The organism is Aminobacter sp. Piv2-1 (assembly GCF_037625995.1).
Lineage (GTDB): Bacteria > Pseudomonadota > Alphaproteobacteria > Rhizobiales > Rhizobiaceae > Aminobacter.
Map to the genome: position 1 here is coordinate 55,373 of NZ_JARKMU010000002.1, position 53,581 is coordinate 108,953.

At 67.3% G+C, this 53,581-nt stretch carries 59 protein-coding genes (2 of these 59 cut by a window edge); 33 read left to right on the plus strand and 26 right to left on the minus strand.

The window, feature by feature from the left end:
- Positions 1-234: the 3' end of a thymidine phosphorylase gene (deoA, locus tag AmiPiv_RS04030; RefSeq protein WP_340035998.1), read on the plus strand. Its footprint begins 1,086 nt before the window's first position; only the last 234 of its 1,320 coding nucleotides appear in the window; its start codon lies off the left edge, out of view; the stop codon is at positions 232-234.
- Positions 235-307: 73 nt separating this feature from the next.
- Here deoA and AmiPiv_RS04035 read toward each other — a convergent pair whose 3' ends face one another.
- The 3 genes from AmiPiv_RS04035 to AmiPiv_RS04045 form a co-directional block, all read right to left on the minus strand.
- A complete protein-coding gene (locus AmiPiv_RS04035; protein ID WP_340035999.1) occupies positions 308-850 on the minus strand; it encodes a TIGR02281 family clan AA aspartic protease in 543 nt (180 codons plus the stop codon).
- A 113-nt stretch (positions 851-963) separates the two neighbouring features.
- On the minus strand, positions 964-1,590 hold the full coding sequence (gene upp, locus AmiPiv_RS04040; RefSeq protein ID WP_340036000.1) for a uracil phosphoribosyltransferase: 627 nt from the start codon (positions 1,588-1,590) through the stop codon (positions 964-966).
- Between the two features lie 102 nt (positions 1,591-1,692).
- Entirely contained in the window at positions 1,693-2,667 is a 975-nt protein-coding gene (locus AmiPiv_RS04045) for an adenosine deaminase (protein WP_340036001.1), read from the minus strand.
- 110 nt (positions 2,668-2,777) lie between these two features.
- Here AmiPiv_RS04045 and ubiE point away from each other — a divergent pair, with 110 nt between their 5' ends.
- From ubiE to AmiPiv_RS04110, 13 genes are all read left to right on the plus strand, one after another.
- Positions 2,778-3,554, plus strand: coding sequence for a bifunctional demethylmenaquinone methyltransferase/2-methoxy-6-polyprenyl-1,4-benzoquinol methylase UbiE (ubiE, locus tag AmiPiv_RS04050; protein ID WP_340036002.1), 777 nt, complete (start codon positions 2,778-2,780; stop codon positions 3,552-3,554).
- A 13-nt stretch (positions 3,555-3,567) separates the two neighbouring features.
- Positions 3,568-5,142, plus strand: coding sequence for a 2-polyprenylphenol 6-hydroxylase (gene ubiB, locus AmiPiv_RS04055; RefSeq protein ID WP_340036003.1), 1,575 nt, complete (start codon positions 3,568-3,570; stop codon positions 5,140-5,142).
- Positions 5,143-5,226: 84 nt separating this feature from the next.
- Positions 5,227-5,487 (plus strand): FitA-like ribbon-helix-helix domain-containing protein, encoded by a 261-nt coding sequence (locus AmiPiv_RS04060; RefSeq protein WP_340036005.1) that lies wholly within the window; start codon positions 5,227-5,229, stop codon positions 5,485-5,487.
- Positions 5,484-5,885, plus strand: coding sequence for a type II toxin-antitoxin system VapC family toxin (locus AmiPiv_RS04065; protein WP_340036006.1), 402 nt, complete (start codon positions 5,484-5,486; stop codon positions 5,883-5,885). The genes AmiPiv_RS04060 and AmiPiv_RS04065 overlap by 4 nt, the downstream gene beginning before the upstream one ends.
- A gap of 18 nt (positions 5,886-5,903) precedes the next feature.
- Positions 5,904-7,121 (plus strand): bifunctional phosphopantothenoylcysteine decarboxylase/phosphopantothenate--cysteine ligase CoaBC, encoded by a 1,218-nt coding sequence (coaBC, locus tag AmiPiv_RS04070; RefSeq protein ID WP_340036007.1) that lies wholly within the window; start codon positions 5,904-5,906, stop codon positions 7,119-7,121.
- A gap of 104 nt (positions 7,122-7,225) precedes the next feature.
- Positions 7,226-7,831, plus strand: coding sequence for a glutathione transferase GstA (gstA, locus tag AmiPiv_RS04075; RefSeq protein ID WP_340036008.1), 606 nt, complete (start codon positions 7,226-7,228; stop codon positions 7,829-7,831).
- A 130-nt stretch (positions 7,832-7,961) separates the two neighbouring features.
- A complete protein-coding gene (locus tag AmiPiv_RS04080) occupies positions 7,962-8,174 on the plus strand; it encodes a hypothetical protein (RefSeq protein ID WP_340036010.1) in 213 nt (70 codons plus the stop codon).
- A gap of 11 nt (positions 8,175-8,185) precedes the next feature.
- Positions 8,186-8,275 (plus strand): K(+)-transporting ATPase subunit F, encoded by a 90-nt coding sequence (kdpF, locus tag AmiPiv_RS04085; RefSeq protein ID WP_340036012.1) that lies wholly within the window; start codon positions 8,186-8,188, stop codon positions 8,273-8,275.
- A 34-nt stretch (positions 8,276-8,309) separates the two neighbouring features.
- Positions 8,310-10,013, plus strand: coding sequence for a potassium-transporting ATPase subunit KdpA (kdpA, locus tag AmiPiv_RS04090; RefSeq protein WP_340036014.1), 1,704 nt, complete (start codon positions 8,310-8,312; stop codon positions 10,011-10,013).
- 35 nt (positions 10,014-10,048) lie between these two features.
- Positions 10,049-12,121, plus strand: a complete 2,073-nt coding sequence (gene kdpB, locus AmiPiv_RS04095; RefSeq protein WP_340036016.1) for a potassium-transporting ATPase subunit KdpB — start codon at positions 10,049-10,051, stop codon at positions 12,119-12,121.
- Positions 12,122-12,133: 12 nt separating this feature from the next.
- Positions 12,134-12,703 carry a potassium-transporting ATPase subunit KdpC gene (gene kdpC, locus AmiPiv_RS04100; RefSeq protein WP_340036017.1) on the plus strand — a complete coding sequence of 190 codons (570 nt, stop codon included), beginning with the start codon at positions 12,134-12,136 and terminating at the stop codon, positions 12,701-12,703.
- Positions 12,704-12,766: 63 nt separating this feature from the next.
- The gene (locus tag AmiPiv_RS04105; protein ID WP_340036018.1) at positions 12,767-15,475 is read left to right on the plus strand and encodes a sensor histidine kinase KdpD; all 2,709 of its coding nucleotides are present in this window, start codon (positions 12,767-12,769) and stop codon (positions 15,473-15,475) included.
- Positions 15,472-16,164: a response regulator transcription factor gene (locus tag AmiPiv_RS04110; RefSeq protein ID WP_340036020.1), complete on the plus strand. Its 693-nt coding sequence runs from the start codon at positions 15,472-15,474 to the stop codon at positions 16,162-16,164. The genes AmiPiv_RS04105 and AmiPiv_RS04110 overlap by 4 nt, the downstream gene beginning before the upstream one ends.
- 311 nt (positions 16,165-16,475) lie before the next feature.
- Here AmiPiv_RS04110 and map read toward each other — a convergent pair whose 3' ends face one another.
- The 5 genes from map to AmiPiv_RS04135 form a co-directional block, all read right to left on the minus strand.
- Positions 16,476-17,252, minus strand: a complete 777-nt coding sequence (gene map / locus AmiPiv_RS04115; RefSeq protein WP_340036022.1) for a type I methionyl aminopeptidase — start codon at positions 17,250-17,252, stop codon at positions 16,476-16,478.
- Positions 17,249-17,461, minus strand: coding sequence for a ParD-like family protein (locus tag AmiPiv_RS04120; RefSeq protein ID WP_055981733.1), 213 nt, complete (start codon positions 17,459-17,461; stop codon positions 17,249-17,251). Before AmiPiv_RS04120 ends, map begins: the two co-directional genes overlap by 4 nt.
- A 206-nt stretch (positions 17,462-17,667) precedes the next feature.
- Positions 17,668-20,115 (minus strand): DNA topoisomerase (ATP-hydrolyzing) subunit B, encoded by a 2,448-nt coding sequence (gyrB, locus tag AmiPiv_RS04125; protein WP_340036023.1) that lies wholly within the window; start codon positions 20,113-20,115, stop codon positions 17,668-17,670.
- A 269-nt stretch (positions 20,116-20,384) separates the two neighbouring features.
- Complete coding sequence (locus AmiPiv_RS04130; RefSeq protein ID WP_340036024.1) at positions 20,385-20,954, minus strand: NADPH-dependent FMN reductase; 570 nt, start codon at positions 20,952-20,954, stop codon at positions 20,385-20,387.
- A gap of 135 nt (positions 20,955-21,089) precedes the next feature.
- On the minus strand, positions 21,090-21,992 hold the full coding sequence (locus AmiPiv_RS04135) for a LysR family transcriptional regulator (protein WP_340036026.1): 903 nt from the start codon (positions 21,990-21,992) through the stop codon (positions 21,090-21,092).
- A gap of 136 nt (positions 21,993-22,128) precedes the next feature.
- On the opposite strand from AmiPiv_RS04135, the gene AmiPiv_RS04140 reads away from it, so the two are divergent.
- Complete coding sequence (locus tag AmiPiv_RS04140) at positions 22,129-22,533, plus strand: ester cyclase (RefSeq protein ID WP_340036028.1); 405 nt, start codon at positions 22,129-22,131, stop codon at positions 22,531-22,533.
- A gap of 67 nt (positions 22,534-22,600) precedes the next feature.
- Positions 22,601-23,971 (plus strand): cytochrome P450, encoded by a 1,371-nt coding sequence (locus tag AmiPiv_RS04145; RefSeq protein ID WP_340036030.1) that lies wholly within the window; start codon positions 22,601-22,603, stop codon positions 23,969-23,971.
- 31 nt (positions 23,972-24,002) lie between these two features.
- Here the strand turns inward: AmiPiv_RS04145 and AmiPiv_RS04150 are convergent, their stop codons facing one another.
- Together AmiPiv_RS04150 and AmiPiv_RS04155 are read right to left on the minus strand one after the other, a co-directional pair.
- A complete protein-coding gene (locus tag AmiPiv_RS04150) occupies positions 24,003-25,259 on the minus strand; it encodes an RNA polymerase sigma factor (RefSeq protein WP_340036031.1) in 1,257 nt (418 codons plus the stop codon).
- A 2-nt stretch (positions 25,260-25,261) separates the two neighbouring features.
- Positions 25,262-25,612 (minus strand): YciI family protein, encoded by a 351-nt coding sequence (locus AmiPiv_RS04155; RefSeq protein ID WP_340036033.1) that lies wholly within the window; start codon positions 25,610-25,612, stop codon positions 25,262-25,264.
- A gap of 214 nt (positions 25,613-25,826) precedes the next feature.
- On the opposite strand from AmiPiv_RS04155, the gene AmiPiv_RS04160 reads away from it, so the two are divergent.
- On the plus strand, positions 25,827-26,447 hold the full coding sequence (locus AmiPiv_RS04160) for a glutathione S-transferase family protein (RefSeq protein WP_340036035.1): 621 nt from the start codon (positions 25,827-25,829) through the stop codon (positions 26,445-26,447).
- A 253-nt stretch (positions 26,448-26,700) separates the two neighbouring features.
- On the opposite strand, the gene AmiPiv_RS04165 is transcribed toward AmiPiv_RS04160, so the two are convergent.
- Together AmiPiv_RS04165 and AmiPiv_RS04170 are read right to left on the minus strand one after the other, a co-directional pair.
- Positions 26,701-26,853, minus strand: coding sequence for a hypothetical protein (locus AmiPiv_RS04165; protein WP_340036037.1), 153 nt, complete (start codon positions 26,851-26,853; stop codon positions 26,701-26,703).
- Positions 26,854-27,154: 301 nt separating this feature from the next.
- The gene (locus tag AmiPiv_RS04170) at positions 27,155-27,832 is read right to left on the minus strand and encodes an ArsR/SmtB family transcription factor (protein WP_340036038.1); all 678 of its coding nucleotides are present in this window, start codon (positions 27,830-27,832) and stop codon (positions 27,155-27,157) included.
- A 109-nt stretch (positions 27,833-27,941) separates the two neighbouring features.
- Here AmiPiv_RS04170 and AmiPiv_RS04175 point away from each other — a divergent pair, with 109 nt between their 5' ends.
- A complete protein-coding gene (locus AmiPiv_RS04175; RefSeq protein ID WP_340036039.1) occupies positions 27,942-28,139 on the plus strand; it encodes a DUF1127 domain-containing protein in 198 nt (65 codons plus the stop codon).
- Positions 28,140-28,379: 240 nt separating this feature from the next.
- Here AmiPiv_RS04175 and mbfA read toward each other — a convergent pair whose 3' ends face one another.
- Positions 28,380-29,363 carry an iron exporter MbfA gene (gene mbfA, locus AmiPiv_RS04180; RefSeq protein WP_340036040.1) on the minus strand — a complete coding sequence of 328 codons (984 nt, stop codon included), beginning with the start codon at positions 29,361-29,363 and terminating at the stop codon, positions 28,380-28,382.
- Positions 29,364-29,535: 172 nt separating this feature from the next.
- Here mbfA and AmiPiv_RS04185 point away from each other — a divergent pair, with 172 nt between their 5' ends.
- Positions 29,536-29,859 (plus strand): hypothetical protein, encoded by a 324-nt coding sequence (locus AmiPiv_RS04185; protein WP_340036041.1) that lies wholly within the window; start codon positions 29,536-29,538, stop codon positions 29,857-29,859.
- Positions 29,860-29,866: 7 nt separating this feature from the next.
- On the opposite strand, the gene AmiPiv_RS04190 is transcribed toward AmiPiv_RS04185, so the two are convergent.
- The gene (locus AmiPiv_RS04190) at positions 29,867-30,346 is read right to left on the minus strand and encodes a GNAT family N-acetyltransferase (protein WP_340036042.1); all 480 of its coding nucleotides are present in this window, start codon (positions 30,344-30,346) and stop codon (positions 29,867-29,869) included.
- Positions 30,347-30,439: 93 nt separating this feature from the next.
- On the opposite strand from AmiPiv_RS04190, the gene AmiPiv_RS04195 reads away from it, so the two are divergent.
- The 4 genes from AmiPiv_RS04195 (at position 30,440) to AmiPiv_RS04210 (ending at position 32,819) form a co-directional block, all read left to right on the plus strand.
- Complete coding sequence (locus tag AmiPiv_RS04195) at positions 30,440-30,871, plus strand: EamA family transporter (RefSeq protein WP_340036043.1); 432 nt, start codon at positions 30,440-30,442, stop codon at positions 30,869-30,871.
- Between the two features lie 269 nt (positions 30,872-31,140).
- The gene (gene rsmI, locus AmiPiv_RS04200) at positions 31,141-32,010 is read left to right on the plus strand and encodes a 16S rRNA (cytidine(1402)-2'-O)-methyltransferase (RefSeq protein ID WP_340036044.1); all 870 of its coding nucleotides are present in this window, start codon (positions 31,141-31,143) and stop codon (positions 32,008-32,010) included.
- The gene (locus AmiPiv_RS04205; RefSeq protein ID WP_340036045.1) at positions 32,003-32,374 is read left to right on the plus strand and encodes a YraN family protein; all 372 of its coding nucleotides are present in this window, start codon (positions 32,003-32,005) and stop codon (positions 32,372-32,374) included. The genes rsmI and AmiPiv_RS04205 overlap by 8 nt, the downstream gene beginning before the upstream one ends.
- A 214-nt stretch (positions 32,375-32,588) precedes the next feature.
- The gene (locus tag AmiPiv_RS04210) at positions 32,589-32,819 is read left to right on the plus strand and encodes a DUF3297 family protein (RefSeq protein WP_340036046.1); all 231 of its coding nucleotides are present in this window, start codon (positions 32,589-32,591) and stop codon (positions 32,817-32,819) included.
- Positions 32,820-32,856: 37 nt separating this feature from the next.
- Here AmiPiv_RS04210 and AmiPiv_RS04215 read toward each other — a convergent pair whose 3' ends face one another.
- The 3 genes from AmiPiv_RS04215 to AmiPiv_RS04225 all read right to left on the minus strand — a co-directional run bounded on the left by AmiPiv_RS04215 (position 32,857) and on the right by AmiPiv_RS04225 (position 34,948).
- Positions 32,857-33,141: an acylphosphatase gene (locus AmiPiv_RS04215; protein ID WP_340036047.1), complete on the minus strand. Its 285-nt coding sequence runs from the start codon at positions 33,139-33,141 to the stop codon at positions 32,857-32,859.
- Between the two features lie 54 nt (positions 33,142-33,195).
- Positions 33,196-34,176 (minus strand): cysteine synthase A, encoded by a 981-nt coding sequence (cysK, locus tag AmiPiv_RS04220; protein WP_340036048.1) that lies wholly within the window; start codon positions 34,174-34,176, stop codon positions 33,196-33,198.
- 154 nt (positions 34,177-34,330) lie between these two features.
- Positions 34,331-34,948: a LysE family translocator gene (locus tag AmiPiv_RS04225; RefSeq protein WP_340036049.1), complete on the minus strand. Its 618-nt coding sequence runs from the start codon at positions 34,946-34,948 to the stop codon at positions 34,331-34,333.
- 212 nt (positions 34,949-35,160) lie between these two features.
- Here AmiPiv_RS04225 and AmiPiv_RS04230 point away from each other — a divergent pair, with 212 nt between their 5' ends.
- Complete coding sequence (locus AmiPiv_RS04230; protein WP_340036050.1) at positions 35,161-36,417, plus strand: Hsp70 family protein; 1,257 nt, start codon at positions 35,161-35,163, stop codon at positions 36,415-36,417.
- Between the two features lie 71 nt (positions 36,418-36,488).
- Here the strand turns inward: AmiPiv_RS04230 and AmiPiv_RS04235 are convergent, their stop codons facing one another.
- Together AmiPiv_RS04235 and hrcA are read right to left on the minus strand one after the other, a co-directional pair.
- Positions 36,489-36,674 (minus strand): hypothetical protein, encoded by a 186-nt coding sequence (locus tag AmiPiv_RS04235; protein ID WP_340036051.1) that lies wholly within the window; start codon positions 36,672-36,674, stop codon positions 36,489-36,491.
- A gap of 23 nt (positions 36,675-36,697) precedes the next feature.
- The gene (gene hrcA / locus AmiPiv_RS04240; protein WP_340036052.1) at positions 36,698-37,768 is read right to left on the minus strand and encodes a heat-inducible transcriptional repressor HrcA; all 1,071 of its coding nucleotides are present in this window, start codon (positions 37,766-37,768) and stop codon (positions 36,698-36,700) included.
- A gap of 145 nt (positions 37,769-37,913) precedes the next feature.
- On the opposite strand from hrcA, the gene rph reads away from it, so the two are divergent.
- From rph to hemW, 4 genes are all read left to right on the plus strand, one after another.
- A complete protein-coding gene (gene rph, locus AmiPiv_RS04245; RefSeq protein WP_340036053.1) occupies positions 37,914-38,630 on the plus strand; it encodes a ribonuclease PH in 717 nt (238 codons plus the stop codon).
- 192 nt (positions 38,631-38,822) lie between these two features.
- Positions 38,823-39,233: a VOC family protein gene (locus AmiPiv_RS04250; RefSeq protein ID WP_340036054.1), complete on the plus strand. Its 411-nt coding sequence runs from the start codon at positions 38,823-38,825 to the stop codon at positions 39,231-39,233.
- The gene (gene rdgB / locus AmiPiv_RS04255; protein ID WP_340036055.1) at positions 39,233-39,880 is read left to right on the plus strand and encodes an RdgB/HAM1 family non-canonical purine NTP pyrophosphatase; all 648 of its coding nucleotides are present in this window, start codon (positions 39,233-39,235) and stop codon (positions 39,878-39,880) included. Before AmiPiv_RS04250 ends, rdgB begins: the two co-directional genes overlap by 1 nt.
- 179 nt (positions 39,881-40,059) lie before the next feature.
- Entirely contained in the window at positions 40,060-41,217 is a 1,158-nt protein-coding gene (gene hemW, locus AmiPiv_RS04260; protein WP_340036056.1) for a radical SAM family heme chaperone HemW, read from the plus strand.
- A 5-nt stretch (positions 41,218-41,222) separates the two neighbouring features.
- On the opposite strand, the gene AmiPiv_RS04265 is transcribed toward hemW, so the two are convergent.
- The 4 genes from AmiPiv_RS04265 to AmiPiv_RS04280 all read right to left on the minus strand — a co-directional run bounded on the left by AmiPiv_RS04265 (position 41,223) and on the right by AmiPiv_RS04280 (position 45,025).
- Positions 41,223-42,371, minus strand: coding sequence for an ABC transporter permease (locus AmiPiv_RS04265; RefSeq protein ID WP_340036057.1), 1,149 nt, complete (start codon positions 42,369-42,371; stop codon positions 41,223-41,225).
- Entirely contained in the window at positions 42,368-43,285 is a 918-nt protein-coding gene (locus tag AmiPiv_RS04270) for an ABC transporter ATP-binding protein (protein ID WP_340036058.1), read from the minus strand. The genes AmiPiv_RS04265 and AmiPiv_RS04270 overlap by 4 nt, the downstream gene beginning before the upstream one ends.
- Before the next feature lie 103 nt (positions 43,286-43,388).
- On the minus strand, positions 43,389-44,339 hold the full coding sequence (locus AmiPiv_RS04275; protein ID WP_340036059.1) for an HlyD family secretion protein: 951 nt from the start codon (positions 44,337-44,339) through the stop codon (positions 43,389-43,391).
- Positions 44,336-45,025: a CerR family C-terminal domain-containing protein gene (locus tag AmiPiv_RS04280; protein WP_340036060.1), complete on the minus strand. Its 690-nt coding sequence runs from the start codon at positions 45,023-45,025 to the stop codon at positions 44,336-44,338. The genes AmiPiv_RS04275 and AmiPiv_RS04280 overlap by 4 nt, the downstream gene beginning before the upstream one ends.
- Before the next feature lie 77 nt (positions 45,026-45,102).
- Here AmiPiv_RS04280 and AmiPiv_RS04285 point away from each other — a divergent pair, with 77 nt between their 5' ends.
- From AmiPiv_RS04285 to AmiPiv_RS04295, 3 genes are read left to right on the plus strand one after another with little or no spacing between them, the layout of a single operon-like run.
- Positions 45,103-45,576 (plus strand): CYTH domain-containing protein, encoded by a 474-nt coding sequence (locus AmiPiv_RS04285; RefSeq protein WP_340036061.1) that lies wholly within the window; start codon positions 45,103-45,105, stop codon positions 45,574-45,576.
- Entirely contained in the window at positions 45,573-46,520 is a 948-nt protein-coding gene (locus tag AmiPiv_RS04290) for a CHAD domain-containing protein (RefSeq protein ID WP_340036062.1), read from the plus strand. The genes AmiPiv_RS04285 and AmiPiv_RS04290 overlap by 4 nt, the downstream gene beginning before the upstream one ends.
- A 47-nt stretch (positions 46,521-46,567) precedes the next feature.
- Positions 46,568-47,416 carry a YiiX/YebB-like N1pC/P60 family cysteine hydrolase gene (locus tag AmiPiv_RS04295; RefSeq protein ID WP_340036063.1) on the plus strand — a complete coding sequence of 283 codons (849 nt, stop codon included), beginning with the start codon at positions 46,568-46,570 and terminating at the stop codon, positions 47,414-47,416.
- Here AmiPiv_RS04295 and AmiPiv_RS04300 read toward each other — a convergent pair.
- The 3 genes from AmiPiv_RS04300 to AmiPiv_RS04310 form a co-directional block, all read right to left on the minus strand.
- Positions 47,355-49,082, minus strand: coding sequence for a SulP family inorganic anion transporter (locus tag AmiPiv_RS04300; RefSeq protein WP_340036064.1), 1,728 nt, complete (start codon positions 49,080-49,082; stop codon positions 47,355-47,357). The two genes, AmiPiv_RS04295 and AmiPiv_RS04300, sit on opposite strands and share 62 nt — an antisense overlap.
- 85 nt (positions 49,083-49,167) lie before the next feature.
- The gene (locus AmiPiv_RS04305) at positions 49,168-49,413 is read right to left on the minus strand and encodes a helix-turn-helix domain-containing protein (RefSeq protein WP_340036065.1); all 246 of its coding nucleotides are present in this window, start codon (positions 49,411-49,413) and stop codon (positions 49,168-49,170) included.
- A 78-nt stretch (positions 49,414-49,491) separates the two neighbouring features.
- Positions 49,492-50,190, minus strand: a complete 699-nt coding sequence (locus AmiPiv_RS04310) for a phosphatase PAP2 family protein (protein WP_340036066.1) — start codon at positions 50,188-50,190, stop codon at positions 49,492-49,494.
- Between the two features lie 243 nt (positions 50,191-50,433).
- On the opposite strand from AmiPiv_RS04310, the gene AmiPiv_RS04315 reads away from it, so the two are divergent.
- A complete protein-coding gene (locus AmiPiv_RS04315; RefSeq protein ID WP_340036067.1) occupies positions 50,434-52,425 on the plus strand; it encodes a PhoX family protein in 1,992 nt (663 codons plus the stop codon).
- Positions 52,426-52,574: 149 nt separating this feature from the next.
- A protein-coding gene (locus tag AmiPiv_RS04320; protein ID WP_340036068.1) for a sensor histidine kinase crosses the window boundary here: on the plus strand, positions 52,575-53,581 show its 5' portion. The gene runs 397 nt beyond the window's last position; 1,007 of the gene's 1,404 nt are visible here — the first part of the coding sequence; the start codon lies at positions 52,575-52,577; its stop codon lies off the right edge, out of view.

A 53,581-nucleotide genomic window follows, 5' to 3' on the forward strand; every position in this document is an offset into this window, starting at 1 on the left:
CTCGGCGGTGGCCGCACGCGACCGCAGGACAAGGTCGATCACGCCGTCGGCATCACTGGGCTCTTGCCCGTCGGTGCGCAGGTGCGGACGGGCGATGTGCTCGCCGTCATCCACGCCCGCAGCCAGGCTCAGGCCGAGGCGGCCGCCGCGGCCGTGCTTGCGGCCTATGCGATAGGCGAGGTTAGGCCCGCCGCCGCCAAGGCGATTGTCCGGCGGATCGCGCCGCAGGATTGAGGTGCGAGCCCGCACAACGGCAATGGGTCACCTCCAAGTAGAACGGGCGAGCCTCGAAAGGCGCGCTACCGTGCTACTGCACCAGCAGCAGCGCGCCGTTCTCGACCTGGTACTTCTTCAGCCGCGACAGGAAGCTCATGCCGATCAGCGTGCCTTCCAGCGCCTTGTCCTCGAGCACCACGGCCGGCACGTCCTCGACGCTGATGCGGCCGATCTGCAACCTGTCGATGCGCGCCACCGCGGCCTTGGCGACGCCGTTGGCGGTGTTGACCTCCTGGGTGAAGTCGGCCGCCGCCACCTTCACGCCGGCCTTGCGCGCGGTCGAGAGGTTGATCGCAACCACCGTCGCCCCGGTGTCCACCATGGCGTCGACGGAGCGCCCGTTGAGCTTGAAGGTCGCGGTGAAATGGCCGCGCAGATCCTGGTCGATCACCACCCGCCGCGCGCCCGTCGACGTGGCCGCCACATTGGCCTGGACCGGATTCTCGGCCGCCGTCTCGCTTCCTGAAGAAGCCGTCAGCAGCGCCCTGAACGTGTCGCCATTCTTCTCGTACAGCGTCGGCAACGACGCCGACGTACCGGCGGCGACGCCGAATATGATCAGTTTACGCAGCATTGTGACGCCTCTTGTTTTGGCGTCATCCTAGGCGGCACAAGGTGATCGGGGCTTTAACGGCGGCGGCCGGGCGGACGCCGTTGCGAAAGGCGGTGAACAGCCGGTTAAGCCGGCTATTTGGTGCCGTACATGCGGTCGCCGGCGTCGCCGAGGCCAGGCACGATGTAGCCCTTCTCGTTGAGCGAGCGATCGATCGAGGCGGTGAACACCGGCACGTCGGGATGCGCCTTGGTGAAGCGCTCGATGCCCTCCGGCGAGGCGAGCAGGCAGAGGAAGCGCAGATTGGTGGCGCCGCGGCCCTTGAGCTTGTCGATTGCCGCGATGGCCGAATTGGCCGTCGCCAGCATCGGGTCGACGACGATGACGAGGCGGTCGCCGAGGTCGCTCGGGGCCTTGAAGAAATATTCGACCGCCTCCAGCGTCTCGTGGTCGCGGTAGAGCCCGACATGGGCGACGCGCGCCGCCGGCACGAGGTCCAGCAGACCTTCGAGCAGGCCGTTGCCGGCGCGCAGCACCGAGGCGAACACCAGCTTCTTGCCCTCGAGCGTCGGCGCTTCCGTCGTCTCGATCGGCGTCTCGATGGTCTTGGTGGTCAGTTCGAGGTCGCGGGTGACCTCGTAGCCGAGCAGCAGCGAGATCTCGCGCAGCAGGCGCCGGAACCCGGCCGTCGAGGTTTCCTTGTCGCGCATGATGGTCAGCTTGTGCTGGACAAGCGGATGGTCGACGACGGTCACGGTCATGGCTTACGCTCCTGGAAACTCGGAAATTGCCGCCATTCTATCGGCAGGTACGTCGCCTACCAACGACCTGCCTGCCTCGAACCACAGTTTTGTCGGTGAAAATCAGCGTTTCTGGCCGTCCAGCTTGGCCAGCAGGACGGATTTCGTCTTCCTGTCGACGAACGCCGCCTCGATCGCGGTGCGGGTCGTCGCCGCCAGCGCCTTTTCGTCCATGCCGAAATGCTCGGCGGCGATGTCGTATTCGCGCTTCAGGCTGGTCCAGAAATAGGGCGGGTCGTCCGAGTTCAGCGTCACCTTGCAGCCGGCGCCGCGCAGCCGCGTGAAGGGATGCTCGGCGAAGCTGCCGAACACCTTGAGCGCCACGTTCGAGCCCGGGCAGATCTCGAGCACGATGCCCTCGTCGGCGATGCGCCGGACCAGGTCGGGGTTCTCGATGGCGCGCACGCCGTGGCCGATGCGCGAGGGGCGGATGTGGTCGAGCGCTGCCTGAACGCTCTCCCAGCCCAAGAGTTCCCCGGCATGGATGGTGATGCCGAGCCCCGCCTCACGGGCGATCTCGAAGGCGCGCACATAGTCCTCGAAGTCGCCCATGCGCTCGTCGCCGGCGACGCCGAAGCCGGTCACCAGCGGATGGTCGCATTTGGCGGCAAAACGCGCCGCCGCCTCGATCGAATCGACCCCGACATGGCGCACGCCGGTGACGATCATGCGGCCCTCGATGCCGGTCTTGGCCTTGGCTCGCTCCATGCCTTCGCCAAGTGCGTCGGTATAGGCCTTGGGCGTGAGCCCTGCCTTGATCGCATGGTCCGGCGAGGTGAAGACCTCGGAATAGATCGCACCGTCGCGGGCAAGGCTGGTCAGGTAGTGCTCGGAAAGCCGGGCATAATCCTCTTCGGTGCGGAACAGGTCGGCCGAGAAGTCATAGGCGGCGAGGAACGAGGTGAAATCGTTCCATACGAAAGAGCCGTTCTGGATGAAGGGGGAGTGATCCTTGCCGTATTTCTGCGCCTGGCGGATTACGAGTTCGGGAGCGGCAGCGCCTTCTATGTGGCAGTGCAGCTCGGCTTTCAATGGCATATGTTTTTCCTCGTCCTCTCGGCGCGGGCGCGGCTGAAAACCGCGCCTCAGACAATAGCGCCGGCTGGTGTGATCGGCTATGGTCCCGCCGGATTTGATTGGACAAGAAAATGTCAGAACAACGGACGACGGCCGCCGGCGGCATGGAAACTTCGTATGGTTTCCGCAATGTCGGCGCGGCCGAGAAGCAGGGCCTGGTCAACGAGGTCTTTCACAAGGTCGCCAACCGCTACGACCTGATGAACGACCTGATGTCGGGCGGCCTGCACCGGGTCTGGAAGGATGGCATGGTGGCCTGGCTCAATCCGCCGCGTCGCCCCGGCTGGAAGGTCCTCGACGTGGCCGGCGGCACCGGCGACGTCGCCTTCCGCATCATCGATGCCTCGCACGGCAACGCGCACGCCACGGTCCTCGACATCAACGGCTCGATGCTGGCCGTGGGCCGCGAGCGGGCCGAAAAGCGCGGCCTTGCCAAGCAGACCGACTTCGTCGAGGCCAATGCCGAGGAACTGCCATTCGCCGACGAGACCTTCGACGCCTACACCGTCGCCTTCGGCATCCGCAACGTGCCGCGCATCGACGTGGCGCTGGCCGAAGCCTGGCGCGTGCTCAAGCCGGGCGGTCGCATCATGGTCCTCGAATTCTCCGAGGTCGACATGCCGCTGCTCGACCGCGTCTACGAGGCCTGGTCGTTCAACGCCATTCCGCGCATCGGCCAGGCCGTCACCGGCGAAGCCGAGCCCTATTCCTATCTGGTCGAATCGATCCGCAAGTTCCCCAACCAGCAGAATTTTGCCGCGATGATGACCCGCGCCGGATTCGATCGCGTCTCCTTCCGCAACTACACCGGCGGCATCGCGGCCCTGCATTCGGGCTGGAAGCTTTGACGGACGGCGCACGATGAGCAGTATCGGGGCGTCTTTCCGGCTCGCCCGCGCCGGCTGGATCATGGTGCGCGAGGGCGTGGTCGCGGCATTGCCGGGCGACCAGCTCGACGGCCTGCCCAGGTTCGGCTGGCGGGTGGCGAAGCTGTTGACCCGTCGCCGCGCCCGCACCAAGCAGCGCAGCGACCGCCTTGCCAACGCCATCGCCCGTCTCGGCCCGTCCTACGTCAAGCTCGGCCAGTTCCTGGCCACCCGTCCAGACGTCGTCGGCGACGAGATCGCGCTCGACCTGGCGCTGCTTCAGGACAGCATGGCGACCTTCCCGATGCCGGAAGCCGTTTCCGCCATCGAGGGTTCGCTCGGCCGCAAGGTCGAGGACCTCTATGTCCGGATCGGCGAGCCGGTCGCCGCCGCCTCCATCGCCCAGGTCCATCCGGCCGAGGTGGCGACCGCCGACGGCGTGCGCAAGGTTGCGGTCAAGGTCATCCGGCCCGGCGTGCGCAAGCGCTTCTTCCAGGATCTCGAAAGCTACTTCCTCGCCGCCAGGCTGCAGGAACGCTACATCCCGTCGAGCCGCCGCCTGCGCCCGGTCCAGGTCACCGAGACGCTGGCCCAGACCACCAAGGTCGAGATGGATTTCCGCCTCGAGGCCGCCGCCTATTCCGAGCTTGGCGAGAACACCAAGGAGGATCCGGGCTTCCGCGTGCCGTCGATCGACTGGGAGCGCACCGGCCGCGACGTGCTCACCATGGAGTGGATCGACGGGATCAAGCTCAACGACATCGAAGGCCTGCGCGCCGCCAACCACGACCTGAAGGCGATTGCCGCGACGCTGGTCCAGTCCTTCCTCCGGCACACCCTGCGCGACGGCTTCTTCCATGCCGACATGCACCCGGGCAACATGTTCGTCGACGCCAAGGGCGACATCGTGGCCGTCGACCTCGGCATTTCCGGCCGCCTCGGCAAGAAGGAGCGCCGCTTCCTCGCCGAGATCCTCTACGGCTTCATCACCCGCGACTATACCCGCGTCGCCGAAGTGCATTTCGAGGCCGGCTACGTGCCGCGCCGGCACGATGTCGCCGCCTTCGCCCAGGCCATCCGCGCCATCGGCGAGCCGATCCACGGCCAGCCGGCCGAGACCATCTCCATGGCCAAGCTCTTGACCCTTTTGTTCGAGGTCACCGAGCTGTTCGACATGGAGACGCGGCCGGAACTGGTGCTGCTGCAGAAGACCATGGTCGTGGTCGAGGGCGTCGCCCGCTCGCTCGATCCCGCCTTCAACATGTGGAAGACCGCCGAGCCGGTGGTCGGCCACTGGATCGCCGGCAATCTCGGCCCGCGCGGCCTGCTGATCGACGCCCGCGACGGCCTTGGCGCGCTCTTGTCGCTGGCCCGCCAGGCACCCGATCTGTCTGCCCGCGCAGAGCGCCTGTCGCGCGAGATCGACGCCATGGCCGAGAACGGCCTGCGCTTCGACCAGGCCACCGCCCACGCCATCGGCAAGGCCGAGGCCCGCCACACCCGCTCCGGCCGCATAGCGCTCTGGGTGATCGCGCTGACCCTGCTCTACATCGCCTGGAAGCTGCTCTGACGCGACATGACAGCATTGCTAGCAATGCTGTCATTGAATGCATTGCCTGCCCGCGCTATCTTTGGGTGAGACAGGAGCCATGCCGTGGGCACGCTGACCATCCGCAACCTCGACGACGACGTGAAGCAGGAACTGCGCGAACGCGCTGCGGCTCGCGGCGTGTCGATGGAGCAGGAGGCGCGCGACCTCATCACCCGCGATGTCAGGAACGGCAATCGCCGGCTGCTCAAGGTCTCCTTCGACGACATCATGAGCCTGTCCCGCAAGCCCGACACGCCCGTCGATTCCAGAAAGGCGCAGGACGAGGTCTGGGACTATCTCTACGAGGCTGATCGGCCCAAATGATCGCCGTCGACACTTCGGCCTTGTTTGCATTCCTTGCCGCGGAGCCTGAGGCGGCGGACATGGCGCGCCTCATGTACGGTTCGCCGGTCCTGGTGTGCGCCCCGACCTGGGCCGAGACGGGTATCGTCGTGTCGAACAAGCTCGGATCGGATGGATTGTCCCGGCTGCAGCGGCTTGCGCAGGTCCTGCAGTTCGACGTCGTCGCCTTCGATCGCGACCTCGCCGACGCAGCCGTAAGTGCACATCGCCGCTTCGGCCGCGGCTCCGGCCACGCAGCTGATCTCAATTTCGGCGACTGCTTCGCCTATGCGCTTGCGAAAACCCGCAACGTCCCGCTGCTTTTCAAGGGCGACGATTTCATCCATACCGACATCGAGCCGGCATTCAAGCCGGCCTGAGACCACGGCGGACCTGGCATGTTCCTTTCCGGCAAGCGCATCCTGCTCATCATCGGCGGCGGCATCGCGGCCTACAAGTCGCTCGACCTGATCCGCCGGCTGCGCGAGCGCGGTGCCTCGGTGCGGGCGATCATGACCTCAGCCGCCCAGGAATTCATCACGCCGCTGTCGGTCGGCGCGCTCACCGCCGACCACGTCTTCACCGATCTCTTCGACCGTCAGGACGAGCAGGATGTCGGCCACATCAGGCTGGCGCGCGAGGCCGACCTGATCGTCGTTGCCCCCGCCACCGCCGACCTGATGGCCAAGCTCGCCAACGGCCATGCCTCCGATCTCGCCTCCGCCGTGCTGCTCGCCACCGACAAGAAGGTGCTCTTGGCGCCGGCCATGAACCCGAAGATGTGGTCGCACCCGGCGACGCGCCGCAACCGCGCCACCCTCGAAAAGGATGGCGTCGCGTTCATCGGCCCGATGAAGGGCGAGATGGCCGAGAGCAACGAGGCCGGCGAGGGCCGCATGGCCGAGCCGCTGCAGATCGTCGGCGCCGTCGAGGAGTTGCTGGATGCCCGGCCCAAGCCGCTGTCGGGCCGCAAGATCATCGTCACCTCGGGTCCGACGCACGAGCCCATCGATCCCGTGCGCTACATCGCCAACCGCTCCTCGGGCAAGCAGGGCCATGCGCTCGCTGCTTCGCTCGCCCGGCTCGGTGCCGACGTCCGCCTCGTCTCCGGCCCGGTCACTATTGCAGATCCCGCCGGCGTCAAGACCGTGCATGTCGAGAGCGCGCGAGAGATGCGCGACGCCGTCGAGCAACTGCTGCCGGCCGACGCTGCCATCTTCGTCGCCGCCGTCGCCGACTGGCGCACCGCCGCCTCCGCCGGCGAGAAGATCAAGAAGGTGGCGGGCGAGGGGCCGCCTGCGCTGCAGATGGTCGAGAACCCCGACATCCTTGCCGGCGTCGGCCATCATGCCAAGCGGCCCTATCTGGTCGTCGGCTTCGCCGCCGAGACCCAGGACGTGCTCAGGAACGCCCAGGCCAAGCTCGCCAGGAAGGGTGCCGACTTCATCGTTGCCAATGACGTCAGCCACGAGGGCGGCGTCATGGGCGGTGATCGCAACCGGGTGAAGATCGTCAGCAAATCAGGCGTCGACGAATGGCCCGATTTGCCCAAGGAAGAAGTGGCCGAGCGGCTTGCCCAGCTGATCGCCGAGAAGCTCAGGACGATCACTGTCTGAGCGGTGTTTCGCCTGTGAAAACATAGTGTTCACCGGATGGTGTCTTGGCCGCTTCGCGCGTGCGTGCGAAACCAAAACCCCACCCATCCGGAGTTCCCTCGGAAATGAAGCTTTTCTACATGCCCGGCGCGTGCTCGCTGGCCCCGCACATCGTCGCCAACGAAGCCGGCATCGACCTCGAACTCGTCAAGGTCGACGGCAAGACCAAGACCACCGAAACCCAGCAGGACTTCCTCGCCACCAACCCCAACGGCTACGTGCCGGCGCTGGTCCTCGGCGACGGCGAGCTGATGACCGAATCCTCGGTCCTGGTGCAGTACCTGGCCGACCAGAAGCCCGAGACGGGCCTGATGCCGAAGGCCGGCGACATGGCGCGCTACCGTGTCCAGCAGTGGCTGGCCTTCGTCGCCACCGAGCTGCACAAGGTCTTCGGCGCCTTCTTCAAGCCCAACACGCCCGAGGCCACCAAGGAGATCAACCGCGAGCTGCTCGCCAGGCGCCTCGCCTATGTCGACGGCAAGCTCGAAGGCCGCTCCTACCTGATGGGCGACGTCTTCACCGCGGCCGACGCCTATCTCTGGACGATCCTCGGCTGGGCCAGGCATGTCGGCATCGACCTGACTTCCTTCGCCAATATCCAGCGCTATCTCGGCACCGTGGCCGCCCGCCCGGCCGTGCAGAAGGCGCTGCGCGCCGAAGGCCTGGCCTGATCCCTGCGATCTCTGCGGCTGACGCGGCGGTTCCGAACCTGACGACAAGACGGCCCTCAGGCATCCGCCCGAGGGCCGTTTTCTTTATGCAATTCCTATTTCTTTCAGGGCGCCGCTCTCTCGAACCTTAATGCGGTTCGGCCCCAGATTCCTCCCTGACATCGACAGCTCTGCCGACGACGCCCGCACCGCAGGCGTCGTCGTGTCGTGCATCGATCTAACGCCCGCCTGCCGGGATGAAATTCAGGAAAGGACCACGGAGATGGACATCTTCGTACTCGCCATAGGCGTCGTCTTCTTCGCCATGTGCTTCGCCTACGTCAAAGCCTGCGACATCCTCTGAGGAAGCGCCCGATGTTGTTCGACTATATCCTCGGCGGCGGCGTGACCGTGTTCCTGCTCGCCTACCTGACCTACGCGCTCATCCGCCCTGAACGGTTCTGAAGACCGTCCCGCGCATGTTCGGAAAGCTTTTCTCATGACCATCAATGGCTGGCTACAGATCCTCTTCTTCTGCGGGGTCATCATTCTGCTCGTGAAGCCGCTCGGCGGCTACATGTACCGCGTCTTCAACGGCGACCGCACCTTCCTCACCCCCGTCCTCGGTCCGGTCGAGCGCCTGCTCTACGGCCTCGCCGGCACCAGCGAACGCGAGGACCAGCACTGGACCGGCTATGCCGCGGCCATGCTCGCCTTCAACGTGGCGGGTTTCCTGCTGCTCTACCTGTTGCAGCGCGTCCAGGGTTCGCTGCCCTTCAACCCGGCCGGCATGACCGCTGTGCCACCGGAGCTGTCCTTCAACACTGCCGTCAGCTTCATGACCAATACCAACTGGCAGAACTATGGTGGCGAAAGCACCATGTCCTACCTGGTGCAGATGGCCGGCCTGACGGTGCAGAACTTCGTCTCCGCCGCCACCGGCATCGCCATCGGCATGGCGCTGATCCGCGGCTTCGCCCGCGCCTCGGGCAAGTCGATCGGCAATTTCTGGGTCGATCTCACCCGCGCCACGCTCTACGTGCTCTTGCCGCTCTGCATCGCACTCACGCTCGCCTATGTCTGGCTCGGCGTGCCGCAGACGATCGGCGCCTATGTCACCGCCACCACTGTCGAGGGCGCTGAGCAGACCATCGCGCTCGGGCCGGTCGCCTCGCAGCTCGCCATCAAGATGCTCGGCACCAATGGCGGCGGTTTCTTCAACGCCAACTCGGCGCACCCGTTCGAAAACCCCGACGCGATCTCGAACTTCCTCCAGATGGTGTCGATCTTCGCCATCGGTGCCGCATTCACCAACGTCTTCGGCCGTATGGTCGGCAACCAGCGCCAAGGCTGGGCGATCTTCGCCACCATGGGCATCCTGTTCGTCGCGGGCGTCGCCTTCACCTACTGGGCCGAGGCCGCCGGCAACCCGCTCATCCAGGCGCTTGGCATCGACGGCGGCAACATGGAGGGCAAGGAAGTCCGCTTCGGCGTGGTCCTGTCGTCGCTCTTCGCCGTCGTCACCACGGCTGCCTCCTGCGGCGCGGTCAATGCCATGCACGGCTCGTTCACGGCATTGGGCGGCCTGATCCCATTGATCAACATGGAGCTCGGCGAAGTCATCGTCGGCGGCGTCGGCGCCGGCTTCTACGGCATCCTCATGTTCGTCGTCATCGCCATCTTCGTCGCCGGTCTCATGGTCGGCCGCACGCCCGAATATCTCGGCAAGAAGATCGAGGCCAAGGAGGTCAAGATGGCCGTCCTCGCCATCCTGTGCCTGCCGCTCGCCATGCTCGGGTTCACGGCGATTGCCGTGCTGCTGCCCAATGCGGTGGCGTCCGTCGGCACGCCGGGACCGCACGGCTTCTCCGAGATTCTCTATGCCTACACCTCGGGCGCGGCCAACAACGGCTCGGCCTTCGGCGGCCTCACGGGCAATACGCCCTGGTACAACGTCACCATCGGCCTCGCCATGCTGATGGGCCGCTTCCTGGTCATCATCCCGGCACTCGCCATTGCCGGCTCGCTGGTCACCAAGAAGACGGTTCCCGCATCCGCCGGCACCTTCCCGACCGACACGACCCTGTTCGTCGGCCTGCTGGCAGGCGTCATCGTCATCGTCGGCGGGCTCACCTTCTTCCCGGCGCTCGCCGTCGGTCCGATTGTAGAGCACCTCGCCATGTTCGCTGGCCAGGTCTTCTGACGCCACGCCGCTAGAAAGAAATTCGGAGTCTCGACATGAGCACCCACAAATCAGCGAGCCTGCTCGACTCGCGTATCATCTTCCCGGCGATCGGCGACGCCTTCAAGAAGCTCGACCCGCGCAGCCTGGCCCGCAACCCGGTCATGTTCGTCGTCGCGGTCGTCTCGGCGCTCACCACCGTCCTGTTCGTCAAGGACCTCGTGACCGGCGCCGGCGGTCTCGGCTTCTCGTTCCAGATCATCCTCTGGCTCTGGTTCACCGTGCTGTTCGCCAACTTCGCCGAGGCCGTCGCCGAAGGCCGCGGCAAGGCGCAGGCCGACTCGCTGCGCAAGGCGCGCACCGAAACTCAGGCCAAGTTGCTGGACGGCGACGGCGTCACCTCGTGGAAGATGGTCCCCGGCACCAGCCTCAAGGTCGGCCAGGTCGTGCTGGTCGAGGCCGGCGACATCATCCCCTCCGACGGCGAGGTGATCGAGGGCGTCGCCTCGGTCAACGAGGCCGCGATCACGGGTGAATCCGCCCCCGTCATCCGCGAATCCGGCGGCGACCGCTCGGCGGTGACCGGCGGCACGCAGGTGCTGTCGGACTGGATCCGCGTGCGCATCACCGCCGCCCCCGGCTCCACCTTCCTCGACCGCATGATCGCGCTGGTCGAGGGCGCCGAGCGCCAGAAGACGCCCAACGAGATCGCGCTCAACATCCTGCTCGCCGGCATGACCCTCATCTTCGTGCTGGCAGTCGCCACCATCCCGAGCTTTGCCACCTATGCCGGCGGCTACATCCCGGTCATCGTGCTGGTCGCGCTGTTCGTGACGCTGATCCCCACCACCATCGGCGCGCTGCTGTCGGCCATCGGCATCGCCGGCATGGACCGTCTCGTCCGCTTCAACGTGCTCGCCATGTCCGGCCGCGCCGTCGAAGCCGCCGGCGACGTCGACACGCTCTTGCTCGACAAGACCGGCACCATCACGCTCGGCAACCGCCAGGCCACCGAGTTCCGCGCCGTGAAGGGCGTTTCCGAGCAGGAACTGGCCGACGCCGCCCAGCTCGCCTCGCTTGCCGACGAGACGCCGGAAGGCCGTTCCATCGTCGTGCTCGCCAAGGAACGCTATGGCATCCGTGCCCGCGACATGGGCTCGCTGCACGCCCATTTCGTGCCCTTCACCGCACAGAGCCGGATGAGCGGCGTCGATTTCGACGGCTCCTCCATCCGCAAGGGCGCGGTGGATTCGGTGCTCGCCCATGTGAAGTCGATCGCTGCGTCCGCCTCGGGCGCGCCAGCCGACAGCGAGGCCGTGCGCAACATCCAGGCAATCTCCGACGAGATCGCCAAGCTCGGCGGCACGCCGCTGGCCGTGGCGCGCGACGGCCGCCTGCTCGGCGTCGTCTACCTCAAGGACATCGTCAAGGGCGGCATTCGCGAGCGCTTCGCCGAACTGCGCCGCATGGGCATCCGCACCGTCATGATCACGGGCGACAACCCGATGACGGCAGCGGCCATCGCCGCCGAGGCCGGCGTCGACGACTTTCTCGCCCAGGCGACGCCCGAGAACAAGCTGACCCTGATCCGCGAGGAACAGGCCAAGGGCAAGCTGGTGGCCATGTGCGGCGACGGCACCAACGATGCCCCGGCGCTCGCCCAGGCCGATGTCGGCGTGGCGATGAACACCGGCACGGTGGCCGCCCGCGAGGCCGGCAACATGGTCGATCTCGACTCGGACCCCACCAAGCTCATCGAGATCGTCGAGATCGGCAAGCAGCTGCTGATGACCCGCGGCGCGCTCACCACCTTCTCCATCGCCAACGACATCGCCAAGTATTTCGCCATCATCCCGGCGATGTTCCTGGCCTTCTACCCGCAGCTCGGCGCGCTCAACGTCATGGGGCTTTCCACCCCTGAGAGCGCCATCCTGTCGGCCATCATCTTCAACGCGCTGATCATCGTGGCGCTCATCCCGCTGTCGCTGCGCGGCGTGAAGTACCGCGCCGTAGGTGCCGCCTCGCTGCTCCGCCGCAACATGCTGGTCTACGGCCTCGGCGGCATCGTCGTGCCCTTCATCGGCATCAAGGCCATCGACATGGCCATCACCGCCATCGGCCTCGCATAAGGACGTCTTCCCATGCTGAAGCAATTGAGACCCGCGCTCGTCATGATCGTAGCGCTCACCGCCATCACCGGCCTTGCCTATCCGCTCGGCATGACCGGCATCGCCCAGGTGCTGTTTCCCAGGCAGGCCAATGGCAGCCTGATCGAGAAGGACGGCAAGGTCATCGGCTCCGAGCTGATCGGCCAGGCCTTCACCAGCGACCGCTACTTCCACGGCCGCCCCTCGGCCGCCGGCGACGGCTACAATGCCGCCGCCTCCTCCGGCTCCAACCTCGGCCCGACCAGCGCCAAGCTGATCGACCGCATCAAGGCCGATGCCGACAAGCTGAAGCAGACCGATCCCGGCGCGCCCATCCCCGTCGAGATGGTCACCACCTCGGGCAGCGGCCTCGACCCGCACGTCTCGCCCGAGGCGGCCTATTTCCAGGTCGCCCGCGTCGCCAAGGCGCGCGGCATGGACGAGGCGGCACTGCGCAAGCTGGTCGACAGCCACGTCGAGGATCGCGAGCTCGGCTTCATGGGCGAGCCCGTGGTCAACGTGTTGAAGCTCAACCTGGCGCTCGACGCCGCGATTGCGCGCTGACAAGTTCGCGCCGGGGTTCTAACACTGTTGCGAACTCCGGCGCACCGACACATGCAGGCATAGATGCCAGACGACGTAAGAGACAAGGACACCAGGCCTTCGCCGGACGCGCTGCTCGAGACAGCCGCCCGCGAGGGCCGTGGCCGTCTCAAGATCTTCCTCGGCGCCGCTCCGGGCGTCGGCAAGACCTACGAGATGCTGATGTCGGGCCGCGCCCGGCTTGGCGACGGCACCGACGTCGTCATCGGCGTGGTCGAGACCCATGGCCGCCGCGAGACCCAGGCGCTTGTCGAGGGCTTCGAGGTCATCCCGCGCAAGGCGGTCGACTACAAGGGTCGCAAGCTCGAGGAAATGGACCTCGACGCCATCATCGCCCGCCGACCGAAGCTGGTGCTGGTCGACGAGCTCGCCCATACCAATGCCCCCGGCAGCCGCCATCCCAAGCGCTATCTCGACGTCCAGGAGCTGCTCGGCCAGGGCATCGACGTCTACACCACCCTCAACATCCAGCATGTCGAGAGCCTCAACGACATCGTCGCCCAGATCACGCGCATCACCGTGCGCGAGACGGTGCCGGACCTCATCATCGACCGCGCCGACGACGTCGAGATCATCGACCTCACCCCTGACGACTTGATCAAGCGCCTGCATGAGGGCAAGGTCTACGTGCCGACCACGGCGCGCCGCGCCATCGAGAACTATTTTTCGCCCGGCAACCTGACGGCGCTGCGCGAGCTGGCGCTGCGCCGCACGGCCCAGCGCGTCGACGAGCAGCTGCTCACCCACATGCAGGCCCATGCCATCGAGGGCCCGTGGGCCGCCGGCGACCGTGTGCTGGTCGCCGTCGACGAGCATCCGCGCAGCGCCTCGCTCGTGCGCTTCGCCCGCCGTCAGGCCGACCGGCTGCGCTGCCCCTGGGCGGCCCTCCACGTCGAGACCTCGCGCTCGGCCAACCTCGCCGATGTCGACAAGGACCGGCTCGCCGCCACCATGCGGCTCGCCGAGCAGCTCGGCGGCGAGGCGGTCACCATCCCCGGCCAGTCGGTGGCCGAGGACATCGTCCGCCACGCCGGCACGCACAATTTCACCCACATCGTCATTGGCAAGCCGTCCAAGCCGCGCTGGCGCGAGCTGTTCGAGGGCTCGGTCACCCATGATCTGATCCGCCAGGCCGGCAATATCTCCGTCCATGTCACCTCCGGCACCGAGCAGGACGCGGCGCTTGCCGCGCGCGGCATCAGGACCGCCGCCCAGCGGCGCGGCCTCGACCCCCGGCCCTATCTGGTGGCGACGTTGCATGTGACCGGTGCGCTCGCCTTCGGCTTCGCCCTCGACACCTTCCTCGACGTCCGCTCGATCGCGCTCGTCTTCCTGATGGCGGTGCTCACCTCGGCGGTCACGCTCGGCCTGTGGCCGGCGCTCTACGCCTCGGTGCTGAGTTCGCTCGCCTACAACTTCTTCTTCCTGCCGCCGGTCTACACGCTGACCATCGCCGACCCCGAAAGCGTGGTGGCGCTCTTGTTCTTCCTGGTCGTGGCGGTGATTGCGTCGAACCTCACCGGCCGCGTCCAGCGCCAGGCCGCCGCCGCCCGCGAGCGGGCGCGCATGACGGAAGACCTCTATCTGTTTTCGAAGAAGCTCGCCGGCACCGGCACGCTCGACGACGTGCTCTGGGCCACGGCCTTCCAGATCGCCTCGATGCTCAAGGTGCGCGTCGTGCTGCTGTTGCCCGAGGAAGGCACGATCGCCGTCAAGGCCGGCTATCCGCCCGACGACACGCTGGTCGACGCCGACATCGCCGCCGCCAAATGGGCCTGGGAGCACAACCGCGCCGCCGGCCGTGGCGCCGACACGCTGCCCGGCGCCAAGCGTCTCTATCTGCCGCTGCGCACGGGCCGCATGGCGGTGGGCGTCGTCGGCCTCGACAACGACCGCCAGGGCCCAATCCTCACGCCTGAGCAGCAGCGCCTGTTCGACGCGCTCGCCGACCAGGCGGCGGTCGCCATCGAGCGCATCCAGCTCGTCGCCGACGTCGACCGCGCCCGCCTCGCCGTCGAGGCCGACCGGCTGCGCTCGGCGCTGCTCACCTCGATCTCGCACGACCTCAAGACGCCGCTTGCCGGCATCATGGGCGCGGCGGGCGCATTGCGCGACTTCGGCGGTTCGCTGCCGGAGGAGGGCAGGGCGGAGCTGGTCTCCACCGTCGTCGACGAATCCGAGCGGCTCAACCGCTTCATCGCCAACTTGCTCGACATGACCAAGATCGAGTCGGGTGCGATGGAACCCAACTATGCGCTGCATTATCCGGGTGACATCGTCGGCTCGGCGCTCCGCCGCGCCGCCAAGATCACCGCCCAGCACAGGACCGAGGTCGACATGCCGGCCGACCTGCCGATGCTCAAGGTCGATCCCGTGCTGTTCGAACAGGTGTTGTTCAACCTGCTCGACAATGCCTCCAAATACGCGCCCGAGGGTTCGCTGATCCGCATTCGCGGCTGGTCCGACCATGGCTCGGTGGCGCTTCAGATCATGGACGAGGGCCCCGGCATCTCGCAGGCCGATCTGGAACGGATCTTCGATACGTTCTATCGGGTGCGCAAGGGCGACCATGTCCGCGCCGGCACTGGCCTCGGCCTGTCGATCTGCCGCGGCTTCGTCGAGGCGATGGGCGGCACCATCGTCGCCTCCAACCGGGGCGATCGGCCGGGCGCGGTCTTCACCATCACCATGCCGGTGCCGCCCGAGGCATCGAAGCTCGAAGGAATGGCATGAGTACCACCGGGGTGAAGATACTCGTCGTCGACGACGAGCCGCCGATCCGCAAGCTCCTGCGCGTCGGGCTCGGCACGCAGGACTACACCGTCATCGAGGCGCCGGCGGCCAAGCCGGCGCTTGCCATCGCAAGGGCGGAGCAGCCGGATCTCGTCCTGCTCGATCTCGGTCTGCCCGACATGGCCGGGCATGACCTGCTCGCCGAATGGCGGGCGGAGGGCATGCAGGCCCCGGTCATCATCCTGTCGAGCCGCACCGACGAAGCCGGCATCGTCAAGGCGCTGGAACTCGGCGCCGACGACTACGTGACAAAACCCTTCGGCATGAACGAACTCATCGCCCGCATCCGCACGGCACTGCGCCACCGGCTGCAGCAACAGGGCGAAAAGCCGGTGTTCCAGACCGGCGAGCTGTCGGTCGACCTGGTCAAGCGCATCGTCCGGCTCGCCGGTCAGGAGGTGAAGCTGTCGCCCAAGGAATACGACATCCTGCGCGCCTTGGTGCAGCACGCCGGCAAGGTGCTCACCCACCGCTTCCTGTTGGAGCATGTCTGGGGCGGATCGGCCGACGTGCAATATCTCCGCGTCTATGTCCGCCAGCTCAGGCAGAAGATCGAGAAGACCCCCGACGAGCCGCAATACATCACCACCGAAACCGGCGTCGGCTACCGCCTGCGCGAGGCGGACTGATTCTTCTCCCCGCTGTGGGGCGAGGAGTTTCGCGACTTCCCCTTCTCCCCTGGTGGGGTGAGGAGTGGTGGCCGCAGGCCAGAAAGCCAACGATTGGCTTTTCCCAACGACGAACGCCCGGGGCCATAGCGGAGGGCAGGGGCAAGCGCGACTTCTCCTTCGCCCCTTGTGGGAGAAGGTGGATTGGCGCGCAGCGCCAGGACGGATGAGGGGTGCTGGAAGAAACGAACGGCTGAAGGAGGGAACGCAGTCATTGAGATGCCGCACCGTCCTTCCTTCTACAATCTAAGGGGACGGTGGGCCTTCGCCGCTCACAGCGAAGCGTATCGCTGCACTTCGTCGGGACGCAGCGTCAGCACCGACACGCTGGAAGCCGTCACCGCAACCGTGTGCTCGAACTGTGCCGAAAGCGAGCCGTCCCGCGTCACTACGGTCCAGCCGTCGGCCTCGGTGCGCACGCTACGGCGGCCGCGATTGAGCATCGGCTCGATGGTGAACACCATGCCCTCGCGCAGCGTGAGCCCGGTGCCCGGCTTGCCGTAGTGCAGGACGTCGGGCTTCTCGTGCATCTCGCGGCCGATGCCATGGCCGCAGAAGTCGCGCACCACCGAATAGCCGTTGCGCTTGGCATGGCGCTCGATCGCCCAGCCGATGTCGCCGAGCGTAGCGCCGGGGCGAACCGCTCGGATGCCCTGCCACAAGGCCTCGTGCGTGGCCTCTACCAGTCTCCTGGCGGCTTGGTGCACCTCGCCGACGAGATAGGTCTTGCTGGAATCGGCGATGTAGCCGTTCTTCTCCAGTGTGATGTCGAGATTGACGATGTCTCCAGCCTTCAGCACGTCCGATTGCGATGGAATGCCGTGGCAGACCACCTCGTTGATTGACGAGTTCAGCACGAAGCCATAGCCGTACTGCCCCTTGCTTGCCGGTCGGGCCTGGAGGTCGTCGACGATGAACCGCTCGGCCATGTCGTTGATCTCGAGCGTCGACTTGCCTTCGAGCGGGATGCGATCCAGGAGCGCGAACACTTGCGCCAGCAGCCTGCCGGACTCGGTCAGCAGCAGCAGCTCCTCGGGCTGCTTGATCATGCCTGGATCGCGGCCAGCGACTGGGCCGAAACGCCGGCGGAGCTCAGCTCGCGCTCCATGATCTCGTTGAAGCTCAGCGTCGGATTGGTCTCGCACAGCATGCCGACCTTGATCCAGAAGGCGGCCTGCGCGTTGATCGAGCGGCACGACACCTTGCTCGCCCTGCGCAGCTGCTCGTGCAACTCATCGTCTATGTTCACAATGCCCATCGGAGTTCTCCATATATGTTTCATATATAGAACGTATATGGAATTGCCAAGAGCCGTGCTGAAGACACGTCTGTTCGAGCCGCCCGCCGATGGTCCATGGGAAGCGTGCTGCCGCCTCGAGCGCGAACCCCACCGCACCCCCGGAAACACAATCGCCCCCTTCGCGGCGCGAAGGAGGCGAGGTGCAACAAGTCGATCTGTTGCGATCAGACGTCGAGGTTGGCGACGCTCAGCGCGTTCTCCTGGATGAAGTCGCGGCGCGGCTCCACCTCGTCGCCCATCAGGCGGGCAAACAGCGAGTCGGCGTCGGTCGCGTCCGTCACCTGCACCTTCAGCAGCGAGCGCACGTTCGGGTCGAGCGTGGTCTCCCACAGCTGCTCGGCGTTCATCTCGCCGAGGCCCTTGTAGCGCTGCATGGTCAGGCCCTTGCGGCCCGAGGCGAACACCGCGTCGAGCAGGGCGAGCGGCCCGGCGATTGACTCCGAATTCTCCTTGCGACGCAGCACCGGCGGCTGGCTGTAGACCTCGCCGAGCCGCGCTGCGAAGCGGTCGAGCGCGCGCGCGTCGGCCGAGTTGATCAGCGCCATGTCGAGCTGCACATGCTCGGTCACGCCACGCAGCGTGCGCTTGAAGACATAGCCGCCGGGGCCTTCGTTGGAGGTCGACACCTCGCCGCTCCAGCCGCGCTCGATGTCCTCGGAGATCAGGTCGAGACGCTTGGCGATGGCCTCGGCCATGTCCTTGGCGCGGCCGAGATCGCCGAAGATGTCGGGGTTGAGCGCGCCGGCGATTGCCGCCTGCTCTACCACGGCGCGCGAATAGCGCGTGTGCAGCCCGTCCATCAGCGTGCGCACGCCGAGCGCGTCGGTCACCGCCGCGCGCAGGTCCTGGCCGACGCGCACCTCGCCGTTGGCGAGCGTCAGCGACGCCTCGTCCAGGCCGACGTCGACCAAATACTCCTCTAAGGCGCCCTCGTCCTTGAGGTACTGCGAGCTCTTGCCGCGCGTCACCTTGTAGAGCGGCGGCTGGGCGATATAGAGGTGCCCGCGCTCGATCAGCTCCGGCATCTGGCGGAAGAAGAACGTCAAAAGCAGCGTACGGATGTGGGCGCCGTCGACGTCGGCGTCGGTCATGATGATGATCTTATGGTAGCGCAGCTTGTCGGCGCTGAACTCGTCCTTGCCGATCGAGGTGCCGAGCGCGGTGATCAGCGTGCCGATCATGTCCGACGACAGCATGCGGTCGAAGCGGGCGCGCTCGACGTTCAGGATCTTGCCGCGCAGCGGCAGGATCGCCTGGTTCTGGCGCGACCGGCCGCTCTTGGCCGAACCGCCTGCCGAGTCACCCTCGACGATGAAGATTTCGGATTTTGCCGGATCGCGCTCCTGGCAGTCGGCCAGCTTGCCGGGCAGCGAGGTGATGTCGAGCACGCCCTTGCGGCGGGTGAGTTCCCGCGCCTTGCGCGCGGCCTCGCGGGCGGCGGCGGCTTCCACCACCTTGCCGACCAGCGTCTTGCCTTCGGCCGGATGCTCTTCCAGCCAGGTGCCGAGCGCCTCGTTGACCAGGCTTTCGACCACCGGGCGTACTTCCGACGACACCAGCTTGTCCTTGGTCTGCGACGAGAACTTGGGGTCCGGCACCTTGACCGACAAAACGGCGGTCAGGCCTTCGCGGCAGTCGTCGCCGGTCAGCGTCACCTTTTCCTTCTTGGTCAGGCCCGAGCTTTCGGCATAGCCCGTCACCTGCCTGGTCAAGGCTCCGCGGAAGCCGGCGAGGTGCGTGCCGCCGTCGCGCTGCGGGATGTTGTTGGTGAAGGCCAGCACGTTCTCGTGGTAGCTGTCGTTCCACCACATCGCCACTTCGACGGTGATGCCGTCGCGCTCCGCCTTGATGGCGATCGGCTTTTCGATCAGCGGCTTCTTGGCGCGGTCGAGATACTTCACGAATTCGATCAGGCCGCCGTCATAGAGCAGTTCCTGGCTCTTGATGTCGGCGTGGCGCTTGTCGGTCAGCACGATGCGCACGCCCGAGTTCAGGAACGCGAGCTCGCGCAGCCGGTGTTCCAGCGTGCCGTAGTCGAACTCCACCATGGTGAAGGTGTCGGACGAGGGCAGGAAGGTCACTTCCGTGCCGGTCTCGTCGCCGGCCTCGCCAACGACCTTCAGCGGAGCCACCGCGTTGCCGTGGCTGAAGGTCATTTCGTGGATCTGGCCCTTGCGGCGGATCTTGAGCTTCAGCCACACCGACAGCGCGTTGACCACCGACACGCCGACGCCGTGCAGACCGCCGGAAACCTTGTAGGAGTTCTGGTCGAACTTACCGCCGGCGTGCAGCTGCGTCATGATCACCTCGGCGGCGGAAACGCCTTCCGAGGGATGGATGTCGGTCGGAATGCCGCGGCCGTTGTCGGTCACCGTGCACGAGCCGTCGGGGTTCAGCGTCACGGTCACCAGCGTCGCATGGCCGGCCAGCGCCTCGTCGATGGCGTTGTCGACCACCTCATAGACCATGTGATGCAGGCCCGAGCCGTCGTCGGTGTCGCCGATATACATGCCGGGGCGCTTGCGGACGGCATCCAAGCCCTTCAAAACCTTGATGGAATCTGCGCCGTACTCGGCCTGGGCGCCGGGAAGGTTCTCGGACTGGTCGCTCATGAAGATCTTTCGTCTGACTGCCGCGGAAGGACGCGGCAGAATCGGCCCCGAATCGCACGCCCACTAGTCCTCGAGATATAGGGGTTAAGTGTGACTTTTCCAAGTTTTACGGGGGTTTTGGGCGGGGATAACGGGCTTTGGCGAGCAGTCACCGCCGCCGTGCGGGCGGCGGTTGCGAGCCTTCGAAATGTGCCCTTCGCCACTCGGGACTGTCGGCAGCCCAGATCTGTGCGGGGCGGCCTGTCGCCACCCCGTTGTCATGCAGAGAGTCAGGCAGCCCTGAGCGGCCTCAGCGCCTCGCTCCAGCGATGCAGTTCGTCCAGCATCGTCCTGGCGCTGTCCTTGACCAGGTCGTTGGCCTTGAACTCGCCCTCCTCGTCGAGGTGCTGTGCGAAGGCGGGAATCGCGATCGCCTCGGGGATCGGCATGATCTTCAGCGTCGTCAGAAGCATCTTTTCCGACTGCACGGCGCGCAGGCCGGCGGAGACGCCGCCATAGCTCAGGAAGCCGGCGGGCTTGTAGTTCCACTCGCGCGCCAGGTAGTTGACGGCGTTGACCAGTGCGGGGGCGGCGAAGAAGTTGTATTCCGGCGTCACGAACACGAAGGCGTCGCCGGCCTTGATCGCCTCGGACCATTTCTTCGTGTGTTCGTTCTCATACTGGCCGAGCCTCGGGTGCTTGGGCTCGTCGAACATCGGCAGGCCGAAGGCTTCGATGTCGGTGATGACGGGTTCGAACTTGCCGTGCTCGCGCGCATAGGCATCGAGCCAGCGGGCGAAAACGGGTCCGACGCGGCCGGGGCGGGTGCTGGCCACGACGATATTGAGCTGGTGTTTCAAGATTTCAGTCCTTGGTGGGCAGGTATCCAATGGTGACCGGCCAGACATAGTCGCCGGAGCCCTCCAGTTGCAAGAAGGCACCTTTCGGTAACCGAATCACATTCCGGTAATCGGGCCGGTAATCGGGCCGATGACCTAGCCGTCAATCAGGCCGGTTATCAGCGCCTTCTTCCCGACGATCTCGGTCGCGAGAAAATCGGCCACGCTGCGGATCAGCGGGTCGTTGCGCCTGCTCTCGTGCCAGCACAGCCAGAACGGGCTCGGAAAGCTACCCAGCGCGTCGCACCGCACCAGCTGCGTCGAGCCATGCGCGGCAATCGCGGGCAGGGCGGCGAGCCCAAGCCCCGCTTCGGCCGCGGCCAGCAGTCCCGGCAGCGAGTTGGAGCGCAGCGCGATCCGCGCCGGATCGGCTCGCTCCTCCAGCAGCGCCACCGGCCAGGCGGCGGCAAGGGTGCCTTCGCCGGCGATGACGGGGAAGCGGGCGATATCCGCCTCGCTTTCGGGTATTCCGGCGGTTTCGGCCAGCGACCGCGCCATGTAGATCGCCCACACCGAATCCGGCAGCCTGCGCCGCACGATGTCGTCGCGCTCGCCGGCACCGCCGGCGCGCAGGGCGATGTCGGCTTCGCCCTTGCCGAGGTCCAGCCTGTCGTCCGTGGAGATGACATCGGTGGCGATCTCGGGAAAGGCCGCGCGCAGCCTGGAGATGGCGGGCGCGAGCAGCAGGCGGGCGGTCAGTTCCGTTCCCGTGATCCTGATCTTGCCCGAGAGTGCCCGCTTGCGCGCCGCGACCTTTTCCTCGAGCCGCGCCGCAGCCTCCTCCGTCGCCCTGGCGAGGTCGAGCACCGCGCGCCCTTCCTCCGTCACCACGTAGCCAGATTGTCGGCGATGGAACAGCTCGATGCCGAGCGCGTCCTCCAGTGCCTTGATGCGCCGGGCGACGGTCGTCTGGTTGACGCCGAGCGCGCCCGCCGCCTTCAGCGTCGAGCCGTGGCGGGCGGTGGCGATCAGGTAGCGCAGGTCGTTCCAGTCGAACATCGCCCATTCTGCACTTTCGCAGAACCGTTCTGCAAGTGGCGCGGCTCCCGGTGGGCGGACGGCCGCGATAGACCGGCGCCGAACCGCACGATCTCAGGCGCCGAGGCGCCCGTGCCATCCTCCCCTGGAGCCCGTCATGCTGAACCAGACACCCGCCAAGACCGTCGTCCGCGCCTATGTCGAGGCGATGAACTCGGGCGATTTCGCTGCCCTGACCTCCCTGTTCGCGCCCGACGCCGTCATCCATGGCGTACTCGGGCACGGCACGCTCGACTTCGCCCTGCCGATCTGGCGCGAGCTGCACGAGGCTCTCGCCATGCGCCTCGAAATCCTCGACATGGCCGAGGAGGGCGACAACGTCGTCGTCCGCTTCCGCGAGACCGGCAAGGCGGTCGCCCCGTTCCGCGGCATGCCGGCCACCGGCAAGAGCTTCGAGCTGACGGCCATCGAATGGTTCACCGTCGCCGACGGCCGCATCACCCAGCGCTGGGGCATCCGCGACAGCGGCCATCAGGCCCGCCAGCTCGGCTGGAGCGCCTGAGCGCCGTTCGGCCGCATGGACGCCCGCATGTCCGGTTACTACATTGTAGGAACCAGCGGAGCCGTTCATGGACACCAATCCAGCCCCCTTCGTGCCGCCCGCGCCCGTGCCGCGCACCACGCCGCCGTCGACGCTGGAGATGATGCGGATCGTCTACCGCAATCCGCTCGAGCTGTGGGGCGAGCCCTCCTACAACGAACCGTGGATCTCGGTGTCGGGCATCGGCGGCCCGCTGGTCATCGCCAACGATCCCGGCCTCATCCGCCACGTGCTGGTCGACAACGCCAAGAACTACAAGATGGCGACCGTCCGCCAGATGATCCTGCGCCCCATCCTGCGCGACGGGCTCCTGACTGCCGAGGGCGACGTCTGGAAGCGCTCGCGCAAGGCCATGGCGCCGGTCTTCACCCCGCGCAACATCTTCGGCTTCGCCCAGCCGATGCTGGCCCGCACGCTCGACTTCGTCAAACGCTACGACGATGCCGCCGGCCCGGTCGATGTCGCCCAGGACATGACCATGCTCACCTACGAGATCCTCGCCGAGACGCTGTTCTCCGGCGAGATCGCCGGCGAGGCCGGCAGCTTCGGCCACGAGATCGACCGGCTGTTCGAGACCATGGGCCGCGTCGACCCGCTCGACCTGCTGCGCGCGCCCGAATGGCTGCCGCGCATCACCCGCATCCGCGGCCGCAAGACCATGGCCTATTTCCGCAAGATCGTCACCGACACGGTGGCGATGCGCAGCGACAGGCTGGCCCGCGACCCTGCCGGCGCGCCGCAGGACTTCTTGACCCTCCTGCTCCGCGCTGAAGGCCCCGACGGCCTCTCGCGCCAGGAGATCGAGGACAACATCATCACCTTCATCGGCGCCGGCCACGAGACCACGGCGCGCGCTCTGGGCTGGACCATCTACTGCCTCGCCGAGGCCACCTGGGAGCGCGATCGCATCGAGCGCGAGATCGACGCGGTTCTGGCGCAGGAGCCCGACCCGGTGAAATGGCTCGACGCCATGCCGCTCACCCGCGCCGCCTTCGAGGAGGCGCTCCGGCTCTATCCGCCGGCGCCCTCGATCAACCGCGAGCCCGTCGCCGACGACGAATACAAGGGGCTGAAAATCCCGCGCAAGGCGCAGGTGCTGGTCATGCCCTGGACTGTCCACCGCCACCGCAAGCTCTGGGACAATCCGGAAGCCTTTTTGCCCGAGCGCTTCCATCCCGAAAACAGGGACAGGATCGACCGCTACCAGTATCTGCCTTTCGGTGCCGGCCCGCGCGTCTGCATCGGCGCGAGCTTCGCCATGCAGGAGGCGATCATCGCGCTCGCTATCATGCTGTCGCGCTACCGTTTCGACGTGCTGCCCGAGACCAGGCCCTGGCCGGTGCAGAAGCTCACCACCCAGCCGCAGGGCGGCCTGCCGATGCGCGTGACGCGGCGCTGAGCCTGCAAGGTGGCAGCCGCAGCCCGAAAACTCACCCGCCCGGCCGTCCCTGCGCCAGCGCTTCGCGCCTCTTTTCCAGGAAGCGGCGCACGGCGGGGTCGGTCTCGAGCCCGATGGCGACCAGATAGGCCTTGTGGGCCTGTTCGGCGTCGCCGGTGAGCGACAAAAGCTCGGCCCGCGCCGCCCAGTAGGGCTGGTAGGCGTCGAGCCTCGTGTCGCCGATCGCGTCGAGCAGCCGCAGGCCCTCGGCCGGCCGTCCCGCATAGGCGACCGCGACGGCATGGTTGACCGCGGCGACCGGCGATGCCGAGATCGCCAGGAGCGCGGCATGGAGGGTGGCGATCGCCGGCCAGTCGGTACAGCCGGTGAAGCGCCGCGCCGCGTGCGCCGACTGGATCGCCGCCTCGATCTGGTAGCGGCCAAGCGCGGCGAAGGGGCCGGTACGGATGATGAGGGCGTCGGCCTCGCCGGCAAGGCCGGCATCCCACAGGCGCGTGTCCTGCTCGCTCAGCGGCACGAATTCGCCGGCGCTGTCGCGCCTGGCCCCACGGCGTGCCTCGGCGTGCAGCATCAGCGCAAGCAGGCCCAGGGCCTCCGGCTCGTCCGGCATCAGCCGCGCCACCAGCCGGCCCAGCCAGATCGCCTCGGAGGCGAGGTTGCGCCGACGCGATTCGGAGCCGGCGGCGTCGCCCCAGCCTTCGGAGAAGGCGGCATAGATCGCCTCCAGCACCGCCTGCAGCCGCTCGCCGAGTTCCGCCTTGTCGGGAATGCGGAAGGGAATGCCGGTCTGGCGGATGCGCGCCTTGGCGCGCACCAGCCGCTGCCCCATGGCGGCCGGCGAGACCAGGAAGGCGGAGGCGATGGTGGCTGCGTCGAAGCCGAGCAGGGTCTGCAGGATCAGCGGCGCGCGCACGCCCGGGTCCAGGGCGGGATGAGCGCAGGCAAAGATCAGGCCGAGGCGCTCGTCGGGCAGGTCGTCATGCACGGTCTCGGCCTCCGTTTCCTCGCTCATCAGCCTGAGGTGCGGCAGGGCCGCCTGGCGCGTGGCGCGGCGGCGGTGCTGGTCGGCGGCGCGGCGGCGCGCGACGCTGAGCAGCCACGCTTCCGGACGGGCGGGGACGCCCGTCTCAGGCCACCTGGCAAGCGCCGCGGCAAAGGCGTCGGCCAGCGCATCCTCGGCGCCTGCCACGTCGCGCGAGCGGGCGGCAAGGAAGGCGACCAGCTTGCCGTAGCTCTGGCGGGCGGCCGCTTCCGCCGCCGCCCGGGCCTTGTCCGCCGCCTCCGGCATGGTTAGCGGGTCGGCCAGACCGGCCGGACTTCGATGGTGCCGTTGCTGGCGGTCGGGCAGCGCGCCGCCCAGTTGAGCGCGGCGTCGAGGTCCGGCGCCTCGATGACGTAGAAGCCGCCGAGCTGTTCCTTGGTCGCGGCGAAGGGGCCGTCGAGCACCTGCGTCCTGCCGTCGCGCACGCGCACGATGGTCGCGTTGGACGTCGGCTGCAGCCGCTCGCCGGACAGGAGCGCGCCGGCCTTGATCAGCGCCTCGTTGTAGGCGGCGTAGGGGGCGCTCATCTGCTTCACCGCTTCGGCGGAGGGAACGTCGCCGGGCACCTCTTCTGCATGGATGAGAAGCACGTACTGCATGGTGGTCTCCTGTGTTTGCCAGGGCCGCGTCGTCGCGGGCCGAACGAATGTCGTCCGCGCCCGGGGGATTTCGACATGCGGACGGAGATTTTTTCAAGAGGCCGTGGAAGGGCGCGGCTGGTCCGGCGAAATTCCCGTGCTGGCGCGACCGAGATGCTTGAGAAGCCGGCTCGGCGCATGTCAAATCCCCCGCTTCAAATTCAGGGGGACGAACATGTACAAGCTCTACACCCGCGCCGGCAGCGGCGGGTTCGTGGTCGAGGCGGCGCTGGAACTGGCGGGCGCGCCGTTCGAACGCATCGATGTCGCCAAGGGCGTCGACCCCGACGAGCGTTTTGCCGAGGTGAGCCCGCTCCGCCAGGTGCCGGCGCTGGTGCTGCCGGAAGGCGAGGCGATGACGGAGTCGGCCGCCATCTGCCAGCTGATCGCCGAACGCTATCCCTACGCGCGGCTGGCGCCTGCGTCCGACGGCATCGGGCGCGCCGATTTCCTGCGCTGGATGGCGTTCATGACCTCTGTGGTCTACCCGGCGATCCTGCGCATCTACTACGCGTCGCGCTATACCGCCGACGCGGCGGGCGCCGGCGCGGTCAAGGCCGCGGCCATCGCGGAACTGGACCGCGGCTTCGGTATCGTCGAACGGGCGCTTGCGGGCCGCCGCTGGCTCGCCGGCGAGCGCATGTCGGTCGCCGACGTCTATCTCTTGATGCTGGTCTTCTGGCACCCCGAAGCCGGCAAGGCGGATGCCGCCTGGCCCAACATCGCCCGGCTGTGCGCGATGCTGAAGGACGTGCCGGTGATCAAGGACCTGAACGTCCGTCACGAATTGTGGTGAGGTCGGGCACCGCCCGACCGGGCGCGCCCGACGAGGCGCGCCAATGCGTTGCCCGGCCGAAGGCGGTTAGGTCCTCGGCGTGTTGATGCGGCTGCTTGCGGAGGGCGTGGAGTTGCCGGGCATGCGCCGCCTGGCAGGCGTTTGCCTTACAGGCGGGAGGCAGCAGCCCGGCGTTCGCCACGCAGGGTGGTGCTGCGGTGGTCGCTGGCCGGCCGCGCGATGCGGCTGTCGTGACGTCCGGTAACGGTCATGATCAGTGGATCGTCACGCGGGTCTTGAGCTGGTGGGCGCGGCGTGCGCAGGCCGGTCCCGGACCGCGCATGTAGTGGCGTTCGGGGCGGTAGGTTGGAGCGATGAATTCGCGAAACGCCACGGCGGCGTGAGAGAGTTGGTTCCAGATAGCCATTGTTCTTATCCCTGTCCCTTCGGAAGCCCGTTCCGAATGTGGAAGCGATCATAGCCGTCGGTCGTGAATCTTCGGTGAACGCGATGTTAATCTTCGTGTGAAAATGCGCCCGATCGGGGCTGAATTGCGTTCTTTTCTGGGCATTTAGGCCGGATCGGGCGGCAATGGTTAAGATGTGCCATTTCGACCACACAAGTAACCGCCGATTGCCGCGAAACTATCCACAGGTTTCGCGCGGCGGTTACCAATAGAGGCGTGTTCGCGGCCCTTCCGGCCAGGCTCGGCGCGGTGGCGGGAGGTTCTAGCCGAGGAAGGTCCTCTCGAACGCCTTGCGGCCGGGCGGCGTGAATTCGACGACCCGGCTGCCGGCAGGCCGGCGCGCCCATTTCTCGGCGACGATCTTGTCGAGGATGGCGGCACCCAGCGAGCCGGCCAGATGCGAGCGGCGCACGCTCCAGTCGAGGCAGGCGCGGCACATCGGCCGGCGCGAGGCGCCGAGGTTGGAAGTGTCGATGCCGATGGCGGCGAAGAACGCCGGCCCGGCCGGCCCGAGGCGGACCTCGCCGTCGTGCACGATGATCTCTTCGGCGACGAAGCGATCGAACATCGCAACCGCGTGCTCGCCGGCAAGGTGGTCGTAGCAGACGCGTGCCTCGCGCATCGACTTGTCGCGCGGTCCCGGTCGGGCGCGTTGCGGCCCTGAACCGGCGGCCACGCCGCTGATCGCCTCGATCATCGTCGCGACCTCGGTGCCGGCAAGCGCGTAGTAGCGGTGCCGCCCCTGGCTCGCCACCTTGAGCAGCCTGCCGTCCATCAGCTTTACCAGGTGCGAGCTCGCCGTCGGCAGGCCGACGCCGGCCTCGAGCGCCAGCTCGCTGGCAGTGAGCGCGCCGCCGTCCATCAGCGCCATCAGCATGTTGGCACGGGCGGGATCGCCGACCAGGCTGGCGATGCGGGCGATATCGGGACCTTCCTTCATGGTGACCTCCGTCTCATAGCGGCCTCTGGTAGGCCGCTCGCATCATTCGATGTTAGTCGAAGCATTCTCGTCGGGCAATCCGTATTCTGGCGGCAGAAAGGAGATCGCCATGACCACCGACTTCGACATCGTGGCAGAGGAACGGCCTGCCGGCCGGAGGTTCCCGGTCCTGCGGTTGCTGATGCGTTGCTACGACCGGCAGCTGCAGCGGCTCCACCTTTCCGACCTCGACGACAAGGCGCTCGAAGACATCGGGCTCACCCGCCGCGACGTGGAGCGCGAATGCGCGCGGCCGTTTTGGCGCTGAACCTGCTTCAGCCTGACATGTCGCCGGCGGCGGATGCTTCGATGCCGGCCGAATTGTGTCAATACACCGCCCCTCCGGCCTGCCGGCCATCTCCCCCATCGAGGGGGAGATCAGCTGTCATTGGCGTCAAAGCCGATCATCCGGCGTCGCTCCAGAGTTGTCAGAGCGCGGGAGCTGCCAATCTCCCCCCTTGAGGGGGAGATGGCCGGCAGGCCAGAGGGGGGCCTGCTGCCATGCACGTCACGCGTTGCCGATCAGCACGCCCGCCGCAAGGACCAGCCCGCCGCCGAGCACCACCTGGAAGGCGGCGCGCAGGAACGGCGTCTCCATGTAGCGGTTCTGGATGAAGGCGATCGCCCAGAGTTCCACGAACACCACGGCCGCCGCCACGGTCGTCGCCGTCCAGAAATGCGGGATGAGGTAGGGCAGGGCGTGGCCGAGACCGCCGATAGCCGTCATGATGCCGGAGGCGAGGCCGCGCTTTATCGGCGAGCCGCGCCCGGACAGCTTGCCGTCGTCGTGGGCGGCTTCGGTGAAGCCCATCGAGATGCCGGCGCCGACGGAAGCCGACAGGCCGACCAGGAAGGTCTGCCAGGTGTCCTGCGTGGCGAAGGCTGCGGCGAAGATCGGCGCCAGCGTCGACACCGAGCCGTCCATCAGGCCCGCGAGGCCGGGCTGCACATAGGTCAGGATGAACTGGCGCCGCTCGCCGGTCCGCTCCTCTTCCCTGACGTCCTCGGGCACGTGCTTGAGGCCGAGGCGGTGGGCGAGCGATTCATGGCCTTGCTCGGCGGCCGCCAGGTCGCCGAGCAGCTTGCGGGTGGAGGCATCCGACGTGCGCTTCGCCGCCTCGATGTAGAAGCGGTGGGCCTGCCGCTCCATCTCCTCGGCCTGGTCGCGCACCTTGTCGATGCCGAGCGGGCGCACCAGCCAGTCGGGCTTGCGCTCGTAGTAGCCGCGCACATGCTCGCGCCGGATCAGCGGGATGCGCTCGCCGAAGCGCTTGCGGTGCAGCTCGATCAGCGAGGCGCGGTGGCCGTCCTCCTCCTCGGCCATGGCGTCGAACATCTTGGCCGATTGCGCAAACTCGTCGCGCAGGCCGTCGGCATAGGCACGGTAGATGCGGGCGTCGTCCTCCTCCGACGAGATGGCGAGCGCCAGGATCTCCTGCTCGGAAAGGGAATCGAAGGCGCGGCGGCCGAAGCCGAAGACACGGGAAAGCATGCTGATTCCTTAGTTTAGAATTGTTCTAAACTAGGTCGAGCAAGACCGGCGGTCAATGCGCCAGCGGCGCAACAATTTTCCGCTTCATGGTCCAGCCGGGCAACGCAAAAGCTTGTTATAGCCTCACTTGCGCCTATATAGGCTAACCTTACTATATGGAGAGAGGTTTCCCATGGCGGCCAGGCAGCAAGCCCATCGCATCGACCCCAAGCCCGTGCTCGAGCTGATCGCCAGCCTCGAGGCCGACCTGCAGCGCCTCAGGAAGATGCTGGAGCCGGCGCCCGAGAAATTCGATCCGGACAACCCGCTCAACAAGGCCACCGACGGCAAGCTGACCGAGCAGGGGGTCGAGTGCTGCTACCGCATGTTCGACGAGGGCAAGTCGCGCTATTCGGTGTCGCGCGCCATGAAGATCTCGTTTGCCGCCGCCACCCATCGCTTCAACGCCTGGCGCAAGGCCGGCGGCGAGAAGCGGCAGCGGGCGTTGCTGGGCTGATTTGCCTTCACGACGGCTTCGACAGCGAAAAGACGTCGAGGCCGTCGACATCCCTCTCGATGCGCCGCCAGCCGAGCCCTTCATAGAAGCTGGCCTTGGTCGGCTCGGCGCAGAGATAGACTGTCTCGAAGCCTTGCCCGAAGGCGGCTTCGGCTGCGGCCCGGACCAGGGCCGAACCGATGCCGGCCTTGCGCGCCGCCTCGTCGACCCAGACGGCCGCCACCCAGGGCGCGTATTGCGGGCGGGCCTCGAGGTCGTCGTCGATCAAATGCGCGGTGCCGAGGAAAGTGTCGCCATGATGGGCGACGAGCGCCATCGGGCGGCCGGTGGGCGCCAAGCTCTCGTCGACCAGCCCTTGCAGGTAATCGAGCCCGACCCCCTGGTCGCGCCACCAGGCGTTCCAGACACGCTCGGCCACCGTGGAAGCAAATTCCGGCCTGTCGCGAAGATCGGATATGGAATAATTCTGGCTGCGGCGATCCGTCATGCTTGTTTTCGTCCGGCTGGTCTTTCGGCTGGTGGAATAGGGATGACCGGGCAGCAATCCAATGGCCAGCTAGACCATTCCACGGAGCCAGACATGACCCTCGAATCCTGGCAGTTCTGGGCGGTGCTGTCCGCCGTCTTCGCGGCCCTGACAGCGATCTTCGCCAAGGTCGGCGTCGAGAACGTCAATTCCGATTTCGCCACGCTGATCAGGACCGTGGTCATCCTTCTGGTCCTGGCGGGGATCGTGACCGCGACCGGGCAGGCGCAGGCGCTGGGCGCGATTTCGGGGAAGACCTATGCCTTCCTGGCTCTCTCGGGTCTCGCCACGGGGGCTTCGTGGCTATGCTATTTCCGCGCCCTGAAGCTGGGCAACGCCGCGCAGGTGGCGCCGATCGACAAGCTAAGCGTCGTTCTTGTCGCGGTGTTTGGCGCCGTCTTTCTGGGCGAGCGTCTTGGCCCGGCGAACTGGCTCGGCGTCGCGCTGATCGCGGCGGGAGCGGTGCTGGTCGCCTACAAGGCCTGAGGGGGGAACCGCCTTGGTGGCGGCGTCGATGCGGGAGATGAAGGCGTCGAAGCGATGGGGCATGGCTGGTGCTTTTGCCTTTGTTAGCGAATCGCTATGCCGATCCGCGGTCGCGATTACCGTCCCGCACTGTGGCAAAGCCATGGCGGAACCGATCACAACCTTTTGCAAGCCGGCGCTCGCCGTGCCAAACAGGACCCAAGGGCCGTCACCCTGAATCGGACGGCAAGCGGGGCTCGGTGCAGACAGGCGAAAACAGGCGGGTTTATGTGGTCGGCCAGACCGAGATCGCGGCGCGGCCGCTCGATCCGGCGCTCTATCTGGTCGCCACCCCGATCGGCAATCTCGGCGACATCACGCTGCGCGCCCTGGAGACGCTCGCCGGCGCCGATCACGTCGCCTGCGAGGACACGCGCGTCACCCGCGTGCTGCTCGACCGCTACGGCATCCGCCAGCGGCCGACCGCCTATCACGAGCACAATGCGGCCGAGGCCGGGCCGCGGCTGATCGAGGCGCTGGAGAGCGGCCGCAGCGTGGCGCTGGTGTCGGACGCCGGCACGCCGCTGGTCTCCGACCCCGGCTTCCGGCTGGTCGAGCAGGCGCAGGCGCACGGCATCCGCGTCGTCCCCATCCCCGGCGCGTCCGCCGTGCTCGCCGCGCTGACCGCTTCGGGCCTGCCGTCGGACGCGTTCTTCTTCGCCGGCTTCCCGCCGGTCAAGGACGGGCAGAAGCGGTCGCGGCTCGAAGAGCTCAAGGCCGTGCCCGGCACGCTGATCCTGTTCGAATCGCCGCGTCGGCTCGCCGACACGCTCGCCGCCATGGCCGACGTCCTGGGCGACCGGGGGGCGGCGATCGGCCGCGAGCTCACCAAGGCCTTCGAGGAGATCCGCACCGGCACGCTTGCCGAACTGGCCGCGCACTATGCCGCAGCCGACACGCCGAAGGGCGAGGTCGTCATCTGCGTCGCCCCGCCCGCGGCGCGCACCGAAACGGTCGAGGACATCGACAAGCTGCTGGTGTCGCTGGCCAGGGAGATGCCGGCATCGAAGGCCGCGGCGGAAGCCGCGCGCATGACCGGCCGGCAGAAGCCTGTGCTCTACCGCCGCCTGCTCGAACTCAAGGAAGGGGCGGGTGACTGACCGGCTCGCCCGGCAGAAGGCGCACAGCCGCGGCCACCGCGGCGAATGGCTCGCCGCCCTTGCCCTGATGCTCAAGGGTTTTCGGATCGTCGCCCGGCGCTACAAGACGAAGCTCGGCGAGATCGACCTGATCGCCAGGCGCGGCAACCTGGTGCTGATCGTCGAGGTCAAGTCGCGGAAAACGCTGCTCGAGGCCATGGATGCGCTGGCCTACGGCTCCGAGCGGCGCATCGAGGCGGCGGCCGATCTCTGGCTGGCGCGCCAGCCCGACTATGGCAAGCTCTCGGTGCGCTTCGACATGGTGGCGGTGCTGCCCCGGCGCTGGCCGGTGCATGTCGAGAACGCATTCCAGGGGCGCAACTGAGCATGGCGCGCCGCGCGTCTGATTGGACGCGCAAAGCCGCTCCAACGCCTTGAACCTGCGCTTCGTGCTTTCCGAAAATCGATCCCGATTTTCGGGCCGATGCGGCAGGGTCTTTACGCTGGACGCCAATGCCCTTAACAGGCCTCGCAACGCCCGCGGCGCGGGCAATCGCGTTTCGCGTCCCGCAGGGACGTCTGAATTCCTGGAGAGAGCAATGACCCTTCCCGACCGGCTGAGCATCGACCCGCGCAGCCCCTTCTTCGACGGTGAGGCGCTGGAACGCGGCGTCGGCATCCTGTTCAACGGACGTGAGCGCGAGGATGTCAGCGAATATTGCGTCAGCGAGGGCTGGATCCGCGTGCCGGCCGGCAAGTCCAAGGACCGCTTCGGCCAGCCGATCACCATCAAGCTCAAGGGCACCGTCGAGCCTTTCCCGAAGCCGTGAGGTAGCGGACCGGCGCGCCTCACCATGCGGCCGGCCGTCAGCCGATAATGTCGAAGCCCGGCGGCACGTCCCGCTGCTCGGCCGCTTCGGCCACGACATTCGTCACCGCCGCGCCGCGCGGCCCGTCCCAGAGCGCCTTCAGCATCGCCTCGACCGCCTTGTTCGGACCGCAGATCAGCGCCCGCACCGAGCCGTCGCGCTCGTTGCGCACCCAGCCGCGCAGGCCGAGCCGCTGCGCTTCCCGCAGCGTCCAGACCCTGAAGCTGACGCCCTGGACGCGCCCGGTGACGCTCACCAGCAGGGTGCGGTAGGTGTCGTTCATCGCTGCCTCCTGCCAGGCTATGACATCGGGGTAGCGGCAGGTTGCGGCGTTGGCCTACCCGCCGAGCCCCTCGAACAGCACCGTCGACAGATAGCGCTCGGCGAAGGAGGGGATCACCACCACGATGTTCTTGCCGGCATTCTCCGGCCGCGAGCCGACGACCACCGCCGCCTGCAGCGCCGCACCCGAGGAGATGCCGACCGGCACGCCTTCCAACCGCGCCACCAGCCGGGCGTTTGCCACGGCCTCCTCGTTCGAGACCTTGACGATCTCGTCGTAGATGGTGGTGTCCAGCACCTTGGGCGCGAAGCCCGCGCCGATGCCCTGGATCTTGTGCGGGCCCGGCTGGCCGCCCGAAAGCACCGGCGAGCCCTCCGGCTCCACCGCCACCACACGCAGCGACGGCTTGCGGCCCTTGATCACCTGGCCGACGCCGGTGATGGTGCCGCCGGTGCCGATGCCTGCGACGAGGATGTCGATCTCGCCCTGGGTGTCGTTCCAGATCTCCTCGGCCGTGGTCTGGCGGTGGATCTCCGGGTTGGCCGGGTTCTCGAACTGCTGCGGGATGACGGCGTTGGGGATGGTCTGCACCAGCTCCTCCGCCTTGGCTATGGCGCCCTTCATGCCCTTGGCGCCTTCGGTCAGCACCAGTTCGGCGCCGAGCAGCGCCAGCATCTTGCGGCGCTCGATCGACATGGTCTCCGGCATGGTCAGGATCAGCTTGTAGCCCTTGGCGGCCGCGGCGAAGGCGAGCGCGATGCCGGTATTGCCCGAGGTCGGCTCGATCAGCGTGCTCTTGCCGGGCGTGATCCGGCCCGATGCTTCCAGCGCCTCGACCATCGCCACGCCGATGCGGTCCTTGACGCTGGCGATCGGGTTGAAGAACTCGAGCTTGGCAAGCAGGTTCGCCGCCACGCCCCGTTCCTTGGCGAACTTGTCGAGCCTGACCAGCGGCGTGTCGCCGATCGTCTCGGTGATCGAACCGTAGATGCGCCCGCGGCCGGGTACGCGCGTGGGGGTGACGGGCTTGTTCATACGGTTCGCTCCCTGCCTGGATGACGCATTGCCGGCGACGAAGATAGGGTGTCGCCGGGCAGATTCCGAGTGGGTCGCATCCTGATTAGCGGCATCGCACGGAAATGCGTTTCCGCCAATGCGCCGGCATTGGAATGAGATTCTCGGAACAGCCTTACTGGCGGGCGGCGATCGCTGCCGCCGCACCCACCATGAAGGCGGCCGCGGTGCGGTTGAGCGCCTTCAGCGCCCTGGGCGTCTTCAGGAACCAGCGCGCCTGCGAGGCCAGTGCCAGATAGGGCACCAGCACCAGCAGCAGCACCGCGACGGTGATCGCCACGAGGACGCCGTAGTCGGCCAGCGTCACCGATCTCAGGTCGATCACCGTCGGCGTGATCGCCAGGTAGAAGATCATCGTCTTGGGGTTGCCGAGCGTCAGCGTCAGCCCGGCCAGCAGGCTGGGGAGGAAACCGTCCTTGCCCTTCTTCGCCTCGATCGTCTCGGGCGTGATGCCGCTGTTCCAGAAGCTCCAGGCGAGCCAGGCGAGATAGGCGACGCCGAGCCACTTGATCGCCAGGAATACCATGCCGAAGGTCTGCGCCACCATGGCGAGCCCCAGCACCACGGCGGTGAGATAGGTCAGGTCGCCCAGCACCAGCCCGAGCGACATGGCGAGCGACGAGCGGAAGCCCGAGCCGAGCGCCCGTGCCACGAGTGCGGTCACGCCGGGGCCGGGAATGGCCGCGGCAATGGCGAGCGCGCCGCTATAGGCGAGAAATCCTGCAAGCGTCATCGGAGCAGCCTGGTTGTCGGTTGATCGCCGGCTCAATGACACAAATGCCGTTTCCAGGAAATGTCGCGTCGCTTGGGCCAGCGATCACATTTTGCAGGAATCGCCGTTTCGGTCATCGACATGTCACGCTTGCTCGTGTACGCGCACGGTCCCGCCGCGGCCCGACCTTTCGAGCGCCGCCGACCATACGCAGCAAAATTCAGGATATTCAGATGCGACCGGCTTACGGCGGCATAGACTTCGGCACTTCCAATTCCACCGTCGGCGTCATCGAGAACGGTCGGCCGCGCCTCGTCGCGCTCGAGGGCGAGAGCGTCACCCTGCCGTCGGCCATCTTCTTCAATTTCGAGGACGACAACACCGCCATGGGCCGCCGGGCCATCGGCGAGTACACCGACGGCGCCGAGGGCCGCCTGATGCGCGCACTGAAGAGCGTGCTCGGCTCGTCCCTGGTGCACGAGAAGACCCGCATCAAGGCGCGCCAGATCGCCTTCACCGACATCATCGGCATGTTCGTCGGCCACCTCAAGGACAAGCTCGAAGGCCATGTCGGCGAAGCGGTCGAGAACGTCGTGCTCGGCCGCCCCGTCCAGTTCGTCGACGAGGATGCCGAGGCCGACGCCGCGGCCCAGGGCGAGCTCGAAAAGGCCGCCCGCAAGCAGGGCTTCAAGCACATCGACTTCCAGTTCGAGCCGATCGCGGCCGCCCTCGACTACGAGCGCACCGTCACCGGCGAGGAACTGGCGCTGATCGTCGACATGGGCGGCGGCACCTCCGACTTCTCCATCGTCCGCGTCTCGCCCGAGCGCGCGGCCGCCCCTGACCGCAAGGCCGACATCCTCGCCAACCGCGGCGTCCACATCGGCGGTACCGATTTCGACCGCCTGCTCTCGATCGCCCATGTCATGCCCGAGCTCGGCTACCTGTCGCCGACCAAGGACGGCAAGCGCAACCTGCCGGCCGGCTACTTCATCGACCTGGCAACGTGGCAGCGCATCAACCTGCTCTACACGCCCAAGGCCAAGCTCGACCTGCGCCAGATCCGCTTCGAGGCGGCCAGGCCCGACCTCGTCGACCGCATGATCGAGGTGGTCGAGCAGCGTTTCGGCCACGCGCTCGCCACCCGGGTCGAAAAGGCCAAGATCGAACTCACCGACGCCGACCGCGCCACCGTCGGGGTCGATCTGCCGGGTGCTCACTTCTCCGCTTCCTTCACCCGCGGGCAGCTGGAGGACACCATCCGCGCCGAGGTCGGCCGCGTCACCGCCACCGTCGCCGACACGCTGGCCGAGGCTGGCGTGCGCGCCGAGGACATCACCGCCGTCTTCCTCACCGGCGGCTCGACCGCCATCCCGCTGGCGCGCCAGAGCATCCTCGAGTTGGTCCCCGGCGCCAAGGTCGTCCAGGGTGATGCCTTCGGCTCCGTCGGGATGGGGCTCGCGCTCGATGCCCAGCGCAAGTTCGGCTGACTGGGCTCGCGTAGAAGCTTGATCTTGCGCCGGGTTGTGGTCCGGCGCTTCGTGAAGTGAAGCTTGGGCCGCTATGAAAGGTCGGCGTCGAGACGCCGTTCGAGTTCCACCAGGTCCTGCGGCAGCGGCAGGCCTTGCGCGCGCAGCTCGGCGAGCTTCTCGCGGATCTGCTCCTGCAGTTCGTGGGCGTCCTCGGGCTGGTTGACCATCTCCTGAAACAGGACCGCGATCTGGGCCTTGATCTGTTCGAGCGCCATCTGGGTCTCCCCTGGCTGTGCGGCTATCTCAGCATGCGCGAAATAAGCTGCGCCGTATAGTCCACCATCGGCACGATTCGCGCATAGTTGAGCCGGGTCGGGCCGATGACGCCGAGCGCGCCGACGACGCGGGCGTCCTTGTCGCGGTAGGGCGCCACCACCAGCGACGAGCCCGAAAGCGAGAACAGCCGGTTCTCGGAGCCGATGAAGATGCGCACGCCCGAACCTTCCTCGGCGAGGTCGAGCAGCTGGATCAGCCCGTCCTGGGTCTCCATGTCCTCGAACAGGTGCTTGAGCAGCTCGATGTCGGCCTGGGCGGTGACGTTTTCGAGCAGGTTGGCGCGGCCGCGCACGATGAGGCGGGCCGGCAGGCCGCTGTCGGCCCCGGCCCAGACGGCGAGGCCCTTCTCGACCAGCTGCTGCGACAGCGTGTCGAGCGCCGCCTTGGTCTCGTCCTTGAGGCGGGCGATCTCGGTGCGCGCCTCGGCCAGCGTGCGGCCGCGGATATGGGCATTGAGGAAGTTGGTGGCCTCCTGGAGCTGGGACAGCGTGACGCCCAGCGGCAGCTCGACGACACGGTTCTCGACGTCGCCGTTCTGCGACACCAGCACCACGAGCGCCCGCGACGGCTCCAGCTGGATGAACTCGATGTGCTTGAGCGGCACCTCGTTCTTGGTGGCGAGCACGAGGCCCGCGCCGCGCGACAGGCCCGACAGCATCTGGCTCGCCTCGGTCAGCATGTGCTCGAGCGAGGCGCCGTCGCCCGAGGCCTTGACCTGGGCGTCGATGGTGCGGCGTTCCTCGTCGGAGAGGTCGCCCAGTTCCATGAAGGCGTCGACGAAGAACCTGAGGCCCTTCTGCGTCGGCAGGCGGCCGGCGGAGATGTGCGGCGCATAGACGAGGCCGAGATGTTCGAGGTCGCTCATGACGTTGCGCACGGTGGCCGGCGACAGCGACGAGGGCAGCATGCGCGACAGGTTGCGAGAGCCCATCGGCTCGCCGTCGCGCAGGTAGGATTCGACGATGCGCCGGAAGATGTCGCGCGAGCGCATGTCGAGGGACTGCAGGCTGGGGTCGGTAACCGCTTTGGTCATCTTCTTCTTGGTCTCCGCCTCGAATGATATAGACAGCGCCGGCCCGAACACAACCGTTGCCCGGCTTGCCTGTTTTCCTTTGCGCTCCTGTGGGCATGGGGCTACAAGCCGGCGACATCTGCCAAATTCCTGAGAAAGAACCCGCATGCGCCCCTCCAAACGCCAGTTCGACGAAATGCGCGCCATCTCCTTCGAGCGCAACGTGTCCAAGCACGCCGAAGGCTCGTGCCTGGTCAAGTTCGGCGACACGCATGTGCTGTGCACGGCGAGCCTCGAGGAAAAGGTGCCCGGCTGGATGCGCAATTCCGGCAAGGGCTGGGTGACGGCCGAATACGGCATGCTGCCGCGTTCGACCGGCGAGCGCATGCGCCGCGAGGCATCGGCCGGCAAGCAGGGCGGCCGCACGCTGGAGATCCAGCGGCTGATCGGTCGCTCCTTGCGCGCCGTGGTCGACATGCAGGCCCTGGGCGAGCGCCAGATCACCGTCGACTGCGACGTGATCCAGGCCGATGGCGGCACCCGCACGGCGTCGATCACCGGCGCCTGGATTGCCCTTCACGATTGCCTGCGCTGGATGGAAGCGCGCCAGATGGTCAGCGTCGACAAGGTGCTGAAGGACCATGTCGCGGCGATTTCCTGCGGCATCCATGACGGCCAGGCGGTGATCGACCTCGACTATCCCGAGGATTCCGCAGCCGGCACCGACGCCAACTTCGTCATGACCGGCAAGGGCGGCATCGTCGAGATCCAGGGCACCGCCGAGGGCGTGCCGTTCTCGGAAGAAGAATTCCTGCAACTGATGGGCCTCGCCCGCAAGGGCATCTCGCGGCTGGTCAGCCTGCAGCAGATGGCGGTGGCGTAAGCAACGAAGGCGATGACGTCGCACGTGGACACCCCCCTCTGGCCTGCCGGCCATCTCCCCCGCAAGGGGGGAGATCGGCAGCTCGACTGCGGGCGATCCTCTTGCGATTTCGACGTTGAGGCGGTGCGGCTGCCACAGCCAATCTCCCCCCTTGCGGGGGAGATGGCCGGCAGGCCAGAGGGGGGTGTCTAGGTGCAACCCTCCGCCATCCTCGAATCCGCCCTCTACGTCGCCGACCTCGACGCCGCGGAGAAATTCTACGGCGAGGTGATGGGGCTCGAGCGGATCGCCAGGGTGGAAGGCCGGCACGTGTTCTTCCGCTGCGGCCAGGGCGTGCTGCTGCTGTTCAACGCCGATGCCACCCGCCAGCCGCCCAGGCCGGACGCCAGGCTGCCGGTGCCGCCGCACGGCACGACCGGTCACGGGCATCTGTGCTTTGCCGGCACGGCTGAAGAGATCGAAGACTGGAAGCAGCGGCTCGAAGGCGCAGGCATCGCCATCGAAGCCGATTTCGAGTGGCCGAACGGCGGCCGCTCCATCTATTTCCGCGATCCCGACGGCAATTCGCTGGAGATCGCCGAACCGAGAATCTGGGGACTTTGATGCGTGAACTCGCCGACAGGAAGATCGTCATCGCCAGCCACAACGCCGGCAAGCTGCGCGAGTTCGCCGACCTGATGGCGCCGTTCGGCTTCGAGGCCAAGTCGGCCAGGGAGTACGGCCTGCCCGAGCCCGACGAGACCGGCACGACCTTCGAGCAGAACGCCTACATCAAGGCGCATGCCGCGGCCGAGAAGACCGGCCTGCCGGCGCTGTCCGACGATTCCGGCCTGGTGGTCGACGCGCTCGACGGCGCGCCCGGCGTCTACACCGCCAACTGGGCCGAGAAGGAAGACGGCAGCCGCGACTTCGGCATGGCCATGCGGCGCACCGAGGATGCCATGCAGGAGCGCGGCGCCACCGCACCGGACCAGCGCAGCGGTCGCTTCGTCGCCGTCATCTGCCTCGCCTGGCCCGACGGCCACGCCGAATATTTCCGCGGCGAGGCCGAGGGTACGCTGGTCTGGCCGCCGCGCGGCGAAATGGGTTTTGGCTACGACCCGGTGTTCCTGCCCGAGGGCTTCGACAAGACCTTCGGCGAGATGAGCGCCGAGGAAAAGCACGGCTGGAAGCCGGGCCAGGAGGACGCCCTGTCGCACCGCGCCCGCGCCTTCCAGAAATTCGCCCGCGCCAAGCTCGGTTCGGCCTGAGCGATGTTATTGCCTTTGGAACGCCAGCGCCGCCCCTCATCCCCCTGCCGGGACCTTCTCCCCGTGAACGGGGAGAAGGGGGCTTGCCGCGACGTTGCCGCTTCGTCCTTCTCCCCGCCCGCGGGGAGAAGGTGGCGGCAGCCGGATGAGGGGCAGCGCCAGCCTTCGAGGACCATCCGATGATCTTCGATCGCTCGCCCGGCTTCGGCGTCTACGTGCATTGGCCGTTCTGCGCGGCCAAGTGCCCCTATTGCGACTTCAACAGCCATGTCCGCCACCAGCCCGTGGACCAGGAGCGCTTTGCCCGCGCCTTCGCCACCGAGCTTACCGCCATGCGCGCCCGCACCGGGCCGCGCGAGGTGACCAGCATCTTCCTCGGCGGCGGCACGCCGTCGCTGATGCAGCCCGAGACTGTGGGCGCCGTGCTCGACGCGATCGCCGCCAACTGGACGGTGTCGGCCAACGCCGAGATCACCCTCGAAGCCAACCCCTCGTCGGTCGAGGCCGAGCGCTTCCGCGGCTACCGCGCGGCCGGCGTCAACCGCGTGTCGCTGGGCGTGCAGGCGCTGAACGATCAGGACCTGCGTTTCCTCGGCCGGCTGCACAATGTCGAGGAGGCGCTGCACGCCATCGGCCTGGCGCGCGAGATCTTCCCGCGCCTGTCATTCGACCTGATCTATGCAAGGCCGGGCCAGAGGCCCGACGCCTGGGCGGCGGAACTCACCCAGGCGATCGGCTATGCCGTCGACCACCTGTCGCTCTACCAGCTGACCATCGAGGAAGGCACGCGCTTCTTCCAGCTCCACAAGGCCGGCAAGTTCGAGATCCCCGATGGCGAGCACGCCGCCGAACTCTACGCCATCACGCAAGACGTGACGGCGGCGCATGGCCTGCCGGCCTACGAGATCTCCAACCACGCCAGGCCCGGCGCCGAGAGCCGGCACAACCTGACCTACTGGCGCTACGGCGAATATGTCGGCGTCGGCCCCGGCGCGCATGGCCGCTTCGTCGAGGACGGCCGCCGCATCGTCACCATCGCCGAGAAGCTGCCCGAGCGCTGGGCCGAGCTGGTCGAGGAGAGGGGCCACGGCATCGTCGGCGGCGAGACGCTGACCCGCTCCGAGGAGGCCGACGAGTTTTTGCTGATGGGCCTCAGGCTCGTCGAGGGCATCGACCTTGCCCGCTACGAGCAGCTTTCCGGCAAGTCGTTGTCCTCGGCGCGGCTGTCGATCCTGCAGGGCGAGGGGCTGGTGGCGCCGATCGGCAATTCGCGCCTGCGCGCCACGCCCGAGGGCATGATCGTGCTCGACGCCGTGGTGGCCGACCTCGCGCGCTGACGTCGTCAGTCCAGCGTCCGCCTGAACCTGAGCAGCGCCAGCCCCGCGAACACCACCACGAACACGCCGAGTATGCCCACCTCCTGGGCGATCGCCGGGAATTCGGCGCCCTTCAGCATCACCGCCCGGATGATGCGCAGGAAATGCGTCAGCGGCAGGATCTCGCCCAGCGCCTGGGCCCAGCCGGGCATGCCGCGATAGGGAAACATGAAGCCCGAAAGCAGGATCGACGGCAGGAAGAAGAAGAAGGTCAGCTGCATCGCCTGCATCTGCGTGCGCGCCATGGTCGAGATCGTGTAGCCGAGCAGCACCAGCGCCATCACGAACACCAGGATCGCCGACAAAAGCAGCGGCAGCGAGCCGATGAACGGGATGGCGAACAGGAGCTTCGACGCCACCAGCACCACCGTCACCTGCACCGCGCCGACCACCAGATAGGGCAGCACCTTGCCGAGCATGATCTCGGCCGGGCTCGCCGGCATCGCCAGCAGGTTCTCCATCGTGCCGCGCTCGGTCTCGCGGGTCAGCGCCATCGATGTCATCATCACCATCGTCATCTGCAGGATGACGCCGAGCAGCCCGGGCACGATGTTGTACTGCGAGATGCCCTCGGGATTGTAGCGCCTGTGGACGACCACCTGGAGCTGGCCCTTGGCGTTCTCGGCGGCCGCCGCCTCCATGCCCTGGGCCCTGAGCAGCGCCTGGTTGGCGACCGTGCCGAGCGTCGACACCGCGCCGCTGGACGCCGAGGGATCGGTGGCGTCGGCCTCGATCAGGATCTGCGGGGCGTTGCCGCCGGCCACGCGGCGGCCGAAGTCGGCCGGGATGGTGACGACGAAGGCCACCGCGCCGCTCGCCATCAGCTCCTCGGCCTCGGCGGCCGTCGCGGCGACATGGTCGAAGCGGTAGTAGTTGGTGTTCTGGAGTGCCGCCACTATGGCGCGCGTATAGGGGTCGTTGCTGGTCGCCACCAGCGCCGCCGGCAGGCTTTTCGGGTCGCTGTTGATGGCGAAGCCGAACAGCACGAGCTGCATCAGCGGCACGCCCAGCATCATGGCGAAGGTGATGCGGTCGCGCCGCATCTGGATGAACTCCTTCATCAGCAGCGCCCCCAGCCTCGCGAAGGAGAACAGCCCGTTGGCGATCGACTTCATGACATGTTGTCCCTGGAGCCGGCCATGAACTGGATGAACACGTCCTCGAGGCTGGTTTCGCCCGGCTCGACCGTCACGCCCTTGCGCTGGCCGATGTCGGCGAGTGCAGCCTCCAGACGCGCGCGGTCGGAGCCCACCACATGCAGCGTCGTGCCGAACGGCGCCACCTGGTCGACGCCCGGGCGGCCTTCGAGTGCCGCCGCCACCTGGTCGAGCCGCGGCCCCGACACGATGAAGGTCGTGAGCCCTGCGTTGCGCACCACCTCGTCCACCGTGCCGGTGGCCAGAAGCTTGCCGTAGGAGATGTAGCTGATGCGGTGGCAGCGCTCGGCCTCGTCCATGTAGTGGGTCGACACCAGCACCGTCAGCCCGTCATGCGCCAGCCTGTGGATCTCGTCCCAGAACTCGCGCCGCGCCTTGGGGTCGACGCCGGCGGTCGGCTCGTCGAGCAACAGCAGCTTCGGCTTGTGCATGATGCAGGCGGCGAGCGCCAGCCGCTGCTTCCAGCCGCCCGACAGCGTGCCCGCCAGCTGGTTGCGGCGGCTCGTCAGGCCGAGGTCCTCGAGCGTGTTGGCGACATAGTCCTCGACCGGCCGGAGCTTGTAGAGCCGGGCGACGAATTCGAGGTTCTCGCCGATCGTCAGGTCCTCGTAGAACGAGAACCTCTGCGTCATGTAGCCGACCTCGCTCTTGATCTTCAGCCCCTCGCGGCGCAGGTCGTAGCCGAGCACCTGGCCCTGGCCCTCGTCGGGGGTGAGCAGCCCGCACATGATGCGGATGGTCGTGGTTTTGCCCGAGCCGTTGGGGCCGAGGAAGCCGACGATCTCGCCCTCGGCGACCTGCATCGTCACGTGGTCGACGACGGTCTTGTCGCCGAAGCGCTTGACCAGGTTCCTGACGTCGATGGCGTTCATTGGGCGCTGCCTCCGGCAGCAAGGCGAATAGGGAATAGCGAGTAGGAAAGAGTGCCGATTGCGCCTGTCATGACCTGAACCCCTATTCGCTACTCACTACTCGCTATTCGCTCTTATCCACCGCCACATCCACGATCTGCCCCGGCTGCAACCCTGCAGCGCCTGCCTCCGGCCGGGCCTCCACGAGGTAAACCAGCTTCTGCCGGTTCTCGAGCGAGTAGATCACCGGCGGGGTGAATTCGGGATCGGGCGAGACGTAGCTCACCTTGGCCTTGAGCCCATCGGGGCAGCCGTCGCAGCGCACCGAAAGCCGGGTGCCGATCTCGACCGCAGAGAACGCGCTCTCCGGGATGAACAGGGTCAGCTTCGCCGCCCCGTCGGGCAGCACCGAGACGACCGGGGCCGACGGGCTCGCCGTGTCGCCGGCATTGCGGATCACGTCGCTGACGCGGCCCGCCGTCGGGGCCGCCAGCACTCGCTTCGACAGGCGCCAGCGGGCCTGATCGAGCTCCGCGCGCGCCTGCTCCCCCTTTTTCTCCGCCGCCTTGATCGCCTCGATGCGGGCCGGCAGGCCGGCCACTTCGAGATTGGCCCGCGCAAGCCCGATTGCCGCATCCGCCACCGCGACCTGGGTCCTGGCTTCGTCCAGCTGCGCCTGGGTGGCGATGCCGCGCTTGAACAGGTCCTCGGTGCGCACCAGCACGCGGCCCGCCTCCTCGGCCTGCGCCTTGGCCGAACGGACGCCGGCTTCGAGCGCGGCGATCTCCTCCGGCCGCTTGCCCACTTTGAGGTCGGCCAGTTCCGCCTCCGCCTGGGCGAGCGCCGCTTCCGCCTGGGTCACGGCGATCTTGGCGTCGCCGCTCTCCAGCGTGACGATCGGCTTGCCGGCTTCCACCCGGTCGCCGCGGCGCACCGCGATGCTTTCCACCTGCGCCACCTCGATTGGGGCGAGCAGCACGTAGTCGCCCTCGACATAGCCGACGGCGAGCGGCGCGGGGCCGGCGCAGGCCGAGAACAGCGACGCCGCGAAGGGTATCGAACAGAGGATGCTCATGGCTTTCCTGCCTTTCGCGCGGCGATGATGGCCGCGACGTTTTCCTTGGCAATGGCGACGACCTTGGCGGCCTCGGCCGCGCCGATGTCCGTCCAGCCCATCCGCCGCACGACGGCGGGGCGGGCGATGCGGAAATAGACGACCTGGCCGATCATCATGAACACCGTGATGCGGGTGCGCTCGCTCTCCGCCTCCTCGCCGGTGGCCGTGGCCCACAGCTGGCAGAGGCGCCGGTGCAGCGGCTCGAACACGCCGGCATAGATGCGGTCCAGCGCGTCCGTCGGCGTCGACAGTTCGCGCAGCATGAACTGCACGATCTCGCCGGCCTCGGGGCGGGCGACCATGAAGCCGACCATGCGCTCGATGGCCGCCTCGATCTGCGCCGTCGCCTCGGCGGCGGTCGCGAGCGCCGGCTGCGACAGCGTGCTGCTGCCGAAGGCCTGCATGGCGACGCCCTGGATGGTGTCGACGATGTAGTCCGCCGCGGCCAGCCGCAATCCTTCCTTGCCGCCGAAATGATAGGCGATGGAGCCGATGTTGGCATTGGCGGCCGCCGCGATCTCGCGCGTCGAGGTGCCCGCGAACCCCTGGCGGCCGAACAGCCTCAGCGCCGCCAGCACCAGCGACGTGCGGGTTGCCTCGGCCGCCGAAGCCGGCTGCGGGATGTTGCTTTGCGTCTTGCTCATGCCAATAATTTAATCAATCGATTGATTAAAGTCAAGTCACTGTTGCAAGCGCCAGCCGGCCACGCTTTACTGCCGCCATGGCCAAGGAAATCGAACGCAAGTTCCTGGTGCGCGGACAGGAGTGGCGGAGCCTTGTCGAGGACAGGATCCGCATCCGGCAGTTCTACCTCGCCTCGTCGCCCGGCCGCTCGATCCGGCTGCGTATTTCGGACGACAGGGTGGCGAAGCTGACGCTCAAGTTCGGCTCCAGGGGACGCGAGCGCGACGAGTTCGAATACGAAGTGCCGCTCGACGACGCCAGGGAGATGCAGGACCAGGCCGTCGGACGTGTCATCGAGAAGACACGTCATCATGTTAGCCATCGCGGGTATCTGTATGAGGTGGACGTTTTCGGAGGCGACCTGAGCGGGCTTGTCATCGCCGAACTGGAAACGCCCGACGACGTGCCGGCCGCCGATCTGCCGTCCTGGCTCGGCCGGGAGGTGACCGGCGACCCGCGCTACTACAACGCGTCGCTTGCTCTTGGCGACGCCCCGGAGGCGGTTGCATGAGCTTTCGCATCGATCCGCGCGCGCCCCTGACCGGGGAGGTTCGCCGCATCGCGCGCGAGGAGATCGACAGGGCCGTGGCATATCTCGATGCCGCGCGCGACAATCCGGAAAAGGCGCTCCATGCCGCCCGCCGCCGCATCAAGGCGCTGCGGGCGCTGCTGTGTCTCGTCCGGCCGGGCGACGAAGCCTTCTGCCGGGCCGAGAACGACCGTTTCCGCGATGTGGCGAGGTCGATCGCCGGCCCGCGCCAGGCGACAGCCCTGATCGAGACCGTCGACCGCCTGATTGCGGATTACCCCGACCATGCGGATTCCGCCGGCCTGGCGGGGATACGCGCCATGCTGGTCCGCTATCGCGCATCCGTCGTCTATGGCGCGATCGGGCTCGCAGCGACGCTCGACGCGGCCGTCGCCGAGTGCCGTGCCGGTGCCGCCGCCTTCGAGGCGCTGCATCTGCCCGACCACCCCGAGGATGCGGCCGACGTGCTGGCCGAGGGGGCGCTTGCCACCTTGCGGCGGGCGCGCAAGGCGTTGAAGCAGTCCAGCGAGAGCGGTCAGGCCGAGGATTTCCACGAACTGCGCAAGGCGGTGAAGACGCATGCGGCGCATCTTTCGCTGCTGCGCAGGCTCTGGCCGTCGCCGGTCAAGCCGCGCCGCGAGCAGGCCGACCTGCTCGGCGAGAGCCTCGGCGAGTTGCACGACGTCTTCATCATGCGCGCCCTCATCGATGCGCGCGAGGCGCCCTTCGACGGCCCCGAGCCCAAGCTCCTGGTCAAGCTGCTCAAGCGTTCGGAAAAGGCGCTGCGCAAACTTTGCCTCGCCGCCGCCGAGGAGCTGTTCGAGGACAAGCCCAGGCGCACAGTGCGCCGGCTTGCCAAGAAATGCCGGACCGACCTCGGCGAGGCCGTTGCGATGCCGGAACCCGAGGGCACGCCTGGCGAGTAGCGTCGGGCTGGCGCGCGTCGCCCGCGTCATGTTACTTCCCTTGGGTCATGACGCAGACGACAGATACCTTGCTCGACCGCACCGGCCGCTGGCTGGCCTCACGACTGCAGGCGGAATCCTCCGGTTACGAGCCCTATACGCCCTCCGATCCCGAAACGTTGCGCCGCACGCTGGAGCCGGGCGATGTCCTGCTCGTCGAGGGCAACCAGCGCATCTCGGCGGTGATCAAGTATCTCACCCAGTCGACCTGGTCGCATTCGGCGCTCTATGTCGGCGACGCGCTTCCCGAGCCCGCCGACGGTTCCGAGCGGCCGCGCCTGATCGAGGTCAACCTGGGCGAGGGCTGCGTTGCCGTGCCTCTGTCCAAGTACCGCACCTACAACACCCGCATCTGCCGCGCCAACGGGCTCACCCCGGAGGACCGCGAGCAGGTGGTCAAGTTCATGGTCGAGCGGCTCGGCCTGAGGTACGACCTCAAGAACATCGTCGACATGCTGCGCTATTTCTTCCCGACGCCGCCGGTGCCGGTGCGCTGGCGCCGGCGCATGATCGCCTTCGGCTCGGGCGACCCGACGCGCGCCATCTGCTCCACCATGATCGCCGAGGCTTATGGCCGGATCCGCTACCCCATCCTGCCGGAAATCACCCGTGCCCCCGGCCGCGCCTCGGCGCAGTCCAACTACATGCGGCGCGAGATCATGCAGATCCGCCACCATTCGCTCTACACGCCGCGCGACTTCGACCTGTCGCCCTATTTCCGCATCGTCAAGCCGACGCTGGAATACGGCTTCGACTACCGGCAGATCACCTGGGGCGAGCAGCGCGAGATCGATCTCACTGAGCTGCCGAAGTCGACGCTGCCCGTTCCGCCGCAAGCAGGTCGCGCGCGTCCCTGACGGTTGCCGCATAGCTGACATAGGGCCGCTTGACCCCGTGGTTGATCAGCATGCGCCGCGTCTGCGGCGAGGCTCCGGCGATGAAGAAGCGCACGCCGGCCTTCCTCGCCTTGCGCGCCGCCCCCTCCAGCACGTTGGCCGCGGTCGAATCGAGGAAGGGCACCTGCGAGCAGTCGAGGATGAAGTTCTTGCGTTGGTCGGCGATGCGGTCGAGCACGGCGCCCACCGTCGAGGCCGCGCCGAAGAAGAAGGCGCCGGAGATGCGGTAGATCACCGTGTCGGCGTCGCCGGCATCGCTCGCCTCATAGGCATGGCGGCTGCCGTTGGTGGCGTCCGCCACGTCCTCCTGCACCAGCGGCTGGTCGGTCTCGACGGCGATGCTCTTGGCCATCCGGTCGATGAACAGCACCGAACCCAAGGCAAAGCCGACCACGATGCCTTCGGTGAGGTCGCGGAAGACGACGAGCGCGAAGGTCACCAGCAGCACCAGCGCGTCGCCGCGCGAGCTGCGGATCAGCGTCGCGAAGGCCTGCTTCTCGACCATGTTCCAGGCCACCACCGCGAGGATGCCGGCCAGCGCCGACAGCGGGATGTAGGAGGCGAGCGGTGCGGCCACCAGCATGAAGCCGAGCAGGAAGGCCGAATGCAGCATGCCCGAGACCGGCCCGTGCGCGCCGGCCCTGACATTGGTCGCGGTGCGCGCGATGGTGCCGGTGGCGCAGATGCCGCCAAACAGCGCGGCACCGATATTGGCGAAGCCCTGCGCCACCAGCTCGCAGTTGGAGCGGTGCCGCCGCCCGGTCATGCCGTCGGCGACGACGGCTGAAAGCAGCGACTCGATGGCGCCGAGCAGCGCGAACGACACTGCGTCCGGCAGCACCGCCAGGGCCTTGTCGATGCTGAAGCCGGGCAGCGCCGGCCAGGGCAGGCTGCGCGGGATGCCGCCGAAGCGCGTGCCGATGGTCTCGACCGGCAGCCCAAGCAGGACCGCGGCGAGCGAGGCGACGCCGACCGCGATCAGCATGCCCGGCCAGCCAGGCCTCAGCCGCTTGAGCACCAGGATCGTGCCGATCGTCAGCACGGCCACCGCGATCGCCGCCGGGTTGGCCGTGCCGGCGGCGTCCGCCAGCGCCATCAGCTTCGGCACCAGCGGTCCGGGCTCCTTGCCGGCGAGCGTCAGGCCGAACATCTCGCTCAGCTGGCTGGCGAAGATGATGACCGCGATGCCCGCGGTGAAGCCCACCGTCACCGGATAGGGGATGAACTTGATGTAGGTGCCGAGCCGGAGATAGCCGATGGCGACCAGCATGATGCCCGCCATCATCGTCGCCAGGATCAGCCCCTCGACGCCCTCGCGCGCCACCGTCGCCGCCACCAGCACGATGAACGCGCCCGCCGGCCCGCCGATCTGGAAGCGGCTGCCGCCCAGCGCCGAGATGATGAAGCCGCCGACGATCGCTGTGAACAGGCCCCTGTCGGGCGACACGCCCGAAGCGATCGCAATTGCCATTGAAAGCGGCAGCGCCACGATCGCCACCGTCAGTCCGGCGATGGCGTCGGCCTTGAGCTGCGCCGCGCCATAGCCTTCGCGCAAAACCGTCACCAGCTTGGGCGTGAACAGTTCGGCGAATGTCGGTCGGGCGTGTCTGTTGCCTGCTGCGTCCATGCCTGCATCGTCCTGCAATGCGGCGGGATCGTCGGCATGTCTGTCGGCGGTCGCCGTCGCGACTCTCTGCGGACGGTTGACGGGCTCAGCCGGCCTTCTTCTTCAGGCGCACGCCACGGCCGCCGGCCTCGTTCTCGCCGATGAGTTCCACACCGGCGGCGTCGAGCGCTTCGATGACCTTGGTCAGCGTGTCGACCACGCCGCGCACCACGCCCTCGCTCGCTTCCATGCGCTGGATCGTCGGAACCGAAACCCCGGCCTTTTCGGCGAGCGTCTTCTGGTCGATGCCTGCCAGCGCCCGGGCGGCGCGCATCTGTGCGGCGGTGATCAATGTCGGCGTTCCCGTCTTTGTCCGCAATATGAATGTATCATACATTCATGCTGATGTTTCAAGCATTAATATCGATGTTCAGCGCATGTCGTCTTCGGTTCCTTGGCCGGGCCGCAGCAGGTAGCGGCTGACCACCCAGCACAGCGTCGCCCAGGCGAAGCCGGCGCTCCATCCGGCCAGCACGTCCGAGGGCCAGTGCACGCCGAGATAGATGCGGCTGATGCCGACCAGCAGCGCGGTCAGGATCGCGACGAAGAAGACGAAGACGGTGGTGGCGCGGCCGGGCACCACGCGGGCCAGCACCACGCCCAGCGTCAGGTAGGTCACCGCCGCGAGCATGGCGTGCCCGCTGGGGAAGCTCATGGTCTGCACCTGCGCCAGGTGCGAGACCAGGTCCGGTCGCGGCCGGTCGATGCCGAGCTTGAGCAGGCTCGACAGCACCTGTGCGCCAGCCACCGAGGCGAACACGAACAGCGCCGGTCCCCAGCGCCGGATCAGGCACAGATAGATGATGGCGATCACAGTGATGTAGATCAGCACCGCAGCACTTCCGAGCGCGGTGATGTCGCGCATCGCCTCCTCGAACCAGCCCGGCCCGATCGGGTTGTTGGGTTCGCCGGCCACGCGGAAGGCGAGCAGGATGTCGGTGTCGAAGGAGCGCGGTGCCGCGTCACGCGCGACCTCCGCCAGTTCGACGAAGGCCCACAGCCCGCCGGCGATGACGACGCCCGCCGCCAGCAGCGACAATTGGACCTTGTTCCACAGTTTCTGATGCATCGTCCTGCCGTTCCGTTCCAGCTTCGGGATGGCCGCTTCCGGGCCCGTGCGCAACAAGTGGGGAGAGGTTTCCCAAAGAAAAGGCGCGCAAGCAAAAGGTCGCAGCGTCTTCGTCGGCAGGCGCCGATCCTCGACGCTGTATAGCGGCGCCCGACTTTCGGCGAAACTGTCATGCTACTGTTATGTCGTCCGATTAGCGGTCTCGGCGAACCCCAAGCGAAGCATCAGCCAGAGGTCGAAAACATGAACCAGCACGCTCCCAACGATCAGAAATTCCGCACCAGCCTGCTTGAGGAGAATGACGGTCCCGGCCACAACCCGACCGACAACCGCACTATGGGCGACATCATCGCCACGCGCTTCTCGCGCCGTGGATTCCTCAAGGGCTCGCTCGCCGTCTCGGCGATTGCCGCCACCGTCAGCCCCATCGCCATCATCCTCGCCGACGACGCCCGCGCCGCAGCCGCCTCGGCCTTCAATTTCGACGAGGTCGAGGCCGGCATCGACGACAAGCACCACGTCGCCGCCGGCTACGATGCCGACGTCCTGCTGCGCTGGGGCGACCCGATCTTCGCCGACGCGCCCGAATTCGACCCGCTCAGCCAGTCGGCCGAGGCGCAGGCCAGGCAGTTCGGCTACAACAACGACTATGTCGGCTACGTGCCGCTCGATGGCTCGGCCGAGCACGGCCTGCTTGTCGTCAACCACGAATACACCAACGAACACCTGATGTTCCCCGGCATCGTCAAGATCGTCGAAGGCAAGATCGAGGTCGCGCCCGCCGACCAGAAGCGCGTCGACATCGAGATGGCAGCTCACGGCGGCTCCATCGTCGAGATCCGCAAGGAAGGCGGCAAGTGGCAGGTCGTGCGCGACGGCAAGCTCAACCGTCGCATCACCTCCACCACCGAGATGCAGCTCACCGGTCCGGCGGCCGGCCACGACCGCCTCAAGACCAATGCCGACGCCACCGGCACCAAGGTGTTCGGCACCGTCAACAACTGCGCCGGCGGCGTCACGCCCTGGGGCACCTACATCATGGCCGAGGAGAACTTCCACGGCTACTTCGGCGGTGAGCTGCCGGCCGACCATCCGGAGGCTGCCAACTACAAGCGCCTCGGCGTGCCGGAAGGCACCTATGAGTGGCTCAAGTTCTACGACCGCTTCGACGTCGCCAAGGAGCCGAACGAGCCCAACCGCTTCGGCTGGATCGTCGAGGTCGACGTCCAGGACCCGAACTCGCTGCCGAAGAAGCGCACCGCGCTCGGCCGCTTCAAGCACGAGGGCGCCGAATCCATCGTCGCCCCCGACGGGCGCGTCGTCTTCTACCTCGGCGACGACGAGCGCTTCGACTACGTCTACAAGTTCGTGACCAAGGGCAAGTTCAACCCGAACGATCGCTCCGCCAACCTCGACCTGCTCGACGAGGGCACGCTCTATGTCGCCAAATTCGCGGAGGACGGCTCGTTCGAGTGGCTGCCGCTGGTCCAGGGCGAGGGCCCGCTCACTGCCGACAACGGTTTCGTCAGCCAGGCCGATGTGGTCATCGAGACGCGCCGCGCCGCCGACCTGCTCGGCGCCACCAAGATGGACCGGCCGGAAGACATCCAGCCCAATGCAGTCAACGGCAAGGTCTATGTCATGCTGACCAACAACTCGAAGCGCAAGGCCGACCAGGTCGATGCCGCCAATCCGCGCGCCGAGAACGCCTTCGGCCACATCATCGAGCTGGTCGAGGACGGTGGCGATTTCACCGCCACCAAAGGCAAGTGGGAAGTGCTGCTCAAGTGTGGCGATCCGTCGATCGCCGAGGTCGGCGCTTCCTTCTCGACCTCGACCACCCAGAACGGCTGGTTCGGCATGCCCGACAACTGCGCCGTCGATTCCGCCGGCCGTCTCTGGGTCGCGACCGACGGCAACTCGCCCAAGGCCACCGGCCGCACCGACGGCCTGTGGGCCGTGGACACCGAGGGCGAGGCACGCGCCACCTCCAAGCTGTTCTTCCGCGTGCCGGTGGGCGCCGAGATGTGCGGTCCGCTGTTCGCACCGGATGACCAGACCGCCTTCGTCGCGGTCCAGCATCCGGGCGACGGCGGCGAGGACTGGGAAAGCTTCGGCCGTCCGTCCTATTACGAGGACCTGTCGACCCGTTGGCCCGACTTCAAGCCCGACATGCCGGTGCGTCCGGCAGTCGTCGCCATTACCCGCCAGGGCGGCGGCAAGATCGGCGTCTGATCCGCGATAGTTGCGGACAAAGAGTTGCCGGCGGGGTCGCCCCCGCCGGCATTTTTTGTGAACAGCGCATACCCCGGCCGCCGCCGCGCGAAAGACGGGTGCAAGAATCGCCATTGTGCCCCTATGATGCCGCGTCACGAGGAGGCAGGGTGCGCACGTTCGAACGACTTGGCCGGAGGTGGACCGGACTGTCGCTGGTCGTCCAGTTTTTGATCGCCGGCGGCGCCGTGCTGCTGGCGGCGATGTTCCTTGCCGGCTATTGGGTCACCTCCCGCATCGAGGACGGCGTCACCAGCAATGCGGCCGCCACCACGGCGCTCTATGTCGACAGCGTCATTGCCCCGATCCTGCCCGACATGCGCCGCGGCGGGGCGCTCAGCGAGTCCGTCAAGCGGGCCCTCGACGAAACGCTCGACCAGGGTGGACTGGGCGACCGCATCCTCCTGTTCCGGCTCTGGTCGCGCGACGGCACAATCCTCTACTCCAAGGACGCCACGCAGATCGGCAAGAAGCTTCCGCTCACGCCTGATCTCGAGGCCGCCTGGGGCGGCCGCGTCGTCGCCCGGTTCGACAAAGCCGACGTAGGCGACACACGCCCGGGAAAAGTCGCGGGCATGCCGCTCATGGAAATCTACAATCCGGTGCGCGAACCCTGGTCGGGGCAGGTCGTGGCGGTGTCGGAGTTTTGCGAGATCGCCTATGAATTCCAGGCGACGCTGACGGCCGCGCGCCTGTCGAGCTGGCTCTTCGTCGCCGGCACGACGCTGGCGATCTTCGGCCTGCTGTGGGGCATCGTCTATCGCGGCAGCAGGACCATCGACGACCAGCGTCAGGCGCTCCAGGAACGCGTCGCCGAGCTGCAGAGGCTGCTGGCCCAGAACTCGGCGCTGCGCCTGCGGGTCCAGGGGGCCTCGCGCCGTGCAGCCGCCCTCAACGAACGCTATCTGCGTCGCATCGCCGCCGACCTGCACGACGGGCCGGCCCAACTCCTGGCTCTCGCTTCGCTGCGCATGGACAGCCGCGCGATTTCGAGTTCCAGGGCAGGGGCGGCCGAACGCGAGGCGGAAGTGGGCGCCATCAAGGCCAGTCTCGACGAGGCGATGCGCGAGATACGCGACATCTGCAACGGTCTGGTGCTGCCGCAGATCGAAACTGC

Coding starts and splice junctions, on each gene's coding strand:
- kdpB (WP_340036016.1), top strand. CDS start 10,049: ATGAGCACCCACAAATCAGCGAGCCTGCTCGACTCGCGTATCATCTTC.
- AmiPiv_RS04280 (WP_340036060.1), bottom strand. CDS start 45,025: ATGAGCAAGACGCAAAGCAACATCCCGCAGCCGGCTTCGGCGGCCGAG.
- AmiPiv_RS04105 (WP_340036018.1), top strand. CDS start 12,767: ATGCCAGACGACGTAAGAGACAAGGACACCAGGCCTTCGCCGGACGCG.
- AmiPiv_RS04155 (WP_340036033.1), bottom strand. CDS start 25,612: ATGCAGTACGTGCTTCTCATCCATGCAGAAGAGGTGCCCGGCGACGTT.
- AmiPiv_RS04170 (WP_340036038.1), bottom strand. CDS start 27,832: ATGAAGGAAGGTCCCGATATCGCCCGCATCGCCAGCCTGGTCGGCGAT.
- AmiPiv_RS04290 (WP_340036062.1), top strand. CDS start 45,573: ATGAGCTTTCGCATCGATCCGCGCGCGCCCCTGACCGGGGAGGTTCGC.
- AmiPiv_RS04150 (WP_340036031.1), bottom strand. CDS start 25,259: ATGCCGGAGGCGGCGGACAAGGCCCGGGCGGCGGCGGAAGCGGCCGCC.
- upp (WP_340036000.1), bottom strand. CDS start 1,590: ATGACCGTGACCGTCGTCGACCATCCGCTTGTCCAGCACAAGCTGACC.
- AmiPiv_RS04065 (WP_340036006.1), top strand. CDS start 5,484: ATGATCGCCGTCGACACTTCGGCCTTGTTTGCATTCCTTGCCGCGGAG.
- hrcA (WP_340036052.1), bottom strand. CDS start 37,768: ATGACCAAAGCGGTTACCGACCCCAGCCTGCAGTCCCTCGACATGCGC.
- AmiPiv_RS04270 (WP_340036058.1), bottom strand. CDS start 43,285: ATGAACGCCATCGACGTCAGGAACCTGGTCAAGCGCTTCGGCGACAAG.
- AmiPiv_RS04210 (WP_340036046.1), top strand. CDS start 32,589: ATGACCCTTCCCGACCGGCTGAGCATCGACCCGCGCAGCCCCTTCTTC.
- AmiPiv_RS04035 (WP_340035999.1), bottom strand. CDS start 850: ATGCTGCGTAAACTGATCATATTCGGCGTCGCCGCCGGTACGTCGGCG.
- gstA (WP_340036008.1), top strand. CDS start 7,226: ATGAAGCTTTTCTACATGCCCGGCGCGTGCTCGCTGGCCCCGCACATC.
- AmiPiv_RS04275 (WP_340036059.1), bottom strand. CDS start 44,339: ATGAGCATCCTCTGTTCGATACCCTTCGCGGCGTCGCTGTTCTCGGCC.
- rdgB (WP_340036055.1), top strand. CDS start 39,233: ATGCGTGAACTCGCCGACAGGAAGATCGTCATCGCCAGCCACAACGCC.
- AmiPiv_RS04195 (WP_340036043.1), top strand. CDS start 30,440: ATGACCCTCGAATCCTGGCAGTTCTGGGCGGTGCTGTCCGCCGTCTTC.
- ubiB (WP_340036003.1), top strand. CDS start 3,568: ATGAGCAGTATCGGGGCGTCTTTCCGGCTCGCCCGCGCCGGCTGGATC.
- AmiPiv_RS04160 (WP_340036035.1), top strand. CDS start 25,827: ATGTACAAGCTCTACACCCGCGCCGGCAGCGGCGGGTTCGTGGTCGAG.
- AmiPiv_RS04235 (WP_340036051.1), bottom strand. CDS start 36,674: ATGGCGCTCGAACAGATCAAGGCCCAGATCGCGGTCCTGTTTCAGGAG.
- AmiPiv_RS04145 (WP_340036030.1), top strand. CDS start 22,601: ATGGACACCAATCCAGCCCCCTTCGTGCCGCCCGCGCCCGTGCCGCGC.
- hemW (WP_340036056.1), top strand. CDS start 40,060: ATGATCTTCGATCGCTCGCCCGGCTTCGGCGTCTACGTGCATTGGCCG.
- AmiPiv_RS04165 (WP_340036037.1), bottom strand. CDS start 26,853: ATGGCTATCTGGAACCAACTCTCTCACGCCGCCGTGGCGTTTCGCGAA.
- AmiPiv_RS04230 (WP_340036050.1), top strand. CDS start 35,161: ATGCGACCGGCTTACGGCGGCATAGACTTCGGCACTTCCAATTCCACC.
- kdpA (WP_340036014.1), top strand. CDS start 8,310: ATGACCATCAATGGCTGGCTACAGATCCTCTTCTTCTGCGGGGTCATC.
- AmiPiv_RS04080 (WP_340036010.1), top strand. CDS start 7,962: ATGCGGTTCGGCCCCAGATTCCTCCCTGACATCGACAGCTCTGCCGAC.
- AmiPiv_RS04310 (WP_340036066.1), bottom strand. CDS start 50,190: ATGCATCAGAAACTGTGGAACAAGGTCCAATTGTCGCTGCTGGCGGCG.
- mbfA (WP_340036040.1), bottom strand. CDS start 29,363: ATGCTTTCCCGTGTCTTCGGCTTCGGCCGCCGCGCCTTCGATTCCCTT.
- AmiPiv_RS04295 (WP_340036063.1), top strand. CDS start 46,568: ATGACGCAGACGACAGATACCTTGCTCGACCGCACCGGCCGCTGGCTG.
- AmiPiv_RS04135 (WP_340036026.1), bottom strand. CDS start 21,992: ATGTTCGACTGGAACGACCTGCGCTACCTGATCGCCACCGCCCGCCAC.
- cysK (WP_340036048.1), bottom strand. CDS start 34,176: ATGAACAAGCCCGTCACCCCCACGCGCGTACCCGGCCGCGGGCGCATC.
- gyrB (WP_340036023.1), bottom strand. CDS start 20,115: ATGAGCGACCAGTCCGAGAACCTTCCCGGCGCCCAGGCCGAGTACGGC.
- kdpF (WP_340036012.1), top strand. CDS start 8,186: ATGTTGTTCGACTATATCCTCGGCGGCGGCGTGACCGTGTTCCTGCTC.
- rph (WP_340036053.1), top strand. CDS start 37,914: ATGCGCCCCTCCAAACGCCAGTTCGACGAAATGCGCGCCATCTCCTTC.
- AmiPiv_RS04265 (WP_340036057.1), bottom strand. CDS start 42,371: ATGAAGTCGATCGCCAACGGGCTGTTCTCCTTCGCGAGGCTGGGGGCG.
- AmiPiv_RS04120 (WP_055981733.1), bottom strand. CDS start 17,461: ATGGGCATTGTGAACATAGACGATGAGTTGCACGAGCAGCTGCGCAGG.
- map (WP_340036022.1), bottom strand. CDS start 17,252: ATGATCAAGCAGCCCGAGGAGCTGCTGCTGCTGACCGAGTCCGGCAGG.
- AmiPiv_RS04110 (WP_340036020.1), top strand. CDS start 15,472: ATGAGTACCACCGGGGTGAAGATACTCGTCGTCGACGACGAGCCGCCG.
- AmiPiv_RS04215 (WP_340036047.1), bottom strand. CDS start 33,141: ATGAACGACACCTACCGCACCCTGCTGGTGAGCGTCACCGGGCGCGTC.
- AmiPiv_RS04190 (WP_340036042.1), bottom strand. CDS start 30,346: ATGACGGATCGCCGCAGCCAGAATTATTCCATATCCGATCTTCGCGAC.
- ubiE (WP_340036002.1), top strand. CDS start 2,778: ATGTCAGAACAACGGACGACGGCCGCCGGCGGCATGGAAACTTCGTAT.
- AmiPiv_RS04300 (WP_340036064.1), bottom strand. CDS start 49,082: ATGGACGCAGCAGGCAACAGACACGCCCGACCGACATTCGCCGAACTG.
- AmiPiv_RS04045 (WP_340036001.1), bottom strand. CDS start 2,667: ATGCCATTGAAAGCCGAGCTGCACTGCCACATAGAAGGCGCTGCCGCT.
- kdpC (WP_340036017.1), top strand. CDS start 12,134: ATGCTGAAGCAATTGAGACCCGCGCTCGTCATGATCGTAGCGCTCACC.
- AmiPiv_RS04140 (WP_340036028.1), top strand. CDS start 22,129: ATGCTGAACCAGACACCCGCCAAGACCGTCGTCCGCGCCTATGTCGAG.
- AmiPiv_RS04185 (WP_340036041.1), top strand. CDS start 29,536: ATGGCGGCCAGGCAGCAAGCCCATCGCATCGACCCCAAGCCCGTGCTC.
- AmiPiv_RS04175 (WP_340036039.1), top strand. CDS start 27,942: ATGACCACCGACTTCGACATCGTGGCAGAGGAACGGCCTGCCGGCCGG.
- AmiPiv_RS04285 (WP_340036061.1), top strand. CDS start 45,103: ATGGCCAAGGAAATCGAACGCAAGTTCCTGGTGCGCGGACAGGAGTGG.
- coaBC (WP_340036007.1), top strand. CDS start 5,904: ATGTTCCTTTCCGGCAAGCGCATCCTGCTCATCATCGGCGGCGGCATC.
- AmiPiv_RS04315 (WP_340036067.1), top strand. CDS start 50,434: ATGAACCAGCACGCTCCCAACGATCAGAAATTCCGCACCAGCCTGCTT.
- AmiPiv_RS04225 (WP_340036049.1), bottom strand. CDS start 34,948: ATGACGCTTGCAGGATTTCTCGCCTATAGCGGCGCGCTCGCCATTGCC.